Annotated in this window: 14 protein-coding genes and 1 tRNA gene (2 of these 15 cut by a window edge); 6 read left to right on the plus strand and 9 right to left on the minus strand. The window is 68.3% G+C overall.

Translation table 11 applies throughout. The features are described 5' to 3' along the window. The 5 genes from AB0M74_RS11460 to AB0M74_RS11480 form a co-directional block, all read right to left on the minus strand. On the minus strand, positions 1–1,393 hold the 5' portion of the coding sequence (locus tag AB0M74_RS11460) for a penicillin-binding protein 2 (protein ID WP_364904968.1). The gene continues 74 nt to the left of window position 1, outside the view; only the first 1,393 of its 1,467 coding nucleotides appear in the window; its start codon is at positions 1,391–1,393; the stop codon falls past the left edge of the window. Beyond that, the gene (locus tag AB0M74_RS11465) at positions 1,390–2,880 is read right to left on the minus strand and encodes an FtsW/RodA/SpoVE family cell cycle protein (RefSeq protein ID WP_364904970.1); all 1,491 of its coding nucleotides are present in this window, start codon (positions 2,878–2,880) and stop codon (positions 1,390–1,392) included. The genes AB0M74_RS11460 and AB0M74_RS11465 overlap by 4 nt, the downstream gene beginning before the upstream one ends. Then, positions 2,880–4,388, minus strand: a complete 1,509-nt coding sequence (locus AB0M74_RS11470; RefSeq protein WP_364904972.1) for a PP2C family serine/threonine-protein phosphatase — start codon at positions 4,386–4,388, stop codon at positions 2,880–2,882. The genes AB0M74_RS11465 and AB0M74_RS11470 overlap by 1 nt, the downstream gene beginning before the upstream one ends. Then, positions 4,385–4,852, minus strand: a complete 468-nt coding sequence (locus tag AB0M74_RS11475) for an FHA domain-containing protein (RefSeq protein WP_364904974.1) — start codon at positions 4,850–4,852, stop codon at positions 4,385–4,387. The genes AB0M74_RS11470 and AB0M74_RS11475 overlap by 4 nt, the downstream gene beginning before the upstream one ends. A 201-nt stretch (positions 4,853–5,053) precedes the next feature. Continuing rightward, complete coding sequence (locus tag AB0M74_RS11480; RefSeq protein WP_364904976.1) at positions 5,054–6,454, minus strand: FhaA domain-containing protein; 1,401 nt, start codon at positions 6,452–6,454, stop codon at positions 5,054–5,056. A gap of 226 nt (positions 6,455–6,680) precedes the next feature. Between AB0M74_RS11480 and AB0M74_RS11485 the strand changes: the two genes are divergently transcribed. Next, a tRNA-Leu gene (locus AB0M74_RS11485) sits at positions 6,681–6,763 on the plus strand. A 363-nt stretch (positions 6,764–7,126) separates the two neighbouring features. On the opposite strand, the gene AB0M74_RS11490 is transcribed toward AB0M74_RS11485, so the two are convergent. Further along, positions 7,127–8,572, minus strand: a complete 1,446-nt coding sequence (locus AB0M74_RS11490) for a cytosine permease (RefSeq protein WP_364904979.1) — start codon at positions 8,570–8,572, stop codon at positions 7,127–7,129. Positions 8,573–8,678: 106 nt separating this feature from the next. Here AB0M74_RS11490 and AB0M74_RS11495 point away from each other — a divergent pair, with 106 nt between their 5' ends. Beyond that, complete coding sequence (locus AB0M74_RS11495; RefSeq protein WP_364904982.1) at positions 8,679–10,328, plus strand: PucR family transcriptional regulator ligand-binding domain-containing protein; 1,650 nt, start codon at positions 8,679–8,681, stop codon at positions 10,326–10,328. Here AB0M74_RS11495 and AB0M74_RS11500 read toward each other — a convergent pair. From AB0M74_RS11500 to AB0M74_RS11510, 3 genes are read right to left on the minus strand one after another with little or no spacing between them, the layout of a single operon-like run. Further along, positions 10,295–11,164 (minus strand): polysaccharide deacetylase, encoded by an 870-nt coding sequence (locus AB0M74_RS11500; RefSeq protein WP_364904984.1) that lies wholly within the window; start codon positions 11,162–11,164, stop codon positions 10,295–10,297. The two genes, AB0M74_RS11495 and AB0M74_RS11500, sit on opposite strands and share 34 nt — an antisense overlap. Beyond that, entirely contained in the window at positions 11,161–12,288 is a 1,128-nt protein-coding gene (locus AB0M74_RS11505) for an NADH:flavin oxidoreductase (RefSeq protein ID WP_364904987.1), read from the minus strand. Before AB0M74_RS11505 ends, AB0M74_RS11500 begins: the two co-directional genes overlap by 4 nt. Beyond that, positions 12,275–12,919 (minus strand): urea carboxylase-associated family protein, encoded by a 645-nt coding sequence (locus AB0M74_RS11510; RefSeq protein WP_364904990.1) that lies wholly within the window; start codon positions 12,917–12,919, stop codon positions 12,275–12,277. The genes AB0M74_RS11505 and AB0M74_RS11510 overlap by 14 nt, the downstream gene beginning before the upstream one ends. Positions 12,920–13,071: 152 nt before the next feature. Between AB0M74_RS11510 and AB0M74_RS11515 the strand changes: the two genes are divergently transcribed. The 4 genes from AB0M74_RS11515 to AB0M74_RS11530 form a co-directional block, all read left to right on the plus strand. Further along, a complete protein-coding gene (locus AB0M74_RS11515) occupies positions 13,072–14,412 on the plus strand; it encodes an amidase family protein (RefSeq protein WP_364904993.1) in 1,341 nt (446 codons plus the stop codon). A 1,078-nt stretch (positions 14,413–15,490) separates the two neighbouring features. Further along, positions 15,491–32,377, plus strand: coding sequence for a type I polyketide synthase (locus AB0M74_RS11520; protein WP_364904996.1), 16,887 nt, complete (start codon positions 15,491–15,493; stop codon positions 32,375–32,377). A 92-nt stretch (positions 32,378–32,469) separates the two neighbouring features. Next, positions 32,470–49,095 (plus strand): SDR family NAD(P)-dependent oxidoreductase, encoded by a 16,626-nt coding sequence (locus AB0M74_RS11525; RefSeq protein WP_364904999.1) that lies wholly within the window; start codon positions 32,470–32,472, stop codon positions 49,093–49,095. 46 nt (positions 49,096–49,141) lie between these two features. After that, positions 49,142–57,671: the 5' portion of an SDR family NAD(P)-dependent oxidoreductase gene (locus tag AB0M74_RS11530; RefSeq protein ID WP_364905001.1), read on the plus strand. 2,564 nt of this gene lie beyond the right edge of the window; the window shows 8,530 of its 11,094 coding nt (coding positions 1–8,530); it begins with the start codon at positions 49,142–49,144; the stop codon falls past the right edge of the window.

Raw genomic sequence — 57,671 nt, forward strand, 5'->3', positions numbered from 1 at the left:
GCGCCCGGTCTCCGCCGTTCTCCACGATGACCGCGATGGCGATCTTCGGGTTCTGTGCGGGAGCGAACGCGATGTACCAAGCGTGCGGTGGGGTGCTGCGCGGATTGCTGCCGTGCTCGGCCGTGCCGGTCTTGGAAGCGATCTGGTACCGGGACTGCGAAGCTCCGGCGGTGTTCTGCTCCGAGGCCACCATCAGGTTGGTGAGCGTCGACGCTACCTGAGCGCTGACAGCTTGGCCCACTGAGACGGGCTTGGGCTTGGACAGCTCGCTCAGATCCGGGCCCTGCAGTTGTTCGATCAGCTGCGGTTCCATTCGGACGCCGCCGTTGGCGATGGTCGCCGCGATGACCGCGTTGTCCAGCGGCGTGAGCGCGACGTCGCGTTGTCCGATGCTGCTCTGGCCGAGTGCCGCGTTGTCCGAGATCGTCCCGATGGTGCTCTCGGCGACCGGGATCGGGATGCCGCGGTGCGCGCCGATACCGAAGGCGGCTGCCTCGTCCTTGAGGTTCGCGGCCCCGACCTTGAGTCCGAGTTCGACGAACGCGGTGTTGCAGGACATCCGGAAGGCGTCGTACAGCGACGCGGTCGGGCCGCCACCACAGGTGGAGCCGTTGTAGTTCTCCAGCGTGGTGCTGGTGCCGGGCAGGGTGATGTTGGGCGCCGCGGTGAATTGATCCTCCGGGGTCGCCGTTCCGTTCGACAGTGCGGCCGCGGTGACCACCACCTTGAAGGTGGATCCCGGCGGATAGGTCTGCGAGACAGCGCGATTGAGCATCGGCTGATGGGGGTCGGTGCTCAGCATCTCCCATTCCTTGGTGCCACTGGCACCGTCGTGCCCGGACAGCAGGTTGGGATCGTAGCTGGGTGTGGAGACCATCGTGAGAACTTTGCCGGTGCTCGGTTCGATCGCCACTACCGAACCGGTGTAGCCCTTGCTGGTCAGCTGGTCGTAGGCGACCTTCTGCATCGCCGGATTCAACGTGGTGAGCACATTGCCGCCGCGCGGATCGCGACCGGAGATCATATCGATCAGGCGGCGCCCGAACAGTTGGCTGTCGGAACCGTTGAGCACCGAGTCCTCGGCGCGTTCCAGGCCGGTGCTGCCGTACTGCATCGAGTAGAAGCCGGTGACCGGCGCGTACGCCTGCGGGTCTTCGGGGTAGGTGCGCAGGTACTTGTAGCGATCCTCGGTGGCGACCGAATTGGCGAGCACCGTGCCGCGCGCGGAGATCTGCCCGCGCTGGCGGGCGTACTCGTCCAGCAGCACCCGTGAGTTGCGCGGGTCGTTCCGGTAGTCGTCGGCCTTGATGACCTGCACGTAGGTGGCATTGATCAGCAGCGCGACGATCATCAACATCACCGCCACCGCGACCCGCCGTAGGGGCGTGTTCATTCCTGGGGCCTCGCTTCCGATGGGCCCGGTTCGGCGGACTTGCGCAGTAGTTCCGTCGGCGCGTCCGCGATCGGCGCAGGCTCCTTCTTCCGGACCGGTGCGGGGGCGCGCGCGGCGTCGGAAACCTTGATCAGCAACGCGAGCAGCGCGTAGTTGGCCAGCAGCGACGAACCGCCGTAGGACATGAACGGGGTGGTGAGGCCGGTCAGCGGAATGAGCTTGGTGACGCCGCCGACCACGACGAACAGCTGGATCGCGATGGTGAACGATAGACCGGCGGCAAGCAGCTTGCCGAAGCTGTCGCGCACGGCGAGTGCCGTGCGCAGGCCGCGCACGATGAATACCAGGAACAGCACCAGCACCGCGGCGAGCCCGATCAGACCGAGCTCCTCACCGATGGTGGTGATGATGAAGTCGGTCTTGGCGAAGGGCACCTGCGAGGGCCGGCCGCTGCCGAGGCCGGTGCCCGCGAGCCCGCCGGTCGCGAGCCCGAACAGCGACTGCGAGATCTGGTAGCCGGTGTTGCTGTAGTCCGCGAACGGATCCAGCCAGGTCTGCGTGCGCACTCGCACATGGCCGAAGGCCTGGTAGGCGAAGAAGAATCCCACCGCGAGCAGGCCGCCGCCGATGATCAGCCAGCCGACGCGTTCGGTGGCGATGTAGAGCATCACCAGCACGGTGCTGAAGATCAACAACGAAGTGCCGAGGTCCTTTTCGAAGACCAGCACACAGATGCACACGATCCAGACCACCAGGATCGGACCGAGGTCGCGCCCGCGTGGGAACTCCATGCCGAGGAAATGCCGCCCGGCCGCGGTGAACAGATCGCGCTTGGCCACCAGCACCGAGGCGAAAAAGATGATGAGCAGGATTTTCGAGAATTCCCCCGGCTGCACACTGAATCCCGGCAATCTTATCCAGATCTTGGCGCCGTTGGTCTCCGAATATGCTCCGGGCAGCAATGCCGGAATCGCCAGCGCGACAAGGCCCAACAGGCCTAGGGTGTAGCTGTAGCGGGCCAGTGTGCGGTAGTCGCGCAGCACGATCAACAGCGCGATGAACACCACCATCCCGAGGCCGGTCCACATGATCTGCTGGTTGGCGTCGGGGGAGGGGATTGCCGAGGAGTTGTATTCGGCGGTCTGTGCGTCGGCGAGATCGAGGCGATGGATCAACACCAATCCCAGGCCGTTGAGCAGGGCGACGATCGGTAGAAGCAGTGGATCGGCGAACGGCGCGAAGCGGCGCACCGCAAGATGCGCGACCGCGAACAGCGCGAAGAACGCCAGTCCGTATTTGGCGATATCCACAGTGACCGACTGCTCCTGGCTGGCTTCGACCAGAAACAGGGCTGCGGTCGTGATGACCCCCGCCAAGGCCAGTAACAGCAATTCGACGTGGCGTCGGGTGGATGGCGGCGGCGCGGGAGCGAAGCCGCCGGGAGGACTGGGAAAAGCCCCAGCGGTCGGCGGTGCCGGTGCGGACATCAGTCCGTCACCCGGCAGGTCTCCCCCGCGATCTGGGGGTTCGCTGCCGCGGTCGCCGTCGGCGCCGTCGGCTCCGACTTGGTCGGCGTCTTCACGTCGGTACCCCTGGTCTCACCCGGATTCGGTTCGGTCCCCGCGGGCGGCGGCGGGTTCTCGCTCGGGCTGGGCGCCGGGCTGCCGGTCGACGACGGCGGCGGCGGCGCCACGGGTGGCACAACTCCTGGCTGCGGGGCCTGCTCACGGACCGGGCACGGCGGCAGCAGCTCGTCCTGTGCGAGGACCTTCATCTGGTCCTTGGCCTTGTCCAGCGAGGTCGGCGGCAGGCCGCGGTCCACCTGGGTGCGCCCTGTGGACTTGAGATCGGCGGCCTTCAGCACTCGGCAGCCAGGAGGCAGATCCTGGCCGGGCTGCTCCAGGGTGAGTTCACCGGAGGACTTGACGCAGCCGACCAGATCGACCTCGTGGATGGAATACCCGAGCACCGAACCGGGTAGCCCGCGCAGGATCACCACTTGGCCGTTGTCCGCGGCAACGTAATAGTTGCTGCGAATCATCTTGTAGCCGACCAAGAGACCGACGCATACGGCCACCACGAGGGCGATCGCGAGCACGATCCAGCGCAGCTTGTGCGACTTGCCCTGTGCGGGCGGCTCGGGCGCTGCCGGGGCACGCCGTGGCGCCGCACGCGGCGGACGCATGGCGGCGGCCCGGCCTGCCGCGGTATTCGGCGGCGGTGTGTCCTCGTCCTGACCGGAGGCAGCGCCCGCGACGATGGGATGGCTCTGCCCGTAATCCAGATCGATGACATCGGCGACGACGACGGTCACGTTGTCCGGCCCGCCGCTGCGCAAGGCGAGCTCGATGAGCCGGTCGGCACATTCGTCCTGGCTGCCCTCGCGCATGGTGTTGGCGATCGTCTCGTCGCTGACCACGTCGGACAGGCCGTCGGAGCACAGGAGATAGCGATCGCCCGCGCGCGCCTCGCGCATGATCAGCGTCGGCTCGATCTCGTTGCCGGTGAGGGCACGCATGATCAGTGAGCGTTGCGGATGGGTGTGCGCCTGCTCGGGGGTGATCCGGCCCTCGTCGACCAGTGACTGGACGAACGTGTCGTCTCTGGTGATCTGGGTCAGCTCGCCACCGCGCAACAGGTACGCGCGGGAGTCGCCGATATGGACGAGGCCGAGTTTCTTGCCCGCGAACAGGATCGCGGTGAGCGTGGTGCCCATGCCATCGAGTTCGGGCTCTTCCTCGACGTGGTCGGCGATCGCGGCATTGCCCTCGTGGGTAGCCGCGTCGAGCTTGCCGAGGAGGTCGTCGCCGGGCTCGTCGTCGTCGAGATGCGCCAGTGCGGCGATCATCAACTGAGAGGCCACCTCGCCCGCGGCATGGCCACCCATGCCGTCGGCCAGCGCGAGCAGGCGTGCACCCGCGTAGACGGAGTCCTCGTTGTTACCTCGGACAAGACCACGGTCGCTACGCGCTGCGTAGCGGAGAACAAGTGTCACGATCGCAGCTCGATCACTGTTTTGCCGACACGGACGGGAGTTCCGAGTGGAACTCGGACTGCGGTGGTGACTTTCGCGCGGTCGAGGTAGGTGCCGTTCGTCGAACCGAGATCTTCGACGTACCAGTCGTCACCGCGCGGCGACAACCGCGCGTGCCTGGTGGAGGCGTAATCATCTGTGAGTACCAGCGTGGAATCGTCCGCCCGCCCGATCAGCACCGGTTGGGTGCTGAGCGAAATGCGGGTGCCGGCGAGTGAACCTTGAGTCACCACAAGATATTTGGCGCCCTTCTGGCCTCGGCTGAAGGAAGGCAGCACCGCGGAACCGCGTGCGGCCCTGGGCTGGATCCGTATGCCGGATGCCGCGTAGATGTCGCTGCGCAAGGTCCGCAGTACCGCCCACACGAACAGCCATAGCAGCAGTAGGAACCCCGCACGGGTCAATTGCAGGATCAATCCCTGCACGGCGTTCCACCTCCTGTTCGACCGTGTACGTCGGTGCCGTAGGTGCTGGAGCGCCCCCGCCGGCTTGCTGGTCTTGCCGGCCCCGGTTCTGGTGCCGCGCGTGTGTTGGCAGCATCATAGGGCCGTCAGCCGATTCCGATCACGATACGACCGCAGAATCCCTGATGGCCATGTCGTGACCCGCATCGCGAACTTACAGGATCAGACGATACGGATCAGGATCTCGGAATGCCCGGCACGGATGACATCTCCGTCGGCGAGCTGCCAATCCTGCACCGGGGAACCATTGACGAGGGTTCCGTTGGTGGATCCCAGATCCGAAAGCATCGCGGTCGCGCCGTCCCAGCGGACCTCGATGTGCCTGCGCGATACACCGGTGTCGGGCAGCCGGAAGTGGGCGTCCTGACCGCGGCCGATGATGTTGCTGCCCTCACGGAGCTGGTAGGTGCGTCCGCTGCCGTCGTCGAGCTGAAGAGTTGCCGAGTAGCCCGAACCGGCTTGCGCGCCACCGCCGTAGGCGGGTGCGGCGTAGCCCGGTTGTGCGGCGTAGCCGGGCTGTTGCGAGTAGGCCTGGCCGTAGCCGCCCTGCTCGTCGGGCGCGGCGTAGCCCGGTTCGGCGTAACCGGGTTCGGCGTAACCCTGTTCACCGTAGGCCGGCTGCTGGCCATAGCCTTGCGGCTGACCGTAACCCGGTTCGGCGTAACCCTGTTCTCCGTAGCCGGGCTGACCGTAGCCCTGCTGCCCGTAACCGGGCTCGCCGTAGCTTTGCTGGCCGTACCCGGGCTGCCCGTAACCCGGCTCCTGGTAACCCTGCTGGCCGTAGTCGGGTTCGGCGTAGCCACCGCCCTGCTGGCCGTAGCCACCGCGGTCGCTGTAGCCCGGCTGACCGTAGCCCGGCTCCTGGTAACCGGGCTGGCCCTGCTGGCCGTAGCCGCCCTGGTAGTCGTAGCCGTTCTGATAGTCGCCGTACCCCTGCTGGGAGTCCGGTGCCTGGTAGTCGGTGCCGCCCGGGTACGGCGCGCCACCACGGCCGTAGTCCTCGCGGTACGCACCGTTTTGCGGACCGCCCCGGCCGGCGGGTGGTGGTGCGTACCCGCGGTTGCGTGGATCGGACTCCGCGGGCTCACGGCTGGGGTCGTAGCCTGAGTTCTGCGTCATGGGGCCAGCTCCTGGTTGCGGGTTTGCAGGTCGTTGTGGCGTGGGCTCAGGGCTGTGAGCTCGACGGCCGACGTCGGGATCGACTCGGCCGCTCGCCCTGAACTGTCCGGTGTGCAGCGTAGGTGATGCCTCGAACGCCACGTGTACTTCGCCGTAGGTCTGCCAGCCTTGGTCGCGGATGTAGTCCTGCAGGTGTTTGGCGAACGCGCGGGTCGTGAGCTCATGATCCGCGACGAGTTGCTCATGATCGGACGGGTTGATGGTGATCACATAATTGTTGGCCGCCAACTGGTGGCCGCCGCCCAGATCCTGGACGTGATCAGCGGCTTCGCGTTGCAGCGCGGCCTCCACCTCCTGCGGCACGACACTGCCGCCGAATGCCCTGGCGAACGCATCATCGACGGCGCCCTGCAGACGACGCTCGAACCGTGAAACGATGCCCATCTCGGCCTCCCTTCGGTTGAGCGTCCTGTTCTGATTGATAACAACGACACGCAGGCATGGCGTGTCGTGTGTCGACCACGTTCATTGCATGATATCCACGATCGTCCACACCTGTAACTCCTGGAAATTCCAGCGGGTTCCCGTGGTTGCCTGGCCTGCGCACAAAGGCCGCCGGACGCCGATTTCGTGTCCCGCATATTCGCGTGATACTGTCTCCCAGTCGCTCGGGCGAGTGGCGGAATGGCAGACGCGCTGGCTTCAGGTGCCAGTGTCCTTCGGGACGTGGGGGTTCAAGTCCCCCTTCGCCCACAAATGGTAGTGCGAGAAAGCCGCAGATCAGAGAATTTCTGATCTGCGGCTTTTTTGTCGTCGACAGGACCCAGGTCACCGAGCTCTAGCCGGGACCGACGCTGAAGGCCGTGTCGCCCAACATTGGCGTCGGCGTGTTCCCAGCATTGAAGGCAGAGGTGTTCGTCGCGCCCACTGGTGGCGGCGGCACTTCAGCACAGTGGAAGCAGCGCCGCGCGGGGCCGGCGCGGTGGCGAGATAACCAGGGGCCCCTGTTGAGCGTGGTGGAGAGCACGCGGCCGCTCTGTAATTCCCGGTCGGTGATCTATCGCCATGCGGTGGGTACCGCGACGAGGCGTGGCCGCCCTGATCCGAATAGGCAATTCATCGGCGGGTGCGGCGAGCGGCGACCAGGACGGTCAGGACGCCGTAGACACCGCCGGCGACGAGGCTGCCGGCCAACCAGGAGAAGTCGGTGTTGCCCAGCGCTTTCGCCATCGGTCCTTGCATGGCGGGAACCATCCCGTACTGCCAGGACCAGCCGGCGAGCAGTCCGGCGGCGACGCTCACCAGGGCGCACGCATTGAACTTCCCGTAGATCGATGTCGTGCCGTCGCGGTAGAGGTCGGGGATCGAGAGGGCACGACGACGTACCAGGAAGTAGTCGACGAGCAGGATGGACATCCAGGGGCTGATCCACATCAGGATCGACACCATCCAGTTGTCGAAGGCATGCGCGAAACTCGACGAGTCGATGAAAACGGCCAGTACCGCGGAGGCCACCACGCCGGCGAACAGAGTGACCTTCCATCGGGCGACACGGATGCCGATGGTCAGCGCGGCCAGCGAGCACGAGTACAGATTGAGGATGTTGGTGGCGATCGGGCCGTGCATGATCAGCAGCAGTACCGGGACGGCGAGCACGCCGAAGGTGCTGACTACGAGAGTGGACGGGTCGGCGCTACCGCCTGCGCTCGCGAGGCAGGCGCCGAGCGCGGCGAGCCAGACGGTGGGCAGGTACATACCGGCCGCCGATGCCCAGAACACGGTTCTGGCGGGCAGCTTCGGCCGAGCGAATCGGCTGTAGTCCGCGGCGTACGGGATCCAGGTGAGGCCCCAGCCGACGCCGATGGCGGTGACGAGTTGCGTGATCGCGGTGAGCTTCCCACCGGGCGTCGCGGCCGGAGCGGCGGTCCAGTCCAGGTGCGTGCGGGCGAGTGCCACCACGGTCATCGCCACCATCACCGCGATGGTGAGGGGGACGGTGTACTTCTCGAACGTGCGGATCGCGTAGAACCCGTACAGCGCAAGCGCGAGCTGAACCATCATGATGACCGCCGCGACAACGACCTCGAGCTCCATGCCGCCCCGGATACCGATCTGCTCGAGCACGGCGAGTACGAGATCGAGCACGACCCAGGTGTTCACTCCCACCCACGCCATGGTCAGCAGGCCTTGGACGACCGCGGGCAGCACGGCTCCGGTGATGCCGAACGCCGAACGTCCCAGCACCATCTGATTGACGGCGGTGCGGTGGCCGATGACATTGAACAGGCCGAATACCGCGCAGCCGAAGAGATTCCCGACCGTGACGACGATCAGCGTTTCGATCAGGCTGAGCCCGAGTGCGATCCCGAGTGCGCCGAGCACCCAGTTGATGGGAGCGATATTCGCGCCGCACCAGATCCAGAACAGTTCCCAGGAAGAGCAGTCCCGCTCCCGGTCGGGAATGGGGAGTACACCGTGCGCGTCGAAGCGGACGCCGGTGTCGCCGATATCCGGGTCGGCGCTCGCCGTGGTTGTGGTGCCGGGCAGTTGCGGGGATGACATGACTTCCCTCTTTCGGTAGTGATTCATCTCATAACAGCACCGCTCGGCACGAGAGAGGAATGTGTATTCATCTAGCGATGTCCGTCTGCTGTGTACATTTCTATAGGTGTTGACCATTGGGCGACTTGTTGCCGATCCAGCGCTGGGGCTGCGGGTGATGACGCCGCAACTCACTGAGCAACTGGCGGCGGAAATCCGCTGGCTGCACACCACGGAACTGCCCGATCCGTCGCGATACGTCCGGCCCGGCGAGCTGGTGCTGACCAACGGCCTGTGGTTGCCGCACGTTTCGTCGGAGCGGTTCGTCGACGCGGTCGCGCGGGCGGGTGCCATCGGGTTGGTGTTCGGGCTGACGGCGCAGACCCCGGCACTTCCCGAAGAACTCGCCGCGCTGTGTGTTTCGCGCGGGCTGCCACTGGTCGAACTGTGCATCGGGGTGCCGTTCGCCGCGCTCACTCGGGCCGCTGCCCGGATCCAGAACGAGGTGCTGCAGGCGGAACTGACCGCGACCGTGCACCGCGGGGACGCGCTGGCCACCGCGCTGTCGCGGGGCAGCGGCGCGGCGGGGGTCCTCGAAATCCTGCGTGGCGAAACGGAACTGCCGCTGCTGGTCGTTGATCGCAAGGGGCGCTGTCTGGCCAGTATCGGCTGCGAACCGACCGGGGAGCAGGTCCGCCTCGCCGCCGCGGCGCTCAACCGCACGCCACCGCCGATAGAGGTCGATCTGCTGGGGTCGGGGCCGTCCGCGCTCTACCTCGTCGAGGGCGTGATGGGGGAGGTCGACGCCGGGCTGTATTGCCTGGAACCGGCCACGAAACTGGCCGCCGCCGATCGGGAAGCGCTCGCCCAGGCGGCTCGATTCCTGAGTCTGGAGGTCACCAAACAGCAGGCAGTGCACGCCATCGAGGCGCGCTTCGCGGCCGAGCTGCTCGAGATGATCCTCTCCGGGCCGCGGCGCAGCGGTGAGGTGAGTCAGCGGCTGCGCGCCTACGGGGTGCCGTCGGACCAGCCGCTCGGCGTGTTCGCGCTGGCACCGGTATCCCCGTCCGGAAGCCCCGACCTGCCGCCCGACGACATCGCCGACGCGGTCGGCGCGTTCTTCGCCACGCACGGCATACCGGTGTTCACCGCGGCGGGAAGCCGGGACGTGGTGGCCGTCTGCCCGTGGGAGCACACCCCGCAGGAGCTGACGCGTTTCGCCCGCGAACTCTCGGCGGAAGTCGGGAGGCGAGTGCCGGCCGCTGCACGGATCGTCATCGGGCTCGGCGAGATCGCCACCGCCGCAGCCGCCTTGCGGGAACCGCTGGTGCGTGCCAGAGAAGTCTGCCAAGTGCTGCGCGGGCAGGACGGCCGGGACACGGCCTCTTTCGCCGATATCGCGACCTTCCGGATGCTGCTGGGCCTGCTCGACGAACAAGTGCTGCACCGGTTCACCGATCAGGTGCTCGGCATCATCCGCGAGCACGACACTCGTGCACACACCGAACTCGAACACACCCTGCGAACTTTTCTCCGCCATGACGGGCAATGGGGTGTGACGGCCGCAGCACTGCATGTGCACGTCAACACCCTGCGCAACCGCATGGCTCGGATCACCGAGTTGACCGGCCGCAACGTCAATCGGCTGGAGGACACCGTCGACCTGTTCCTGGCCTTGGCCGCCGAGTCTGTCGGACCGGGCACCGATCGCACCCGGCTACGCGGTGACCGGCCGGCGCGAAATCAGTTCGGATACACAGCCGGATCCACGTCGTAGCTCGGTAGCGCGCGACGCGCAGTTCCCACGTCCTCGCGGGCCCGGGCAGCTACATCGCGACAGCGCGCGAAGGTCACATCCCCACACTCCTTGGCATACGAGATGAGGTTGCGCAGCGCCATCATCCGGCCCGGCCGCCCGGTGAGGAACGGGTGCATACACACGTTGAACAAACAGCCGTAATGCCGCATCCCGTCGAGTTCGGCGCGCCACATCTGCTCGACCTTGATCGGTGATTCGATGACCGAGCCGATCCGCGGCTCGGGAAGATACGCGTACTGCTCCCAATCGTCGAGCGACCAATGCACCGGCAGCTCCACCACCGGCGGGTGCGTGCCCTCGACCAGATACGGCCGGTCGTCACCCATCAGCGACGAGTCGTAGGCCAGCCCGTATTCGGCGACCAGACCGATGGTTTCGTGGCTGGCGCTCCACATCGCCGCACGATGTCCGGCGATGTCGATGCCCTGTGCGGCGAAAACATCCAATGCGCGGACGAAATCCGCGCGTTCGGCACCGGGTGGCAACGAAGTGGGCGCGCGGTGACTGTAGGAGTGGTGCGCGACCTCGTGCCCGCGGTCGACGATCGAACGGGCCAGGCCCGGACGCTGCTCGGCGACCCAGCCCGGCACGAAGAACGTTGCGGCAACGGCCATCTCATCGAGCAGATCGAGGATCCGCGGCACGCCGACATCCGGGCCGTAGGACTGGTGTGACATCACCATGGGATGGTCGGCGTAGTGACGCCCTTCCGCGAGGATGGGCGTCTCCGCGTCGACATCGAAGGTGAGTGTCGCCACGGCGGCCGCGCCGCGGGTCCAGTCGCTTTCGCTCATTGGTCGGTTCGCGCGCGCCATGCCGCGGCACTGTCCAGGGTGGCCATGGGATGGAGCATCTCATGGTCGAACGGAGCCAACGGCGCCCCCGTCTCGACCCGGCGCGGCAGGTCCGGATTCGCCAGCGCGCCCTGACCGAGGGACAGGACATCGGCGTGCCCGCCGGTCAAGACATCGGCGGCCTGGGGGAGCGCGTGCATGCCTCCATTGGCGATGACCGGACGGCCGGACACCTCACGGGCCAGCTGCGTGATGGTCGAGCCGCTCGGGAAACGCGCGGTCTCGAGGAAATTCCTACCCTCACTGGCGATATGCAGGTAGGTCGCGTCGGACAGGGCCGCGAAGACGACCCGCGCGTCGGCATCGGCGCCGGGCCAGCGGTAGGTGAAGTCGTTGACCTTGGTCTGCGACAGCCGCACACCGATGGGGAAATCACCGAGCGCCGCACGCACGGCCTGCAGTACGCGCACGGTCAGGCGGATCCGATTCTCCACCGAACCGCCGTATTCGTCGGTGCGCTGGTTGGTGTAGTCGGTGAGGAACTGGTCGAGCAGATAGCCGTTGGCCGCGTGAATCTCGACCCCGTCGAAACCCGCCGACCTGGCGTTCTCGGCGGCGGCGGCGTATCCGGCGATGACATCGTCGATATCGCGCGCGGTCATTTCCCGGGGCGCGTTCCACGCTCCGCCCGCGCCGCCGTAGTCGGCCATCATCTGCCCGCGCGGCACAACGGCCGACGGTCCAATGGTCTCGAAGCCATAGGCGTTGCCCTGCGAGATGGCACCGGCGTGCATCAGTTGCGCGACGATCGGGCTCCCGGCACCGTGTACGGCATCCACTACCGCGCGCCATCCGGCGATGTGCCGGTCGGTGACCAAGCCGGGCTGATTGAAATAGCCTTGGCTGTGGGCGGCATCCGGGTAGATGCCCTCGGTGATGATCAAGCCGAATCCACCCGCCGCGTACTCGCGGTAGTACTCGGTCATCTGCGTGGTCGGCGTGCCGTCGGGTTCGGCGGAGATGCGGGTCATCGGTGCGACGGCGAACCGGTTGCGCAACCTCAGCGAGTCGAGGCCGAACGGCTCGAGCGCGGGATGGGCCAGTTCGAGTTCAGTGGTGCTCATCGGTGTTCTCCTCGATGGTGGTCGGGGGCAAAATGGTCAGGGCCAGCGGGGTGGGTCCGACACCGTTGATGACGTTGTGGTCCTGCGGACAGGACGAGACGACGACGAGGCAGTCCATGTCCGCGCGGAAGGTGATCGAATCCCCGGGCGCGGTGGCGGCCGCGAGCCAGGACAGCTCCCCGTCCGCGGCGACGGGGATGCGCATGAAGACGTTGATCGGCTGCGGAATGAACGGCAGCGGCGGGTGGCCGAGGTCGGCCATCGCCTGCCGCAGATTGTCCGCGCAGCTGGCATGATCCGGATCGCCGTATGCCGCATAGCGTTCCGGATCGCAGGCGGCGATCAACATGTCGTGCCGACCAGGGGATGTGTCGGCCAGGTAGGTGAGGATAGGGCGCCGCCGGTTGGTCACGAAGGATTCGCCCAACGCGGGGAACAGGCGGCTGATGTGGGTGCGGGTGTGCGAGGCGCTGTGGTGCTCGGTGACGTCCTCGATGTTGTAGGCGAATACATCGCCCACTTGGCCGCCCGCGACGTCGGTGATCCGTAAGCGCTCGCCTTTGCGCAAGGTCACCGACCGGGCCTGCCTGGCCGGTATGGTCACCGGCTCCGGGTAGCTCAACGCTGTCATGCCACTCAGTCAACAGAACTGTAGCGGCCGGGGGAATGGATATATACACACTCCTGGGGTCCTTAGGTAGATGTTCGCACATACCCGTATCGATGCCTGCGCGATAGCGTGTGCTCAATGAGTTCCGGACCGAGCATCTGGAGTACCTACCCATGACTACCGCCATCGCAATGGCGCGGGCCCTCGCGAGCGGCGCGACCACGTCGGCGCAGCTGGTTACCGCAGCGGTCGACCGTGCTCGGCAACCTGATTCGGCCGCGGTAATGATTGCCGTCACCGGCGAACGTGCCCGCTACCAGGCCGAGGCGTCCGACCGCCGCGCCTTGCGCGGCGCGCGCCGCAGCAGGCTCGACGGAGTCCCCATCGTGTGGAAGGACGTATTCGACGTCCAAGGCACCGTCACGACCTGTGGCTCGGCCAGCCACCTCCACGATGAACCCGCCGCTGTGGACAGCCACCTCGTGCGGCGCCTGCACGACAGCGGACTTGTCACCATCGGCAAAACCAATCTCAGCGAGTTCGCCTTCTCGGGACTAGGGATCAATCTCTGCTTCGGTACGCCCGTCAACCCCGTCGACCCGGAGCTGATCCCGGGCGGATCGTCGTCGGGTTCCGCGGTCGCGGTCGCGCGCGGAATCGTTCCACTGGCGATCGGGACCGACACCTCCGGATCCGTGCGCGTGCCCGCGGCTCTGTGCGGCATCGTCGGATATCGCGCCAGCCCCGGTAGATATGGCCCCCACGACTTCGCGCCGCTGTCGGCGACACTCGACAGCGTCGGTGTGTTCGCGACCACCGTGGAGGACCTCGCCGCTCTCGACCGTGTGCTCGTCCCCGCCGGGCGCGGCGGTAGCAGGCTGCTACCGCCGCGGTTCGTCGTCCCTGCGGGCGAATGGTCCGAAGACATCGCGCCGGAGATATCCGACGAGTTCGACCACGCGGTCGCCGAACTCCGCGCCGCAGGCGCTGACGTTCAGATCCGTCCGGTGCCTTCGCTGTCGAACGCCCAGAACCTGATGGACGGCAACGGAACGATCGTTGGCGCCGAGGCCTTCCTCCTGCATCGCCACCGGCTCGACTCGACGATGCCGATCGAACTCGCCACCCGGCGCAGACTCGCAAACAACACGCATACAGGTGATTCGATCGGCCCTGTTTACGCCGCGATGGCGGCCTTGCGTGCGGAGTTCGCCGCCGACCTCGGTGCCGCCACGCTCCTGTGCCCCACCGTGCGCCGCATCCCACCGGGCACGGCCGACCTGCAATCCGACCCGGATCGGTACGACAGCGCAAACACCGCCGTTCTGCGCACCACCATGGTGCTCAGCTACCTCGGCAGTTGCGGCATCACCCTGCCCGCGCCTGCCGTGCGGCCCGGGCCTCGCGCCGGTATCCTGCTCTCCCGACCGTCCAACGACGATGTAGCCCTTGTGGACTGCGCGGCCTGGGTGCAGCGGGTCGTGAACTCGGCCGGACCGCTGATCGCCCACTGAGCGAGACGTCGCCGTTCGATCTCGGCGGCCGGGCCGTTCGCCCCGGCGCGCGACGATGGTGCCGCGTGGCCAGTCTGCTGTCGGGATCGCGGTCGTTCCTGCCGCCGGGGCGCACCGCGACATCCCGATCGCGAACATCCGGCGAATTCTCTTTTTCGCGCGCACTGGCCCCGCGTCACCATCGCGTGGTCGGACCGAAATGGCACCGGAGAGCGAGAAACATAGGCGCGCAACACAATCCATCACTCACCATTATCGACATGACATCACCGCGGTCGTCGACGCGCTGATCTTGGAGGTCTCGAATTCGGGTCGATGTCGATGCCGCCTCTACCGGTGTTCACCGGCCGCCTCGCGCGCTGATCCCTGATATGTCAGCGGCTTGCTTCGTACCGGATCGACGAGCCACCGAAGGGTGGCACATAAAAGGGCGGCACACCAGTTGCGAGGAACGGATTCGGCTGGCAGGCTAACTCTCAGCAGGCAACTGGACGCATGTCCCGCTGTCTGCTTGGCGGAGAGAGATTTTGATGAGCACTGATGTCGTCTTCTGGACGGACGAAGTACTGGCTGCACGTGTTGGGCCAGGTAATTTCCGTGATGTTGCCGGTACGCCTTTCACCGCGGTGAAAGGAACGTTCACATGGACTACGTCTCGTTAACCAGCGGTGACGTCCGACGTCTGAAGGTCGCACCTCGACGGAAGACGGCGTCAACCAGGGAAATCGCGTCGGCCGCCGGAGCCTCGCGGACCACAGTGCGCTGCGGGTGGCGCCCGCAGCGCGCCGATGCGTCGCCGTGCGGCACCGAGCTCGGCCGAATGCCGCTGCGAGTGTTGAAGATTTCCGCATCCGATTCGGTCGAACGACAATCGATGGCCGACAGTCTGCCGATCCACCGCATGTCCGCGGTAGCCGAATCGGCCGGACACTCCGCAGAGAACAGGCGATCGCCGGCCGACTCCAGTCGCCGCCTCGTCACCGACACCTGACCGAACGATTTCGGTAACTCACCAGGCCCGCGTCGCTCCTTGCCGCCGGGCTTCTTTGTCAACCCCGAAATACCCTGGATGTGAAACGTGGACAAAGGCACCGGCGATTCGTCCGACCGCATGTTGGAGTACCTGAAGAAGGTCACCGTCGAGCTCCTCACGACTCGCGACGATCTGACCCAGTTGCGGGAACGCATCGACGAGCCGATCGCGATCGTCGGTATGAGCTGCCGCTACCCGGGTGGCGTCGAGTCGCCGGGACAGCTGTGGGACCTGGTCGCGTCCGGTGCGGACGCCGTCGGCGAATTTCCGCTGGATCGGGGTTGGGACGTCGAGGGGTTGTTCGATCCCGATCCCGACCGGTTCGGGAAGGTGTACACGCGGGAGGGCGGCTTCCTGCGCGATGTCGGCGATTTCGACGCGGGGTTCTTCGGGATCGGTCCGCGTGAGGCGGCGGCGATGGATCCGCAGCAGCGGTTGTTGCTGGAGGCGTCGTGGGAAGCGCTGGAGGACGCGGGTATTGATCCGTTGTCGTTGCGGGGTAGCGACACCGGCGTCATCGCGGGGGTGATGTACGAGGACTACGAGCACAAGACGAGGGCTGCGGGGCCGGTCTACGAGGGGTACGCGGGCGTCGGCTCGGCGGGCAGCGTCGTGTCGGGCCGGGTGGCGTACACGTTGGGTCTGGAAGGCCCTGCGGTGACGGTGGATACGGCGTGTTCGTCGTCGCTGGTCGCGATCCATCTGGCCTGCCAGGCATTGCGGCGCGGCGAGACCTCGCTCGTGTTGGCCGGCGGTGTGACTGTGATGTCGACGCCGTATTTGTTCATCGAGTTCTCGCGGCAGCGTGGTCTGTCGCCGGACGGTCGATGCAAGTCCTTCTCCGCGGCGGCCGATGGTGTCGGCTGGGCCGAGGGTGTCGGTGTGCTGGTGTTGGAGCGGTTGTCGGATGCGCGGCGGCTCGGTCACAACGTGCTGGCTGTTGTTCGGGGTTCGGCGGTGAATCAGGATGGTGCGTCGAATGGTTTGACCGCGCCGAATGGTCCGTCGCAGGAGCGGGTGATCGCGGCGGCGCTGGCCGCCGCCGGATTGGCCCCTGCCGATGTGGATGTGGTGGAAGCGCACGGGACGGGTACGTCCCTGGGTGATCCGATCGAGGCACAGGCGCTGATCGCGGCATATGGGCAGGGCCGTGCCGAACCGATCCGGATCGGATCGTTGAAGTCGAATATCGGGCATTCGCAGGCGGCCGCGGGTGCGGCCGGGGTCATCAAGATCGTGCAGGCACTGCGGAACGAGGTGCTGCCGAAGACGTTGCATGTGGATGCGCCATCGCCGCATGTGGATTGGTCGGCGGGGTCGGTGCGTTTGCTGACCGAGGCGGAACCGTGGCCCGCGGGGGAGCGGGTTCGTCGGGCGGGAGTTTCCTCGTTCGGTATCAGTGGCACCAATGCGCATGTGATCGTCGAGGAAGCACCAGCGCTGGTCGGCGGGTCAGCCGAAGGTGCCCCCACCGGCGACCCGGTTGCGTCGACATCGCCTGACGAATCCGAAACCGTCGCGGTAGATGTGGTGCCGTTGGTGGTGTCGGCCAAGTCCGCCGAAGGGCTGCGCGGCCAGGCGAATCGGTTGCGGCAGTGGCTGATCGACCATTCGGACGCGGACCTGTGGAGTGTGGCGTCGTCGCTGATCGATAGCAGGGCGCAGTGGGACTTGCGTGGTGCGGTAGTCGGCCGCGATCGAGAGCAACTTATCGCAGGGTTGGCCGACCTGGCGTCGGGTGCGGTGTCGTCCGGTCCGACTGTCGGGGGTCGGACGGCATTCGCGTTCACGGGTCAGGGTGCCCAGCGGGTCGGGATGGGGGCGGAGCTGTATGCGGCGTTCCCGGTGTTCGCGGCGGCGTTGGACGAGGTCTGCGCCGAGTTCGATCGGCACCTCGGTGGGACCGATCGGGCATCCGTTGACCACTCCTCGACGAGCTCCGCGGTGTCCTTGCGGCAGGTGATGTTTACCGATCCCGACGGTGTGCTGGATCGGACGGAGTTCACTCAGCCCGCGCTGTTCGCGTTCGAGGTGGCGATGTTCCGGCTCGTCGAGTCGTTCGGCATCACCCCGGATGTGTTGATCGGGCATTCGATCGGCGAGTTGGCCGCCGCGTATGTGGCAGGGGTGTGGTCGCTTGCGGACGCGTGCGCGTTGGTGGCGGCGCGTGGCCGTTTGATGGGTGCGTTGCCGGAGGGTGGCGCGATGCTCGCGGTGGCGGTGACCGAGCAGCGTGCAGTGGACATCGTGGCGGAGTACGGGGATCGGTTGTCGATCGCGGCCGTGAACGGTCCCGCGTCGGTGGTGTTGTCGGGTGATGTGGACGCCGTCGAAGTGGCGGAGCGCGGGCTGGCCGAGGCGGGAGTCAAGACATCGCGACTGCGGGTCAGCCACGCGTTCCATTCCGCGCGGATGGAACCTATGCTGGCCGAATTCCGCTTCATTGCTTCGGGTTTGACGTATCGAATGCCGATCGTTCCGATGATGTCGAATGTCTCGGGCGCTGTGGTCGGGGTCGAGGTGACCGATCCGGGGTACTGGGTCGAGCAGGTGCGCGGGTGCGTGCGGTTCGCGCCCGGCGTCGACGCTCTCGTCGCGTCAGGGGTGCGGCGGTTCGTCGAGGTGGGCCCGGACGCGGTACTGACTTCGATGACTCGCCAGTGCCTGGCCGAACACCCGGATGCCGAGGCGGACTCGGTGGTGGTCGCCGCGTCTCGACGCTCGGTCGACGAGGTGACGCAGTGCGTGATGTTGCTGGGGCAGGCGCACACCGCCGGTGTCGACGTGGACTGGCGGCCGATGTTCGCGGGCCGGTCACTACAGCGGGTGTCGTTGCCCACGTACGCGTTCCAGCGTCAGAGGTACTGGTTGGAGCCACTCGTCACTAACGCGTCGGTCGGGTCATCGGATCATCCGATCTTGACCGGCGTGGTGTCGTTGGCAGGCAAGGACGAATGGCTGTTCACCGGACGGGTGTCGTTGCTGACCCACCCGTGGTTGGCCGATCACGCGGTTTTCGGCTCGGTGTTGCTGCCCGGGACCGGTTTTATGGAACTCGCCTCGACGGCGGGCACGCGGCTCGGTGTCGACTTCGTCGAGGAACTGCTGCTGGAAGCGCCGCTGCTGCTCGAGGCAGGCACTGCGGTCGACATTCAGCTCGGTGTCGAGCCCGCCGACGGGGCGGCCCGCCGCCGGTTCGTGATCCACTCGCGTGCCGTTGCCGACGGGAATCCCGATGCGGGCGAATGGGTGTCGCATGCCAATGGGGTGTTGGCTCCGGCCGCGGAGAGCGTTCCCGCGTGGGTCGAGCCGGACTGGTACGGGTCGGCTGCGACCGAACAGTGGCCGCCCGCCGGTGCCGAGCCGGTGCCGACCGACGGCCTCTACGAGCAATTGGCGGACTTGGGGCTCGGCTACGGCCCCGCGTTCCAGGGCGTCACGTCGGTCTGGCGCGACGGCGACGATCTGCTCGCCGACGTGTCGCTCGCGGCCGAAACCGTCGATCAGACACCGGGGTTCGGCATTCATCCCGCGTTGTTGGACGCCGCATTCCACGCGGCGATCGGGGGGCTGGCGCAGGACATGTCGTCAGGTCGGTTGCCGTTGCCGTTCTCCTTCGCCGGGACTCGGGTGTACCGCGCCGGGGTGACGGCCGCCCGAGTTCGGCTTGTGCGGTGGGGAGCCGGGCGGATACGGGTCCTCGCTGTCGACGACACCGGGGCCCCGGTGCTGAGTCTCGATTCGCTCGTTGCCCGCCCCGTGGATGCCAAGGTGCTCAACAGCGGGGCCGGTCGGCGGGCGTCGCTGTCGGATGTCGAATGGGTGCCGGTGTCGTCGGGGTCGACCGGGGTGGTTGCGTCGGTCGCGCTGCTCGGCGGCGCGAGTGTCGCGGGCGTCGAGCGCCGGAGCGCGGCGCTCACCGAGCTGCTCGACGACGCGGGGGCGCCAGAGATCGTCGTCTGGTCGCCTGCCGGTGACGATTCGACCGATGGTGGTGTTTCGAGCGACTCGCAAGCCGTCGCGGGCGGCGAGGTGACAGCGCGGACGCACCAGTGGGTGCGGTCGGCGCTGGAGCTGTTGCAGACGTGGCAGGCCGAGGCGCGGTTGAGTGATTCGCGACTGGTGGTGCTGACGCGTGGAGCGATGAGCGTGTCGGGCGAGTCGCCGGATGTGGCCGCCGCGGCGGTGTGGGGCTTGGTGCGCAGTGCGCAGGTCGAGCATCCGGGCCGGTTCGTGCTCGTCGACCTGGGCGTCGAGGAGAACGCGACGGTCGAGGTGATTGCCGCGGCGGTGAGTTCGGACGAACCGCAGCTGGCCGTGCGCAGTGGCGGCCTGCGGGTCGCGCGACTGCGGCGGCAGGTGGGCTCGGCCGTGGCAGACGCGTCGTCCTTCGGCGCCGGCGCGGTATTGATCACCGGTGGCACCAGCGGTCTCGGCGCCGAGCTGGCCCGCCACCTCGTCGCCGCGCACCGTGCGCGGCGACTGGTGTTGGCGTCGCGGCGCGGTGCGGGCGCCGACGGTGTTGCCGAGCTGGTGAGCGAGCTGACGGCAGCGGGCGCGCAGGTGCGCGTCGCGGCCTGCGACGTGGGCGATCGTGCGGCGGTGGCGGCGCTGCTCGCGGAATTGCCCGACGAGTTCGCGCCGAGCGCGATCATCCATTCGGCGGGCGTGCTCGACGACGGCACCATCGAGACCTTGACCGCCGAGCAGCTGGACCGGGTGCTGGCGTCGAAGGCGGACGCGGCGTGGCATCTGCACGAATTGACCAGCGACCGTGATCTTTCGGCGTTCGTCCTGTTCTCGTCGGTCGCGGGCGTGGTGGGCAACCCCGGGCAGGGCAACTATGCCGCGGCGAACGCATTCCTCGACGCGCTGGCATCGCGGCGCAGGGCGGCGGGCTTGCCCGCGGTGTCGATCGCGTGGGGATCGTGGAACCAGAACATCGGCATGACCAGCGGACTGGGAACCGCGGCGATGGCGAGAATGAGTCGCCTCGGCGTGCGTCCGTTGGAGACGGCGGATGGCTTGGCGCTGTTCGATCGCGCGGTCGTCGCGGCAGCACCGGTGGTGGTCGCGACGGAGTTCGACACCGAGGCGCTGGCGGTGCAGGCGCGCGAGGGGGCCTTGCCCCGGATGTTGCATTCGATCGTCACGGTGCCGGTGCGCCGCGCCGCGGACACGGGCGGGACATTGGCGCGCCGGCTGGCCGCCGCCCCGGCCGAGGAACGCGCGACGATCGTGCTCGACGTTGTTCGTGAGCAGGTCGCAGGCGCGCTCGGTCACATTTCCGGCGACGCCATCGATCCCACCGCGCCGTTCACCGAGCTCGGCTTCGATTCCCTTGCCGGAGTGGAGTTCCGCAATCGGCTCGCCAAGGCCACCGGAGTGCAGCTGCCGTCGACGCTGGTGTTCGACTACCCCACCGCGGCTGCGGTGGCGACGTTCGTGCGGTCGCATGTCGGTGATCAGGAGGAAGCGGACACCGGCCGTGCCGTCGCCCGCGTGCCGCGTCGGGTCCGTACCGATGAACCGATCGCGATCGTGGGGATGAGCTGCCGGTACCCCGGCGGGATCACCTCACCGGAGGGTTTGTGGGAGGTGGTCGCGTCCGGAACGGACGCGATCGGCGAGTTCCCGACCGATCGCGGCTGGGATCTGGATCGGCTGTTCAATCCCGATCCCGATCACTCCGGCACCTCCTACCTGCGACGCGGCGGATTCCTTTCCGATATCGCGGGTTTCGACGCGGGGTTCTTCGGGATCGGTCCGCGTGAGGCGGCGGCGATGGATCCGCAGCAGCGGTTGTTGCTGGAGGCGTCGTGGGAAGCGCTGGAGGACGCGGGTATTGATCCGTTGTCGTTGCGGGGTAGCGACACCGGAGTGGTCACCGGCGTCTCGTATCAGGACTACGAGGAGATCGCCAAGGCGGCCGGTTCGGTCGCCGAGGGGTATGTCGGCACCGGCTCGACGAGCAGTGTGCTCTCGGGGCGAGTGGCCTACACCTTGGGGTTGGAGGGTCCTGCGGTCACCGTGGACACGGCGTGTTCGTCGTCACTGGTCGCGATCCATCTGGCCTGCCAGGCCCTGCGTCAAGGGGAGACCTCTCTGGTCTTGGCAAGTGGTGCTCAGGTGATGTCGACGCCGTTCATGTTCATCGAGTTCTCGCGGCAGCGTGGGCTGTCGCGTGATGGTCGGTGCAAGGCGTTCTCGGCCGCGGCCGATGGTGTCGGCTGGGCCGAGGGTGTCGGTGTGCTGGTGTTGGAGCGGTTGTCGGACGCGCGGCGGCTCGGTCACAACGTGCTGGCTGTTGTTCGGGGTTCGGCGGTGAATCAGGATGGTGCGTCGAATGGTTTGACCGCGCCGAATGGTCCGTCGCAGGAGCGGGTGATCGCGGCGGCGCTGGCCGCCGCCGGGCTCGATCCCACCGATGTGGATGTGGTGGAGGCGCACGGGACCGGGACACCGTTGGGTGATCCGATCGAGGCGCAGGCCTTGATCTCCGCGTACGGGCAGGGCCGCGCGGAGCCATTGTGGGTCGGCTCGTTGAAGTCGAATATCGGGCATTCGCAGGCGGCCGCGGGTGCCGGTGGGGTCATCAAGATCGTGCAGGCGTTGCGGCACCAGATGTTGCCGAAGACGTTGCATGTGGATGCATTGTCGCCGCATGTGGACTGGTCGGCGGGATCGGTGCGCTTGCTGACCGAACAACGGCCGTGGCCTGCGTCAGTGGAGCGGGTGCGTCGGGCGGGTGTGTCGTCGTTCGGTATCAGTGGCACGAACGCTCACATCATCCTCGAGGAAGCGCCCGCGGGCCAGCAGCGCGCGACCGAGCCGGTCGCGGCCGCCACGCCGCCGGTGGCTGCGGGAATGGTGCCGGTGGCTGCGGGCACAGTGCCGGTGGCCGCGGGCATGGTGCCACTGTTGGTATCGGCGAAATCCGAGGCGGGACTTCGGGGGCAGGCCGCTCGACTGCGTGCGTGGCTGTCAGTGCACCCGGAAGCGGACCTGGTCGATGTGGCCCGTTCGTTGCTGACGACGCGGGCCCGATTCGATCGGCGCGGGGCCGTTGTCGCGGGCGACCGGGACGCCATGCTGGCGGGCCTCGCGGACCTGGCCGCGGGCACGGCGGCGCCAGGCGTGACCGATGGCACGCCGGTCGGCGGCAAGATCGCGTTCCTGTTCACCGGACAGGGCGCGCAGCGGATCGGTATGGGCGCCGGGCTGTACGCGGCGTTCCCGGTCTTCGCCTCGGCGTTCGACGAGCTGTGCGCCGAGTTCGACCGGCTGCTGGAGCCCTCGTCGCCCGGCGTCACGCTCAAAGACATCGTCTTCGGTACTGCGGGCGAAGAGCTGCTGCACCGGACGGAGTACACCCAGCCCGCGCTCTTCGCTTATGAGGCAGCGCTGTTACGGCTCGTGGAGTCGTTCGGGATCACCCCCGACGTGCTCATCGGGCATTCCATCGGCGAGCTGGTCGCCGCGTACGCGGCCGGGATGTGGTCGGTGGCCGACGCCTGCGCGCTTGTTGTCGCGCGGGGACGCTTGATGGGCGCACTGCCCGACGGCGGCGCGATGCTGGCCGCCGCGATCCCGGAAGCGCGGGCGCTCGGAGCCATCGCCGGGTTCCGTGGCCGGCTATCGATCGCAGCGGTGAACGGGCCGTCCTCGATCGTGATATCCGGTGCCGAGGATGCCATCAGGGAACTGGAACCACAGCTGGCCGCCGACGGGATCAAGACATCGCGGTTGCGGGTCAGCCATGCTTTCCATTCGGCATTGATGGAACCGATGTTGCCGGAGTTCGAGGCCGTGGCCGCGGGAGTGACCTACGGTCGGTCGTTGTTGCCGGTGATATCGAACGTGTTCGGCGTGGTGGGCGGCGAGGCTTTCGCCGATCCCGGGTACTGGGTCGGTCACGTGCGCGACACCGTCCGCTACGCCCACGGCGTCGATGCCCTGGTGGATATGGGTGTCCGGCGGTTCCTGGAATTGGGACCTGACGCCGTGCTGACGGCGATGACCAGGCAGTGCCTGCCCGAGGATGTCGATTCGCGGTCGGTGGTCGCGGCCGCCGGACGGCGCGGCGCCGACGAGGTGACGCAGTTCCTCACGTTCCTCGCGGACGCCCACAACGCCGGCATCGAGGTGGACTGGGAGCCGTTGCTCGCCGACCGGGCCGCAGTACGGGTTCCGTTGCCGACGTACGCGTTCCAGCGTCGGCGGTACTGGCTGGAGGTGGTGCGTCCGGTAGCCGCGGGCAATATCGACCATCCGATCCTGCTGGATGCGGTGCCGGTGGCGGGCAAGGACGAGTGGTTGTTCACCGGCCAGCTTTCCGACGCCCGTCATCCGTGGATCGCCGAGCATGTGGTGTTCGGTACCGCGGTGGTGCCCGCGACCACCTACCTGGAGCTGGCGTCGGCGATCGGTGCGCGGCTCGAGCTGCGGACCGTCGAAGAGATGCGGTTGGACATTCCACTGGCACTCGGGGAGCACGCCGTCGATCTGCAGGTCGCTGTCGGCGAGATCGAACCGGATGCGCGACGACGCTTCACCATCTACTCCCGGGCCCAGCACCTCGACGATGCCGATGCGTGGGTTCCGCACGCTAGCGGGGTATTGGCCGCCGCCGACGCGACGGCGGACGCCGAGACCGGATGGGACCAGACATGGCCGCCCGTGGGTGCGGTACGGCTCGACGAGCAGGTGCTGTATCAGCGGGTCGCGGAGCTCGGCATGGAATACGGCCCGGCGTTCCGTGGGGTGCGCACGATGTGGCGGCGCGGCGACGAGATGTTCGCCGAGGTCTCGTTGGACGCGACAACGGCCGGTCAGGCACCGGGTTACGGGATTCATCCCGTGTTGTTCGACGCCTGTCTGCACCCTGCTCTCGACTTCGTCATGGACGACATCCCTGAGGGCCGGATCCCATTGCCGGTGTCGATCGGCGGTCTGCGCCTGGCGCGGACGGGGTCGGGGCCGGTCCGGCTCCGTGCGGTGATGCTCGGCGGTAACCGCATGCGGATGGACGTGGTGGACGCGGCGGGCGGGCCGGTTTTGAGCGCGGAGTCCGTGGTGATGCATCCGGTGGAGCGGCGCACGGTGGAACGGGTTCGGTCGAGCTCGGCATCGGTGCCGCTGTACGGCGTGGAGTGGGTGCCGGTCGCGGCGGGGTCAACCGAGCCTGCCGGGACGTTGGCGATGTTCGGCGGGAATGTGGCCGGGATCGATCATCGATTCGCTCAGCCGCACGACCTGGCCGATACCGACGCGGTCGCTGACGCGCTCGTCTGGGTGGTCGGCGACCACGAATCCGACGGCGTGAATGTGGCCGAAGCGGGTCGCGGGACGGTCGCGGAAACGCTCGACCTGTTGCGGTCGTGGCTGGCGGACTCTCGGGTGGCTCGGTCGCGGCTGGTCGTGGTCACCCGTAACGCGCTCGGGCTACCGGGCGAGTCGCCTGATCCGGTGTCCGCGGCTGTCGCGGGGCTGGTGCGCAGCGTGCAGGCCGAGCATCCGGGTCGGATCGTGCTACTCGACCGCGACGACGAGATCGACGCAGACACGGTGTCGGCGGCGCTGGCCGCGGATGAGCCGCAGGTCGCGGTGCGTGGCGGCCGGTTGTCGGCGCCGCGGTTGCGCAAGGAACCGGTGTCGCCGAGTGTGGGCCCGGTGTCGTTCGGGGCCGGGACGGTGCTGGTGACCGGAGGAACCAGCGGACTCGGTGCGCTCGTCGCGCGCCATCTGGCCGCCGAGCACGGGGTGCGCAGGCTGCTGTTGGTATCGCGACGTGGTCGCGACGCCGATGGCGTGCCCGAGCTGGTCGCGGAACTGGTGGCGCTGGGCGCCGAAGTGGACGTCGCCGCGTGCGATATCGCGGATCGCAGCGCCGTCGAGGCGATGCTCGCCGAGATTCCCGCGCAGTCGCCATTGTCTGCTGTCGTCCACGCCGCGGGTGTGGTGGATGACGGCACCGTCGAGACGTTGACTGCCGAACAGTTGGATCGGGTGATGCGTCCGAAGGTGGACGGGGCGTGGTTGTTGCACGAATCGACGCGGGATTCGAATCTTGCGGCGTTCGTGGTGTTTTCGTCGGTCGCGGGGCTGGCCGGTTCGCCGGGACAGGGCAATTACGCGGCGGCGAACGCTTTCGCCGATGCGGTCGTTCGACTGCGGCGGGCGGCCGAGCTGCCCGGGGTCTCGGTGGCATGGGGTCCGTGGAACGCGAACACCGGCATGACCGGCGAGCTCGGTGCGGCCGGTTTGGAGCGGTTGCGGCGGTTGGGTTTCCGCGCACTCGCCGACACGACCGGGCTGGCCTTGTTCGACGCGGCGGTCACCGCCGACGCGGCGCTGGTGGTCGGCGCGGAATTCGATGCGGCGGGACTTGCGGAGCAGGCCGCGGCGGGAGCACTGCCGAAGGTGCTGAGTTCGCTGGTTTCGGCGCAAACCAGGTCGCCCGGAAACGTCGGGTCGCTGGTGGGGCGGCTGGCGTCGGTGTCGGCCGCCGAACGCGACGAAGTGGCGCTCGAGGTGGTGCGGGAGCAGGCGGCTGCGGTACTCGGGCATGCCTCGGCCGAGGCGATCGAGTCGGAGGCTGCCTTCACCGAGTTGGGCTTCGACTCGCTGGCCGGTGTGGAATTCCGGAATCGGCTCGCCAAGGCCACCGGCCTGTCGCTGCCATCGACCCTCGTCTTCGACCACCCCACCGCTCGGGCGGTGGCGGCGTTCCTGGTGTCCCGGATCGGCGATACCCCTGTCGCGCAACGACGCCCGAGCAGAACCCTGCGCCGGACGCGGACGGACGAGCCGATCGCCATCGTCGGAATGAGCTGCCGTTATCCCGGCGGCGTCGCGTCCCCCGAACAGCTCTGGGATCTGGTGGCCGCCGGTAGGGACGCGATCACGCCCTTCCCCTCGGACCGGGGCTGGGACCTCGAGCGGCTGATCAACCCGGACCCCGACGAACCAGGCACCACCTATGTCCGGGAAGGCGGATTCCTCACCGCGGCAGGTGCTTTCGACGCCGGGTTCTTCGGTATCAGTCCACGCGAGGCGACGGCAATGGATCCGCAGCAGCGGCTGATGCTCGAAGCCGCCTGGGAGGCATTGGAAGACGCGGGCATCGATCCGACGTCGCTGCGCGGCAGCGATACCGGGGTGTTCGTCGGCGCCACCCCGTCCGGTTACGCCGAGCGGGTGGTCGGCGAACACGAAGGTTTCCGGATGACCGGGAACTCCGACAGCGTCACCTCGGGCCGGGTCGCCTACGTGTTCGGTTTGCAGGGACCTGCCATCACGGTGGACACGGCGTGCTCGTCGTCGCTGGTTGCGCTGCACCTGGCGTGCCAGGCACTGCGCAACGGGGAGACCTCGCTGGTGCTCGCGGGCGGTGTCACGATCTCGGGAAGCCCGGAACTGTACGTGGACTTCGCCCGGCAGCGGGGTCTGGCGCCCGATGGGCGCTGCAAATCCTTCTCCGACGGTGCCGACGGTGTCGGCTGGTCGGAGGGCGTCGGCGTGCTCGCCATCGAGCGGTTGTCGGATGCGCAGCGGTTGGGGCACACCGTGCTTGCCGTGATTCGTGGTTCGGCGGTGAATCAAGACGGTGCTTCCAACGGTTTGACCGCGCCGAACGGGCCGTCGCAGGAACGGGTGATCGAGGCGGCGTTGGCGGTCGCCGGGCTGGATCCCACCGACATCGATGCGGTCGAGGCGCACGGGACCGGCACACCGTTGGGTGATCCGATCGAGGCGCAGGCCTTGATCGCCACCTATGGGCAAGGGCGTACCGAACCGGTCCGGATCGGATCGTTGAAGTCGAATATCGGGCACGCGGTCGCGGCTTCCGGCGTCGGTGGCGTTATCAAGATGGTCCAGGCGTTGCGGCACCAGATGTTGCCGAAGACGCTGCATGTGAATACACCGTCGCCACATGTGGATTGGTCGGCGGGGTCGGTACGTTTGCTGACGGAGGCGGAGCCGTGGCCCGCGGGGGAGCGGGTGCGTCGGGCGGGTGTGTCCTCGTTCGGTATCAGTGGCACGAATGCGCATGTGATCGTGGAGGAAGCGCCCGTGCCCATGCGGGAGGAGCGGTCCTCGACCGAGATCCCGACGCCCTCGCACGAGGGCGTGGTCGCGTGGCTGGTGTCGGCGAAATCCCAGGCTGGTCTGCGGGCTCAGGCGGACCGATTGCGGGCGTGGTTGGTCGATCATCCGGATGCCGATGCGCCGAGCATCGCGCGGTCGTTGCTCGAAACGCGTGCACAACTGGAATGGCGCGGCGCGGTCGTCGGCCGTGACCGGGAGCAGTTGCTTGCCGATCTGGCGGAGCTGGCGGCGGGTGCGTCGTCCTCCGGCGTGGTGGAAGGAACGGTCGGGTCAGGGAAGACGGCGTTCGTATTCACCGGCCAGGGCGCGCAGCGGATCGGGATGGGGACTGAGCTGTATGCGGCGTTCCCCGTCTTCGCGGCCGCCTTGGACGAGGTGTGCGTCGAATTCGATCGGCACCTCGGCCAGGCCGTCCAGTCATCCGACCAAAACCCGTCGACGAGCCACGCGCTGTCCTTGCGGCAGGTGATGTTTACCGATCCCGACGGTGTGCTGGATCGGACGGAGTTCACTCAGCCCGCGCTGTTCGCGTTCGAGGTGGCGATGTTCCGGCTCGTCGAGTCGTTCGGCATCACCCCGGATGTGTTGATCGGGCATTCGATCGGCGAATTGGTTGCCGCGTATGTGGCAGGGGTGTGGTCGCTTGCGGACGCGTGCGCGTTGGTGGCGGCGCGTGGCCGTTTGATGGGTGCGTTGCCGGAGGGCGGCGCGATGCTCGCGGTCGCGCTGCCGGAAGCCGAGGCGGCGCAGCTGCTCACCGGCTTCGGAGACCGGGCGTCGGTCGCGGCCGTGAACGGTCCGGATGCCGTGGTGATCTCCGGTGACGCGGACGCCGTCGACGAGGTGGAGCGGACATTGTCGGCGCAGGGCCGCAAGACGACGCGCTTGCGGGTCAGTCACGCGTTCCATTCCGCGCGAATGGAACCCATGCTCGCGCAGTTCCGTGCCGTCGCGCAGGAAGTGACCTACCGGGATCCGTTGCTGCCGATCGTGTCGAACGTGACCGGTGCGGTGGGCGAGGCATTCACCGATCCCGAGTACTGGGTCGGGCAGGTGCGTGCCGCGGTCCGCTTCGCGCCGGGGATCGGGTCGCTCGCCGACACCGGCGTGCGCCGATTCCTCGAAATCGGACCCGACGCGGTACTCACGGCGATGACTCGCCGATGTGTGAGCGATGACGGCGATGTCCCGGCCGGATGGCTGGTCGCCGCTGCGAGTCGTCGCGTCGGCGATGAGGTCAGTCGCTTCGTGACATTCCTCGCGCAGGCGCATATCGCCGGCATCGGGGTGGACTGGCAGTCGTTGTTCGCGGGGCGCTCGGTGAGTCGAGTCCCGCTGCCGACTTACGCATTCCAGCACCAGCGGTACTGGCTGGCGGCCGCGGTCGACACCGGCGATGTCCGGACTTCCGGTCTGGACGACGTCGAGCATCCACTGTTGAGTGCGGCGGTCTGGCTGCCCGACTCCGATGGCGTGGTGTTGACGGGTCGATTGTCGTTGTCGAGCCACCCGTGGTTGGCCGATCACATGATCGGCGGGACGGTATTGCTGCCGGGCACGGCGTTCGCGGAACTGGCCTTGCATATCGGGGCGATGACCGACAGTCGCCGACTTGCCGAACTGGTGGTGACCGCGCCCCTTGCGGTGCCCGCCGAGGGCGCCGTCGAGCTGCGGGTGGTTGCGGACGGACCCGATGACACCGGCGCACGCCTCGTTTCGGTGTATTCGCGTCCGCAACGCGACGGCGCGCCGGACCGGGCGCAGTGGATTCGCCACGCGACGGGAACTCTTGTCGCACCGGCATCACCGACCGCGAGCACCGCGACGGCGATGGCGGCGAGCTGGCCGCCCGCGGGCGCGGTCGGGGTGGATATCGGCGGCATGTACGCGGAGCTGGCCGAGCGCGGTTACGGGCACGGGCCGTTGTTCCAAGGGTTGACCGCGCTGTGGAAGCGTGGCGGCGAGGTCTTCGCAGAGGTGAATCTGCCGGAGCAGCAACATTCGTCGGCCGGTCGATTCGGGGTGCATCCTGCGCTGTTGGACGCGGCACTGCACGCGATTCGCTTCACCGGGTTGACCGGAGTGCCTGCCGACGGCGAGATTTTCGTGCCCTATTCGTGGGAAAACGTGGATCTGCACGCCGTCGGAGCCACGACGGCACGGGTCAGATTGGCTGCCGCCGAGTCGGGTCCGACGGGACCGGACAACCATCGGATCACGGTGACGCTCGCCGACTCGCACGGGGAGCCTGTCTTCGAGGTCGCGGCGTTGACCATGCGTCCGATCCCGATCGACACTCTGCGCGCCGCAGGTGCTTCCGAGCTGAGCCACGCCGCCTACCAGCTCCGCTGGGTTCCGGTGCCGACACCGAAACCGAGCGATCTCGTCGCCGGCGCGCGCTGGGCGAGCACCGACGACGGCGAGACGGTGACGGTCGACGGCAGGCCGGTGGCCGTGATTCGACTCGCGGACTCGCCGATCGATGCGGACGTGCCGGGTGCGCTGCACGCTCGGCTCGTCGACATCGCAGCGCAGGTGACCGAACGCCTGACCCAGCAGGAACGGATCGTCGTCGTCACCAGAAACGCGGTTGCCCTCGAAGCCGGTGCGTCGGTGGATCTCGTCGGCGCCGCGGTGTGGGGTCTGCTGCGCAGCGGTCAGCACGAGAACCCCGGCCGCATCGCGATCGTCGATGTGGACGGCGGGGACGACTACCGCGGTGGCGTCGCGGCGGCTGTGGCCATCGCGGACGAAGCTCAGCTGGTGCTGCGCGATGGTGTCGCCTACACACCGCGGTTGAGTCGCGGTGGCGTGGACGCGGGCAAGCTCGTCGCGTCACGACCGGACGCCACCGTGTTGATCACCGGAGGAACCGGCGGATTGGGCGCGCTGGCGGCCAGGCATCTGGTCGTCGAGCACGGGGTGCGGCGGCTGCTGCTGGCCAGTCGGCGGGGCATGGCCGCGCCGGGCGCCGCGGAGCTCGCGGCGGAATTGGCCGCGCTCGGCGCGCATGTCGACGTGGTCGCCTGCGATGTGACCGAACGCGCGGCACTCGACGAGCTGCTCTCGACCATCCCACAGGAGCATCCGCTGACCGGTGTCGTGCACACCGCAGGTGTGCTGGCCGACGGTCTGCTTGCCGATATGACCGCGCAGCGGCTCGCCGCGGTCTTGCGGCCCAAGGCCGACGCGGCGTGGCATCTGCACGAGGCCACCAAGGACCTCGACCTGTCGATGTTCGTGCTCTACTCCTCGTTCGCGGGGACGATCGGCGGCCCCGGCCAGGCCAACTACGCGGCGGCGAACGCGTTCCTCGACGCGGTCGCCGAACACCGGCACCACCACGGCCTGCCCGCGACCTCCATCGCGTGGGGTCCGTGGCGTGCGACCAGCGGTATGACCAGCACCCTCACCGCGGCCGATATCGCGCGGCTGCGTCGAGAAGGGGCGATCCCCCTCGACGACGACTACGGGATGTCGCTGTTCGACGCCGCCCTGGCCTCCGGTCTGCCGACGAGCATCGGCGTACGTCTCGATATGGCGGCACTCACCGCGCAGGCCGCGGCAGGTGCACTGCCCAGGATGCTCAGCTCCTTGGTCACCGCGGCGCCGCGCCGCGCGACCAGTGTGCGGTCGTTGGCGCAGCAGCTGGCCGCGGCACCGGAGATCGACCGGGCGGACGTTGTGCTCGCGACGGTTGTCGAACATGTCGCCGCGAGTCTCGGACATAAATCCGGGGACATGATCGATCCGGGTGCGCCGTTCACGGAGCTGGGTTTCGACTCGCTGGCGGGCGTCGAGTTCCGCAACCGGCTGGCCAAGGCGACGGGCTTGGTCTTGCCGTCCACCCTGGTCTTCGACCATCCCACCGCTGCGGGACTGGCCGACTATCTGTGTTCGCGGATCCCCGAGATCTTGCCGACCACGGTAGACGCGGTGGACGCACCCACCGTGGCGCCCGGGAAAACCGGGACAGCGCCACGGACCCGCGGCGGGCTCACCGAGCTGGTCCTTGCCGCCCATCGACGCGGGAGTGTCGAGGCCGCGGTACCGATGCTGTTGGAAAGCGCCAAGCTCGTCGACACGTTCCCCAGCGGCACCGAGTTGCTGGTTCAGCCCGCGCCGATCCCGCTGAGCAGGGGCACCTCCCGGCTCTCGCTGATCTGCGTTCCTTCGTTCGTGGTCGGCACCGGACCGCAGCAGTTCGGCGGACTGGCGCGCGAACTCGGCGCGGACCGCACGATCGCCGCCCTGCGTCTGCCGGGTACCCAACTGGGCGAACCGCTGCCCGAATCGTGGGACGTGCTGCTGGATTACCTGGCGGCGGCCGTTGCGGGCGCCGACAACCTCCGCCCGGTTGTTCTCCTCGGTTATTCGGCGGGCGGCGCGATCGCGCATGCGCTGGCGCATCGACTGGAGCAGACCGGGCGTGGGCCTGCAGCGGTGATCCTGCTCGACACGTATTCACCCGACGACGCCGAGCAGAATCGCCAGGTTCTGGTGACCGCGATCGGCTCTGTGCTCGACCTCGGCGACGAGGTCACCGAGATCGGTGATCACGGCCTGGTCGCGATGGCGAAGTATGCGCAGCTGTTCGACAAACGGCAACCCGTGTCGATCACCGCGCCGACGTTCGACCTGCGGGCGGCGACGCAGTTGCCCGGCCTCGATCTCGCCGAGCCGGTGCCCACATGGATGCACACCGGAAAGACGGCCGAAATCGACGCAGACCACTTCTCGATCATCGGCACGGAATCCGCCGCCGCCGCGGACGAGATACGGCGCTGGCTGGCTGAGGAGCTGGGCGAGGCCCAACCGTAGCGAATCCGACCCGAGCCGACGGGTAACAGCGGTTCGCAATACCCACTGACGTGGCTGTTCGAAGTACCAAGCGTGAAGATGAGGAATTCCCAATGGTCGAACGAGCGAATGACATCGCTATCGTCGGAATGTCGTGCCGGCTGCCGGGCGCTGCCGACCTGGAGAAGTTCTGGCGATTGCTGCGCGAGGGCCGCGACGCCATCGGATCCGCTCCCGCCGACCGCCCCGGAATCGATGAGACCGCCGGATTCCTCGACTCGGCGTCGGAGTACGACGCCGACTTCTTCGGTGTGCCGCCGAACGAAGCGCGGGCGATCGATCCACAGCAGCTGCTCGGCCTCGAGCTGAGCTGGGAGGCGTTGGAAGACGCCGGCTACCGCGACCCGGCCGGCGCGCGAGCCGGGGTGTTCCTCGGTTCCACCGGAACCGATTTCGCCGAAATGGCGGCCGCGCAGGGCAAGCCCGGTGTCGGTAGGCACTCGCTGTGGGCCGTCGGCCGTGGTGTGCTCGCCAACCGCATCTCCAATCAGTACGGGTTCACCGGTCCGAGCCTCGTCGTCGACAGCGGGCAGTCGTCGTCGCTGGTTGCGGTGCACCTGGCCTGCGAATCGGTGCGCAATGGCGAATGCGACGTCGCCCTGGCCGGCGGACTGAACCTCATCCTCTCGCCGTTGAGCGGTGCACGCATCGACGAATTCGGTGCGCGCTCGGCGTCGGGCAAGTGCCGCACCTTCGACGAAAGCGCCGACGGCATCGTGCGCGGTGAAGGCGGCGGCATCGTCGTGCTCAAGCCGCTCTGGCGAGCCGTCGCCGACGGCGACCGCATCCACGCTGTGATCCGCGGCAGTTCGGTCAACAATGGCAACGAGCGCCAGGTGTTGAGCGCGCCGAGCGCGGCGTCGCAGGCCTCGGTCATCCGGGCGGCGCTCGTCGCGGCCGGAGTGGAAGGCTCGTCGGTGCACTATGTCGAACTGCACGGCACCGGCACCCCGGCAGGCGATCCGGTGGAGGCGGCCGCCCTCGGCGACACCTACGGTGTGGCGCGGCCCGCGGACGGACCCCTCGCTGTGGGCTCGGTCAAGACGAACATCGGGCACCTCGAGGCCGCCGCGGGAATCGCGGGCCTGATCAAGACTGTGCTGTGCCTGCGGCATCGAGAACTCGTGCCGAGTTTGAACTTCCATGCTCCGAACCCCCGGATTTCGCTCGACGCGGCGCGACTGCGGGTCGTGACCGATGTGCAGGAATGGCCGTCGGCGCAGGTCCGCAGGGCGGCGGTATCGGCATTCGGCATGGGCGGCACCAATGCGCATGTGGTGCTGGAGCAGGCCCCTGCGGTCGCGACGGTCGATGCCGCGCCCGATCGCGGCTCAGAAGTCCTGTCGTGGGTGCTGTCGGCCAGGAGCCCGGAGGCGTTGCGAGGACAGGCCGCTCGGCTGCGGGACTGGTTGGACGAGCATCCCGAGGCGGATGCCGCCGACGTGGCGCACTCGTTGTTGCGATCGCGCACGCAGCTGGAGTGGCGCACCGCGGTGGTCGGGCTTGATCTCGCCGGGATGAAGGCCGGGCTTGCGGCGTTGGCCCAGCCAGGAGCCGAGTCCGCGGAGCTTGTGGAGTCCGCGGTGGTGTCGGGTCGCGCGGCGGCGCGCCGGGTGGCGATGGTGTTTCCGGGTCAGGGCAGCCAGTGGTCCGGGATGGCCGCGGGTTTGTTTGCTGCGGGCGGTGTTTTCGCGGAGTCGATCGCCGAGTGCGAGACGGCGTTGTCGCCGTTCATCGACTGGTCGCTGACCGATGTCGTGCGGGGGGAGCCAGGAGCCGCGTCGCTGGACCGGGTGGACGTCGTGCAGCCGGTGCTGTTCGCCGTCATGGTCTCGCTGGCCAGGCTGTGGCGTGCCAACGGCGTCGAACCGAGTGTGGTCATCGGGCATTCGCAGGGTGAGGTCGCGGCGGCCGTCGTCATCGGCGCGTTGTCCTTGTCGGACGGGGCGCGCGTGATCGCGCTGCGCTCCAAGGCTGGGGCCGAGGTGCTCATCGACAAAGGTGCGATGGCCGCGGTCGGTCTGTCCACCGCGGCGGTCCTGGAGCGGTTGGCGCCGTTCGGGGACGAGTTGTCATTGGCGGCGATCAACGGGCCCGCACAGACGGTGGTGTCGGGCGGATCGGCGGCGTTGGACGAGTTCGTCGCGCAATGCGCGGCCGATGGCGTGTGGGCGAAGCGTGTCCCGGCGACTTGGCCGGGACATTCGAAAATGGCCGAGGAGATCCGGGATCGGATCTTGACGGAACTGGCGCCGGTGCGACCGAGGGCGAGTGCGATCCCCTTCTTCTCCACCGTGGTCGCCGACTATGTCGATACATCGACGCTGGATGCCGAGTACTGGTACCGGTCGTTGCGGGAGCCGGTGCGCTTCGCCGAATCGATCGAAGCGCTGATGCGTTCGGGGGTGAACGGATTCGTCGAGGCGAGTCCGCATCCGGTGGTGTCGATGGCCGTCGAGTTGACCGCCGACTCGATCGGCTTCGCCGACCGCGTGGCCGTTGTCGGCACCCTGAAGCGCGGTCACGGCGGCCAGGAACATTTCGCGGCTGCACTCGCACGCGCCCATAGCGTCGGCATCGATGTACCGCCTGCGGCGCTGGCCAGGGCGGCGACCCGAATCGACCTGCCCACCTATGCGTTCCAGCGGCTGCGCTGGTGGACGCCCGGTGACTCGGTCAGCGCGGGCGCGGGCGATGTGAGCAGTGCCGGTTTGATTCATCCGGATCATCCGATGCTCGGCGCCGCGGTGTCGGTCGCGGGCCGGGATGAATGGCTGTTCACCGGCCGCCTGAGCCGCGCCGCCCATCCCTGGCTCGGCGACCACGTAATCCTCGGATCGCCCGTCGTGCCGACGGCCGTATTCATCGAAGCCGCGTTGGGCGTCGGCGCCCGAGTGGCGGCAGGCGCGGTGACGGAACTGCGGATCGAGTCACCGCTGCCGACGGTCGGCGATGCGCTGAACATCCAGGTGAGCGTGGCGGCACCCGACGACCTCGGTCGGCGGACGTTCGCGATCCATGCCCGGCCCGCCGGCGCGGAACTCCCCGACGGCCGAGGGTCGGGCGACGGGTGGGCGTCCGACGACGAGGTCGAGTCCCAGGAATGGGCCAGGTACGCGACCGGTGTGCTCGCCCCCGACACCGGTGACGCACCGTTTTCGGTGGACGGCGACTGGCCGCCCGGCGCAGCCGAGCCGGTGGCGGCCGCTGAACTATACGACCGCCTCGACGCGCGTGGCTTCGGTTACGGCGTGGCGTTCCAAGGCGTCACAGCAGCTTGGCGGCGTGGGCACGAGGTCTTCGCCGAGGTGTCGCTCGACGCGACCGTGAGTGATCAGGCCGGGCGTTTCGGTGTGCATCCCGCTCTGCTGGACGCGATGCTGCACGCGGCCGTCGACGAACTGGCCGCCGGAGCTTCGGAATCCGACAGCAACGCCGTTCCGATGCCGCTGTCGCTCACCGATATTCGGCTGTACCGCCCCGGATCGGCAGCGGCGCGGGTGCGTCTCGACCGGGTGGATACCGACACCCTGCGCGTCACGGCGTTCGCCGAGGACGGCGCACCGATTCTCGCGATCAAATCGTTGCTGCTGCAGCCGGTGGAGATGGCCGCGACGTCGGCGCCGGATCCGCTCGCCGCCGCCGTGGTTCCCGCGCGCAGGCGCAACACTGTGGTCACGGGTCCGCTCGCGCCCCGCTTGCTCGCCACCCCCGAGTCCGAACGTGATGCCCTGGTGCTCGCGGTGGTCGCCGAACAGGCCGCGGCCGTCCTCGGCCACGATTCCGCCGCGGCCATTGATCCCGACCAGCCGTTCACCGACTTCGGATTCGATTCGCTCAGCGGTCAGCAGCTCCGCAATCGGCTGGTGCAGGCCACCGGCACGGAGTTGCCGACGACGCTGGTATTCGACCACCCGACGCCACGAGCGGTGACCCGGCTGGTGCGTTCTTTGCTCGAAGGTGTCGACCTCGGCAAGCGTCGCGTCACCCGGCGCACCCGCTCCGACGAACCGATCGCGATTGTGGGAATCGGCTGCCGCTTCCCCGGCGGTGTCGCCTCGCCGCAGCAGATGTGGGACCTGCTCGCCGAGGGCCGCGATGCGATCACCGGATTCCCGACCGACCGTGGCTGGGACCTCGAGCGGCTGTTCGATCCGGATCCGAGCAAGCCGGGCACCGTATACACCCGAGAAGGCGGATTCCTCACCGACCCGGGCGCTTTCGACGCGGGCTTCTTCGGTATCGGCCCGCGTGAGGCGGCCGGCATGGATCCGCAGCAGCGGCTGATGTTGGAAGTCTCCTGGGAAGCCCTGGAGGACGCGGGGATCGACCCCGCCGCGTTGCGCGGCACCGACACCGGGGTGTACGTAGGCGCGATCTCATCGGGTTACGCGCGCGCGGTGACCGGTGAGCACGAAGGCTTCCGGTTGACGGGGACCGCACCGAGCGTGATCTCTGGTCGGGTTTCGTATCTTTTCGGACTGGAAGGGCCCGCGGTCACTGTCGATACCGCGTGCTCGTCGTCGCTGGTCGCACTGCACCTCGGCTGCCAAGCTCTACGCAGAGGCGAGGCATCCCTCGTCCTCGCCGGTGGTGTGAGCATCTCGGCGAGCCCGCGGCTGTACATCGACTTTGCGCGGCAACGGGGTTTGGCGCCCGATGGACGGAGCAAGGCATTCGCCGCTGCCGCCGACGGCGTGACCTGGTCCGAGGGTGTTGGCGTGCTGGTGGTCGAGCGGCTGTCGGACGCGCAGCGCCTCGGCCACAACGTCTTGGCGGTCGTGCGTGGTAGCGCGATCAATCAGGACGGTGCGAGCAATGGTTTGACCGCGCCGAATGGTCCCTCGCAGGAGCGGGTGATCGCGGCGGCGTTGGCTGATGCCGGGCTGGAGCCGTCGGATGTGGACGCGGTGGAGGCGCACGGTACCGGAACGACGTTGGGTGATCCGATCGAGGCGCAGGCGCTGATCAACGCCTATGGCCGCGATCGCGTGGAGCCGCTGCGGATCGGGTCGATCAAGTCGAATATCGGGCACGCGGTCGCCGCGGCGGGTGTCGGGGGCGTGATCAAGATGGTGCAGGCCCTGCGGGAGCAGACTCTGCCCAAGACGCTCCATGTGGATGCGCCGACGCCGCATGTGGACTGGTCGGCGGGGTCGGTGCGGCTGTTGACCGAGGCCGAGCCATGGCCCGCCCGCGGCCGGGTCCGTCGTGCCGGGGTCTCGTCGTTCGGTATGAGCGGCACCAATGCGCACCTGATCTTGGAAGAGGCGCCACCCTCGACCCCGGCCGAACCTGCTGTTGTCGAACGAGATTCGGGTGTCGGTGGTTCCGACGTCCTGTCGTGGACATTGTCGGCGGCAAGTTCGGAGGCATTGCGAGAACAGGCTGTTCGGCTCGCGGAATGGTTGCAGTCGCACGACGACGTGCATGCGGCAGACGTGGCGCACTCGTTGCTGCGTCACCGCTCGCGGTTCGAGTGGCGCGGCGCGGTTGTGGGGCGGGAACTGGCCGACCTGAAAGCCGGGCTGGCGAGTTTGGCCGAGTCGGCAGCGCAGCCCGGCAAGGGCCCCGACAGCGTGGTCTCGGGCCACGCCGCTGCGCGCCGGGTGGCGTTCGTGTTCCCGGGGCAGGGCAGCCAGTGGCCCGAGATGGCCGGTGAGCTGCTGGCCGCGGGTGGGGTATTCGCCGACGCGATCGCGGAGTGCGAGGCGGCCTTGGCGCCGTTCGTGAATTGGTCGTTGACCGCGGTGCTGCGCGGTGAGGCGGACGCGGCATTGTTGGACCGGGTGGACGTGGTGCAGCCCGTGCTGTTCGCGGTGATGGTTTCGCTGGCGCGCGTGTGGCGCGCGAACGGCGTGGAACCCGCGGCGGTCGTGGGGCACTCGCAGGGTGAGATCGCGGCGGCCGTCGTTGCGGGCGGACTTTCGCTGTCGGATGGCGCGCGGGTGGTAGCTCTTCGTTCCCAGGTCGTCGCCGAGGAGCTGGCGGGCGCCGGCGGCATGGTGTCGGTGGGTGCTGCCGCCGAGGCAGTCGCGCAGCGCTTGACGGGTTTCGGGGACCGGCTTTCCGTGGCAGCGGTGAACGGCCCTGCCCAGACGGTGGTGTCGGGGGAGTCGTCGGCTCTGGACGAGTTCTTGGCGGCGTGCGCGACCGACGGTGTCTGGGCGAAACGGATTCCGGTGGACTATGCGTCGCACTCGAGGGCCGTGGAGTCGATCCGGGATCGGGTGCTCACGGAGCTGGATGCGGTGGCGCCGGTGTCGGGCTCGGTGCCGTTCTTCTCGACCGTGCTCGCGGACTATGTCGATACCGAAACGTTGGATGCGGGGTACTGGTATCGCGGACTGCGTGAGCAGGTGCGCTTCGCCGAGTCGGTCGAAGCGCTGCTGCGTGCGGGGGTGAACGCCTTCATCGAGGTGAGTCCGCACCCGGTGTTGACGATCGGCGTCGAGCTGACGGCGGGGGCGATCGGCTCGGCCGATCGCGTGGCCGTGCTCGGGACGCTCAAGCGCAATCAGGGGGGTCCGGAGCAGGTCGCTGCCGCGCTGGCGCAGGCGCACTGCGTCGGCATCGAGGTGAGCGCCCAGGCATTGGCCCCGGACGCCACTCGGGTCGACCTGCCGACATATGCGTTCCAGCGCAAGCAGTACTGGTTGCAGCCCAGTGGCGCGCCGGATGTTTGGCAGGCGGGGCTGGACGAGGCAGGCCATCCATTGCTCGGCGCGCTGGTGCGGCTGCCGGATTCCCAGGACGTGGTGTTCACGGGTCGGCTGTCGCGAGCCGATCATGCGTGGCTGGCCGACCATGCGGTCGCGGGGGTGAGCTTGCTGCCCGGTGCCGCCCTCGTGGAACTGGCCCTGCACGTGGGAACGATGCTGGACTGCCCGCAACTCGACGAGCTGGTGATCGAGGCGCCGCTGGCGGTGCCGCCTGCCGGTGCCGTCGAGCTGCGGGTGGTGGCGGGCGGACCGGATGGGACCGGTGCGCGGACGGTGTCGGTGTACTCCCGCGCCCGCGGCGCCGACCAATCCGATCGGGCCGAGATCGACGACGCCCCCGGATCGGACGAGTGGGTGCGTCACGCGTTCGCGTCGGTCACGGGCCGGACGGAGGCGCCGTCGGCCGACTCGAGCATGGTGATCTGGCCGCCGGTCGGCGCGGTGGCGATCGAGATCGACGGCGCGTATGCGGATTTGGCGGAGCAGGGTTACGGGTACGGGCCGATGTTCCGTGGACTGACCGCGCTGTGGCGACGTGATGGTGAGGTGTTCGCCGAGGTCGCGTTGCCGGAGCAGGCGCGGTCGGAGGCCGGGAAGTTCGGTGTGCATCCGGCGTTGCTGGATGCCGCGCTGCACCCGATCCTGCTCGGTGGATTGATTGCGTCCCCGCGCGCAGGTGAGTTGGCTGTCCCGTTCTCGTGGGAGAACGTTTCGCTGTATGCGACGGGGTCGACCTCGCTACGGGTCCGGGCGGCGGTATCCGGCTCGGGGGCCGCGGGCGAGCGGATTGCGCTGACGGTCGCCGACGGGGCGGGTATGGCGGTGGCCGAGGTGGGAGCGCTGACACTGCGGTCGCTCTCGACCGACGGACTCGGTGCGGCCCGGCGTCGCAGCGACGATGTCGGCTACCAGGTGGATTGGGTCGCGCTGGCCTCAGATGCGCAGCCGCGCACCGAAGCTGAAGCCTGGAGTCCCGCCGACGACGCCGAAACCGCCACTATCGGTGGCCGAGTCGTGACGGTATTGCGACTCGATGCGACAGCAGGCGATCGTGATCTCCCGGCGGCCGTGCGGGATGCGGTGACCGCGCTGATGGTGCGCATGCAGCGGCTGCTGGCGCGGGACGAGCAGATCGTCGTGGTGACCAGGCAGGCAGTGGCGGTGCATCCCGGGGAGTCGGTCGAGCTGTCCGGTGCGGCGGCGTGGGGTCTGCTGCGCACGGCACAGAGCGAGCACCCGGACCGGATTCTCGTGGTCGATGTCGATGACTCGGCCGACTATCGGCACGCTGTCGTCCTGGCGGTGACGACGGAGGGCGAACCCCAGTTGGCGGTTCGGCGCGGCATTGCGCACGCACCTCGGCTGAGTCGAGGCGTCGGCGACAACGTGGGTGCGAGCGATCTGGTGCGGACTCCGGCGTGGGCGTTGACCCACCTCGGCAAGGGCACCTTGACCGGAGACAACCTCGCGCTGATCGAGAAACCCGCCGTGTTACGGACGCTCGAGCCCGGCCAGGTTCGAGTGGCGCTGCGCGCGGCCGGCGTGAATTTCCGTGATGTGCTGCTCGCGTTGGGCATGGATTCGGGGGGCAACGACGCGATCTGTGTCGAGGGCGCGGGTGTTGTGCTCGAGGTCGCGCCCGATGTCACCGAATTCGCGCCCGGTGACCGGGTTTTCGGGTTCATCGATGGTGTCGGATCGGTCGCGGTGACCGATCGACGCCTGCTCGCGCCGATGCCGCGTGGCTGGTCGTTCGCCCAGGCGGCCGCGGTGCCGGTGGTGTACGCGACGGCGTATTACGGCCTCGTCGATTTGGCCGAGGCGCAACCCGGCGAGACCCTGCTGCTGCACGCGGCGACCGGTGGCGTCGGGATGGCGGCGGTGCAGGTCGCAAGGCACCTGGGGTTGCGTCTGCTTACCACCGCCAGCCGACCGAAGTGGGATGTGTTGCGCGCCATGGGGTTCGACGACGCCCAGATCGGTGACTCACGCACTCTGGACTTCGAGCAGAAATTCCTTGCCGTGACCGAGGGTCGCGGTGTGGACATCGTGCTGGATTCGCTGGCAGGTGAATTCGTGGACGCGTCGCTGCGCTTGCTGCCCCGCGGTGGCCGGTTCGTCGAGATGGGCCATCTCGATGAGCGCGATCCGGCCCAGGTGGCCGCTGACCATCCCGGCGTGGATTACCGCACATTCATGCTTTTGGAGGTGGAGCCGGACCGGCTGCAGGAGATCATGCGGATTCTGGTCGGCCTGTTCGACGACGGAACATTGACGTCGTCGCCGATCACCGCGTGGGATCTGCGGCAGGCGCCGGCAGCGTTCCGTCATGTCAGCCAGGCCCGTCACATCGGCAAGAACGTGCTCACCGTGCCGACACCGTTGCGGCCCGGCGGTACGGTGCTGATCACCGGCGGCACCGGTGGCCTGGGTGCGCTCCTCGCGCGGCATCTGATCACCGAATATGGCGTGCGCAGACTGGTATTGGTGAGCAGGCGTGGGCCGGACGCGCCGGGTGCGGCCGAATTGCGGGACGAGCTGGTCGCGCTCGACGCGCACGTGGATGTGGTGGCGTGTGATACCGCCGACCGGGCCGCGCTGGATGCGGTGTTGGCGGCGATCCCGTCGGAGCATCCGTTGACCGGCGTCTTCCACGCGGCGGGTGTGCTGGCCGACGGGCTGTTGACAGACATGACGCCGGAGCGAATCGCGGAGGTGCTGCGCCCGAAAGCAAATGCCGCGTGGAACTTGCACGAGGCGACGCGAGCGCTGGATCTGTCGGCGTTCGTGCTGTATTCCTCGATCGCGGGTGTGATCGGTAATCCGGGGCAGGCGAATTACGCGGCGGCGAATGTCTTCCTGGATGCGTTGGCGCAGCACCGGCATGTGATCGGTTTGCCCGCGACGTCGGTGGCGTGGGGGCTGTGGAAAGAGAGCACCGGCATGACCGGTGGTCTCGGTGAGGCCGATATCGCCAGGTTGCGCCGGGAAGGTTTGCCGCCGCTGGGCGACGAGGACGGTATGGCGCTGTTCGATGCGGCCCTTGCGGGCGGTCGGGCGGGGTTCGTGGCTGTTCGGGTCGATCGATCCGCCCTCGCCGAGGCTGGTTCCGACGGCCCGCGCGCGCTCATGCGCGGTTTGGCGCGGCCCGCGCGCCGTCGCGTCAGCATCGGGGCGAACGAGTCCTCGGTGCTGGCGGCCCAGGTGGCGGGCCGCCCGGCGGCCGAGCAGGAACGCATCATCCTCGAGGTGATCCGTACCCAGGCAGCAGCGGTCCTCGGCCACGACAACGCCGAGTCGATCGCCCCGGACAAGCCGTTCAGCGATATCGGATTCGACTCGCTCGGCGTCATGGAATTCCGCAACCGGCTGGTCAAGGCCACCGGTGTTCAGTTGCCCTCGACTCTGGTATTCGACTATCCGACCGCGGAGGCGATGGCGAAGCTGGTGCAATCCCGAGTCGCGCCGACGACCGCGGACGGACCCGCTCGGCAGGCCCCGCGCCGGGTTCGGGCGGACGAACCGATCGCCATCGTCGGGATGAGCTGTCGGTTCCCCGGAGGTGTCGGTTCGCCGGAGGATCTCTGGGGGCTGCTTGCCGCCGGAAATGATGCCACCGGCGAGTTTCCGACGGATCGTGGCTGGGATCTGGAGCGACTGTTCGATCCGGACCCGGACAAGCCTGGCACCATTTACACCCGCCGTGGCGGATTCCTCGATACCGCAGGCGATTTCGACGCCGGATTCTTCGGCATCGGTCCCCGCGAGGCGTCCGCGATGGACCCGCAGCAACGGCTGCTTCTCGAAGCGTCCTGGGAGGCGCTGGAGGAGGCGGGCATCGACCCGATCTCGTTGCGCGGCAGCGACACCGGAGTTTTCGCCGGAGCGTGCTTCTCGGGTTACCACGATCGGGTGACCGGCGATCTGGAGGGCTACCGGCTCACCGGCACCACCCACAGCGTGATCTCCGGCCGGGTGGCTTATACCTTCGGCCTCGAGGGCCCCGCCGTCACCGTGGACACGGCATGTTCGTCGTCGCTGGTCGCTTTGCACCAGGCCTGCCGTGCGCTACGCCAGGGAGAGACCTCGCTGGCGTTGGCGAGCGGCGTGACGGTCGCGGCCGCGCCCTACGTCTTCATCGATTTCGCGCGGCAGCGTGGGCTGTCTCCGGACGGGCGTTGCAAGTCGTTCGCCGCCGGGGCCGACGGCGTCGCCTTCTCCGAGGGCGTCGGCGTCCTGGTGCTCGAGCGGCTGTCGGACGCGCAGCGCCTCGGCCACAACGTCTTGGCCCTTGTGCGTGGGTCGGCGGTGAATCAGGACGGTGCGAGCAATGGTTTGACCGCGCCGAATGGTCCCTCGCAGGAGCGGGTGATCGCGGCGGCGTTGGCTGATGCCGGGCTGGAGCCATCGGATGTGGACGCGGTGGAGGCGCACGGTACCGGAACGACGTTGGGTGATCCGATCGAGGCGCAGGCGCTGATCAACGCCTATGGCCGCGATCGCGCGCAGCCGCTGCGGATCGGGTCGATCAAGTCGAATATCGGGCACGCGGTCGCCGCGGCGGGTGTCGGGGGCGTGATCAAGATGGTGCAGGCACTGCGACACGAAATGCTGCCGAAGACGCTGCATGTGGATGAGCCGAGCCCGCACGTGGAATGGTCGGAGGGCAACGTCGCGCTGCTGACGGAGGCCGAGCCATGGCCGGTCGGCGAGCGTATCCGCCGCGCCGGGGTGTCATCCTTCGGCGTGAGCGGCACCAACGTGCACGCCATCCTGGAAGAAGCACCAGCCCGTCGGGTGCAGGCATCGTTGCCCGCGCCCACCGACCGGTCGCGCCCGGACACCGTCGTTCCGTGGTTGGTGTCGGCGGATTCCGAGTCGGGTCTGCGGGCGCAGGCGGATCGCCTGAGGCAGTGGATGATCGGCAATGCCGACGCGGATGTGTGGGATGTCGCGTACTCGCTGATGACGTCCCGGGCGCAGTTGGATCGGCGCGCCGCCGTCGTCGGTCGCGATCGCGACGAGCTGCTGGCCGGTCTGGCCGAGCTGGCGGCGGGTGCACCGGGCACGATCGAGGCGAGCGTCGGGTCGGGGCGGACGGCCTTCCTGTTCACCGGGCAGGGCGCGCAACGGGCCGGGATGGGCGCGGGGTTGTACGCGGCCTTCGATGTGTTCGCCGCGGCGTTCGACGAGGTGTGTGCCCAGATCGACCCGCTGCTCGGGACGGCGCTGCGGGACCTGGTGTTCGACAAGGACGGTGCGGCGCTGCTGGATCGGACCGAGTTCACCCAGCCCGCCCTGTTCGCGTTCGAGGTGGCGCTGTTCCGGCTGATGGAATCGTTCGGCGTCGTGCCGGATGTGCTGATCGGGCACTCGATCGGGGAGCTCGCGGCCGCCTATGTGGCGGGCGTGTGGTCGCTGCCGGACGCGTGCGCCCTGGTGGTTGCCCGCGGACGATTGATGGGTGCGCTGCCCGAGGGCGGGGCGATGTTGGCGGTCGCGGTGTCGGAGGCTCAGGCGAGCGCGGTGCTCGCCGGGTTCGCGGGGCGGGTGTCGATGGCCGCGGTGAACGGCCCGTCGTCGGTGGTCTTGTCCGGGGAGGTGTCCGCGATCGACGAGCTCGCGGGCGCGTTCGTCGCGCAAGGAGCCAAGACCTCCCGGCTGCGGGTGAGTCACGCGTTCCATTCCGCGTTGATGGAGCCGATGCTCGACGAGTTCCGTTGCATCGCAAAAGAATTGACCTACCATCAACCAACCGTCTCGATCGTGTCGAATATCTCGGGTGCCCTGTTCGGTGCAGAGGTGACCGATCCGGAGTATTGGGTCGAGCAGGTGCGTGGCTGCGTCCGGTTCGCGCCGGGTATCGACACCCTGGTCGAGACCGGGGTGCGGCGCTTCCTGGAGATCGGACCGGATGCCGTGCTGGCCGCGATGGTTCGGCAGTGTCTTGCCGACACTCCTGCCGTCGAGGCCAAGTCGACGGTGCTCGCTACCGCCCGGCGCTCGGTCGACGAGCCCATCCAGTTCGTCTCCGCGCTGGCCGCTGCCGACGCCGCGGGGATCGGTATGGACTGGACGTCGTTGTTCGCCGAGCACTCCATGGCGCGAGTGCCGTTGCCCACATACGCATTCCGGCACCGGCGGTATTGGCTGGAGCCGGTTGTCGCGCCGGACACCTGGCAGTCGGGCCTGGACGAAGCGGGACATCCGCTGTTGAGCGCGATGGTGCGGCTGCCGGATTCCGATGACGTGGTGTTCACGGGCAGGCTGTCGTACGGAGGCCATCGGTGGCTGGCCGACCATACCGTCGCCGGGGTGACCTTGCTGCCCGGTGCGGCCTTCGTGGAGCTGGCCCTGCATGTGGGAACGATGGTCCAGTGCCCACGACTCGCCGAGCTGGTGATCGAGGCGCCGCTACCGGTGCCGGCCACCGGTGGCGTCGAACTGCGGGTGGTGGCGACCGGACCGGACGAGACCGGTGCGCGGACAGTGTCGGTGTACTCGCGTTCGGGTGGTGACGATCCCGGCGATGGCGCGCAGCGTTCGCACATCGACACAGCCCGCAGCGATGACCAGGCGCCACAGTGGGTTCGGCACGTAGTCGCGACTGTCACCACCCAAGCGGACGTCCCATCGCCGATCGACACGAGTATGGCGAGCTGGCCGCCCGCAGGTGCGTCTGCGATGGACATCGAGCACGTCTACGCGGATCTGGCAGAGCTGGGTTATGAGTACGGGCCGGCGTTCCAGGGACTGACTGCCCTCTGGCGGCGTGGCGACGAGGTATTCGCGGAGGTTGCACTGCCGGAATCCGTCCGATCGACAGGCGGGGAATTCGGGGTGCATCCGGCGTTGCTGGACGCCGCCTTGCACGTCCTGCTGTTCGGCGGGTTGCTGCCCGCCCCGCAGGCCGGTGCGGTCGCCGTCCCGTTTTCGTGGGAGAACGTCGCGTTGCACGCGACCGGGGCGACCGCGCTCCGGGTCCGGGCGACCGCGACCGGCTCCGCGACGGGCGACCAGATCGCGGTGACGCTCGCCGACGCGTCGGGCATGGTGGTGGCCGAGGTCGGCGCGTTGACGCTACGGCCCATCCCGACCGCCGCGCTCGGTTCGGCACACCGCAGGACCGATGGCGTCGGCTATGGCGTGGACTGGGTCGCGTTCCTCGCGGGCGAGTTCACCGAAACCGGCGACTGGGGTACCGCCGAGGACGGGGAAACCGTCTCGATAGCGGGACGGACCGCGACGGTGGTGCGGCTCGACGATGCGCCGCGGGACCACGACGGCCCGGTGCAGACGCGGGCTGTGGTCACGGCGCTGACCGCGCGCATCCAGCGGTTGCTGACGCAAGACCGGTCCATCGTGGTCGTGACCAGCCAGGCGGTGGCAGTGCATCCCGGCGAGGCCGTCTATCTGACCGCCGCGGCGGTATGGGGCTTGCTGCGCACCGCGCAGAGCGAGCACCCGGACCGGATTCTCGTGGTCGACCTCGACGTGTCGGCAGACTATCGGCGCTGGGTGGAACTGGCCGTTTCGACGGCCGGTGAACCGCAGCTGGCGGTACGTCGAGGTACGACGCACGTGCCACGGTTGCACCGCGCGGGTTCGGATTTGCCCGGGGTCTCCGTGTTGCGGGGTAGCTCGGAATGGGCCCTCACTCCGCTCGACCAGGGCACGTTGACCGAGGACAATTTCGGTCTGCGCGATCATCCGGCCGCGGCGGCGCCACTGGGGTCGGGCCAGGTCCGGGTGAGCATGCGGGCGGTCGGCCTCAACTTCCGTGACGTGCTCGTCACGCTCGGCACCTACCCCGACCCGAACGCTCGGATCGGCGGCGAGGGCGCGGGTGTTGTGCTCGAGGTCGCGCCCGATGTCACCGAATTCGCGCCCGGTGACCGGGTTTTCGGGTTCATCGATGGTGTCGGATCGGTCGCGGTGACCGATCGACGCCTGCTCGCGCCGATGCCGCGTGGCTGGTCGTTCGCCCAGGCGGCCGCGGTGCCGGTGGTGTACGCGACGGCGTATTACGGCCTCGTCGATTTGGCCGAGGCGCAACCCGGCGAGACCCTGCTGCTGCACGCGGCGACCGGTGGCGTCGGGATGGCGGCGGTGCAGTTGGCGCGTCATCTGGGGTTGCGTCTATTGGTGACTGCCAGCAGGCCCAAGTGGGATGTGTTGCGCGGTATGGGGTTCGACGACGCCCAGATCGGTGACTCACGCGCTCTGGACTTCGAGCAGCAGTTCCTTGCCGTGACCGAGGGTCGCGGTGTGGACATCGTGCTGGATTCGCTGGCAGGTGAATTCGTGGACGCGTCGCTGCGCTTGCTGCCCCGCGGAGGCCGATTCATCGAGATGGGCATGATCGACCGGCGTGATCCGGCCGAAGTGGCCGCCGAATATTCGGGAGTGCGCTACCAGAGCTTCATGCTGCTGGAAGCTGATCCGGACCGGCTGCAGGAGATCATGCGGATTCTGGTCGGCCTGTTCGACGACGGAACATTGACGTCGTCGCCGATCACCGCGTGGGATCTGCGGCAGGCGCCGGAAGCGTTCCGTCATGTCAGCCAGGCCCGTCACATCGGCAAGAACGTGCTCACCGTGCCGACGCCGTTGCGGCCCGAGGGCACCGTGCTGATCACCGGCGGCACCGGTGGCCTGGGTGCGCTCCTCGCGCGGCATCTGATCACCGAATATGGCGTGCGCAGACTGGTATTGGTGAGCAGGCGTGGGCCGGACGCGCCGGGTGCGGCCGAATTGCGGGACGAGCTGGTCGCGCTCGACGCGCACGTGGATGTGGTGGCGTGTGATACCGCCGACCGGGCCGCGCTGGATGCGGTGTTGGCGGCGATCCCGTCGGAGCATCCGTTGACCGGCGTATTCCACACCGCGGGTGTGCTGGCCGACGGGCTGCTCGCAGGTATGACCCCGGAGCAGATTACCGAGGTGCTGCGCCCGAAAGTGGATGCGGCGTGGAATCTGCACGAGGCGACGCGTGCGCTGGATCTGTCGGCGTTCGTGCTGTATTCCTCGATCGCGGGTGTGATCGGTAATCCGGGGCAGGCGAATTACGCGGCGGCGAATGTCTTCCTGGATGCGTTGGCGCAGCACCGGCACGTGATCGGTTTGCCCGCGACATCGGTGGCGTGGGGGCCGTGGCGGGCGAGCACCGGCATGACCAGTGCCCTGGGCGAGGCCGATATCGCCAGGTTGCGCCGCGAGGGTTTCATTCCGCTCGGCGACGAGGACGGTATGGCGCTGTTCGATGCGGCCCTTGCGGGCGGCCGTGCGGAGTTCGTTGCGGCCCGGATCGATAGGTCCGCGCTCTCGGAGCTCAGCGCCGATGACTTGCGCGCGGTCATGCGCGGTTTGTCACGGCCGTCACGGCGCCGGATCAGTAGTGCGCCGAGCGAAACGCCCGACCTGGCAGCGCAACTGGTCGGTCGCTCGATTGCCAAGCAGGATCGCATCGTCCTCGAGGTGATCCGTACCCAGGCTGCGGCGATCCTCGGCCACGAGGGTGCGGACTCGATCGCCCCGGACAAGCCGTTCAGCGATATCGGGTTCGACTCGCTGGGCGTCATGGAGTTCCGGAACCGGCTGAAATCGGCTGTCGGCGTGCAGCTGTCCGCAAACGCGATGTTCGACTATCCGACACCGGCGGAGCTCGCCGGCTTCCTCCGCCGAGAGATCGTGCCGGAGGTCGGTTCCTTGGATCGGATCGCGGCCGAGGTCGAGTCGTTGGCGCGCAGTTGCGCCGCGGCCGATCTGTCGCCCGCCGACCGTTCCGACATCGCACTCAAGTTGCAGGCGATGTGGCGCGAGCTCGAAGGCCGTCAGCTCGAAGGCCGTCAGCTCGAAGGCAAGGACGCGAGCGAGCCCGCCTCGAGTGGCACCGCAGAGAGCCTCGCCGCCGCGGACGACAGCGAACTCTTCGACTTCATCGACAACCTCAGCTGATTCGTCGACAACCTCAGCTGCACTGAAACGACCAGGAGCCCCACCGATGGCCGACAATGACGAGCTTCGCCGGTATCTCAAGAAGACCGCGCTAGAGCTGTTCGAGACCAAGCAACAACTGCGCGAAATCACCGATCGGTCGCGTGAGCCCATCGCCATTGTCGGAATGGCTTGCCGTTACCCGGGTGGCGTGCGGTCACCCGAGGATCTGTGGCGCGTTGTCGAAGGCGGCGTGGACGCCGTCGGCGACTACCCGTCGGACCGGGGGTGGGACCTGGAGCGGCTGTTCGACCCGGACCCGGATGTGCCCGGCACGATCTACACCCGGCAGGGCGGATTCCTCGACTCGATAGCGGATTTCGATCCCGCCTTCTTCGGGATCAGCCCGCGCGAGGCCGCGGCGATGGATCCACAGCAACGCCTGATGCTCGAGGCGTCCTGGGAGGCGTTGGAAGACGCCGGTATCGACCCGGCATCGTTGCGCGGCAGCGACACCGGGGTGTTCGCCGGTGTCGTTCATCAGAACTATGGCCCACGCGTCGGCTCCGCCGGGATCACCGCCGAGACGGAAGGCCATGTCTACCTCGGTGTTTCCAACAGCGTGCTGTCCGGCCGGATCGCCTACACCCTGGGGTTCAAGGGCCCGGCCATCTCGGTCGACACCGCGTGCTCCTCGTCCTTGGTGGCACTGCACCTCGCGTGCCAGGCGCTGCGTCAGGGTGACGCCGGACTCGCACTGGCAGGCGGCGTCACTGTGATGTCGGACCCGTCCGTGCTGATCGCTTTCGCCCGGCAGCGCGCGCTGTCCTCCGATGCCCGCTGCAAAGCGTTCGCGGCGGCAGCCGATGGGACCGGCTTCTCCGAAGGTCTGGGGATGCTGGTGCTGGAGCGGCTGTCGGACGCACAGCGTCTCGGGCATACCGTCTTGGCGGTGGTGCGTGGCAGCGCGGTCAATCAGGACGGCGCGAGCAATGGTTTGACCGCGCCGAACGGCACGTCCCAGGAACGCGTCATCACGCAGGCGCTGGTCAATGCCGGTCTCGACCCCGCCGATGTCGACGCGGTGGAAGCCCACGGTACCGGCACCATGCTCGGTGACCCCATCGAGGCGAGCGCGCTGATCGGCGTCTACGGTGCGCGGCGCAGTGCGGCGCCACTGCGCCTGGGGTCCTTGAAGTCCAATGTCGGCCATACCTCGGCCGCGGCGGGGGTCGGCGGCGTGATCAAAATGGTCCAGGCCATGCGCCACGGTGTGCTCCCGAAGACATTGCATGTGGATGAGCCGACCCCGCACGTGGATTGGTCGGCGGGCACGGTGCTACTGCTGCAGGAGCAGCAGCCGTGGCCTGTTGGCGAGCGAATCCGGCGGGCGGGCGTGTCGGCCTTCGGGGCCAGCGGCACCAACGCTCACCTCATCCTCGAGGAGGCGCCCGCGGCCGCTGCGCAGGAGACATCCGGAGAAACAGCCGAGCAAGGGGATGACGCGGCGGCGACCGCCCAGCCCGACCCGTCGGATGGTGTCGCGCTGCTGGTGTCGGCGCGTTCCGAGCCGGGGCTGGCCGCGCAGGCGGATCGGCTGCGGCAGTGGATGCTCGGCGCGCCCGATGTCGACGTGTGGGATACCGCGTTCTCCCTCGCGACCTCCCGGGCTCATCTGGATGTGCGCGGCGCGGTCGTCGGGCGCGACCGAACAGAGCTGCTCGCGGGCTTGGCCGCGCTTGCCGGTGGTGGTGGCGCCGTACCCGGCGTCGAGGTGTTGCGCGGATCTTTCGGTTCCGGAGGGACGGCATTTCTGTTCACCGGTCAGGGTGCGCAGCAGCCCGGGATGGGCAAAAGGCTGTATTCGGCGTATCCGGTGTTCGCGGCGGCGCTCGACGAGGTGTGCGCCGCATTCGATCCGCTGCTCGGGCAGGCCCACCCCTCGCCTGACGACCACACCGCGATGAGCTCCACGCTGTCCTTGCGGGATGTGATGTTCGCCGAGGACGGCGCCGCGCTCTTGGATCGGACGGAGTTCACCCAGCCCGCGTTGTTCGCGTTCGAGGTGGCGTTGTACCGGCTGGTCGAGTCGTTCGGTCCGACCCCGGACGTGCTGCTCGGTCATTCCATCGGTGAGCTGGTCGCGGCGTATGTCGCGGGGGTCTGGTCGCTGTCGGACGCGTGCGCGCTGGTGGCCGCGCGCGGGCGGTTGATGGGGGCGTTGCCGCAGGGCGGGGCGATGCTCGCGGCCGCCGTCTCCGAAGACGAGGCGACCGCGCTGGTGGCCGGATATCACAACAGACTGTCGGTGGCCGCGGTGAATGGTCCGTCGTCGGTGGTGCTTTCCGGCGACGCGGACGCCGTCGACGAGATCGAGCGACTGCTCGGCGACCCCAGCGCCAGGCTGGAGACGGCGGCGGAGGGTAATCATGAGCGAGCAAAGGCCGTACTTCGACAGAGTCGCAAGACGAGCCGGTTGCGGGTCAGTCACGCCTTCCATTCGGCGCGGATGGATCCGATGCTGGCCGAATTCCGCGCGGTGGCCGACAGTTTGACCTATCGAATGCCGACTGTCCCGATTGTCTCGAATGTGACCGGCGCGGTGGTCGATCGTGAGCTGACCGATCCGTCGTACTGGGTAAGTCAGGTCCGGGGAGCCGTTCGCTTCGCTCCGGGTGTCCAGGCACTGATCGCGACCGGTGCCCGCCAGTTCCTCGAGATCGGACCGGATGCGGTGCTGGCGGCGATGACCCGCCAATGCCTGGCCGAGGCCCCCGATATCGAGGCGCGGTCGGTGGTGGCCGCTGCCGGTCGGCGCGGTACGGACGAGGCCGCGCAGTTCACCACCTTCCTGGCCGCCGCGACCGCCGCCGGACTGGAGGTGGACTGGCGCTCGGTGTACGCGGGCCGGTCGACGCGCCGAGTTCCGTTGCCGACTTACGCATTCCAGCGTCAACGGTATTGGCTCGCGCCCACCGACGGTGTCGGTGATGTCGGCCGCGCCGGTCTTGTGGCCATCGACCACCCCATGCTCGGTGCGGCGGTCGCGATGGCAGGTACCGACGAGTGGCTCTTCACCGGCCGGCTCTCGACGGCAGCGCAAACATGGATCGCCGATCACACGGTGTTCGGCGCGGTTCTACTGCCCGGCACCGGTTTCGTGGAGTTGGCGTTGGCGGTCGGCGCTCGATTGGGTGTCGAGGTTATCGACGAACTGGTCCTTGAGGCGCCGCTGCGCTTGGACGACCGAACCGAGATCGACATCCAGATCAGTGTCGACGCGCCCGACGACAACGGGCTGCGACGGTTTGTGATTGCTTCGCGACCTGCCGACGAACAGTCCGCGGGCGCGAGCGGAATCACGCACGCGCACGGCGTTTTCGCGCCGGGCAGTGCGACTGCCGCCGCCGAGTCCGGAAGCTACAGCGAACCGGCGTCGGACGACACGACGCCCGCGGTCACGCTGTATGACCAATTGGCTGCCCTCGGACTCGATTACGGACCCGCGTTCCACGGCGTGCGCCGGACCTGGCGCGACGGCGACGATGTGCTCGCCGATGTGCAGTTGCCCGCCGAGGTCGGTGCGGACGCGGCGCGGTTCGGCGTGCACCCGGCGCTGCTGGACGCCGCGCTGCACGCCGCGGTGGACGAACTCTCCGCGGATCTGCGGCCAGGTACCGCTCCGCTGCCGTTCGCATTCCACGGTGTGCGGTTGTATCGCCACGGCGCGACGGCGGCACAGGTGCGAATCCGGCGGACCGGAACCGACAGTGTGCGGCTCGAACTCTGCGATGACGCGGGAATTCTCGTGGCGACAGTCGAATCGCTGCAGGCACGTCCGGTCGACAGCCAGGTGGTGAACAACGGTCTTTCCGTCGGTCGCCACGCGCTCTACGACGTGCGGTGGATCGCGGTCGGATCGCCGGTCACGGTCGACCCGGGCGCCAGGCGGCTGGTCGCGGTCGGCGCGCGGACCGCGTCCGGATTCGACGAGGACTACCCGGATGTGGCGGCACTGGTCGGGGCGTACAGCGCGGACACCGAAGAGGTGGGGCCATACCCGGCCATCGACGCGGTGGTGTGGTTCGCCGATGACGTCGATTCCGACGCCGGCGCGGAGTCGTCAGATGCTGATGTTGCCTCTTCGGATGCCGGCATGGTGTCGGCGGAGGCCATCCATCGACGTATGCATACGGCGTTGGCGACGATTCGATCGTGGTTGCGTCTGCCCGCCGCGGCCGAGGCCCGACTGGTCGTCGTGACGCATAACGGCATCGGTCTGCCCGGCGAGAATCCGGACCTGACGGCGGCGGCGACCTGGGGCCTGCTGCGCAGCGCGCAATCGGAGCATCCCGGTCGAATCATTCTGGTGGACAGTGCTATCGACGGCGAAGTGACCCCCGAGCTGATCGCGGCCGCTCTCGATGCCGACGCGGCGCAGCTGGCGGTACGCGAGGGTGCGCTGCTCGAGCCGCGGCTGACCCGTCGCGACGGTGCCATCGGGTCGACCATGGCGCTCGGCTCCGGCGCGGTGTTGATCACCGGCGGCACCAGCGGCTTGGGTGCTGCGCTGGCCCGGCATGTCGCCGTCATGCACGGGGTGCGTGACCTGGTGTTGGTCTCACGGCGCGGCCCGGCGGCCGACGGGGTCGCCGAACTCGTTGCCGAGTTGACCGAGCTCGGGGCCCGGCCGAAGGTGCTGGCCTGCGATGTCGGCGACCGCGCGGCCGTACAAACGCTGCTCGACAGCATCTCCGACGGTCCCGCATTGACCGCTGTCATCCACGCGGCGGGCGTCCTCGACGACGGCACCATCGACACGCTCACCCCCGAGCAGGTCGACCGCGTCTTCGCACCGAAAGTCGATGCGGCACTGCACCTCCACGAGCTCACCCTCGACCGCGACCTTTCCGCGTTCGTGGTGTTCTCCTCGATCGCGGCGGTTCTCGGTTCGGCGGGGCAGGGCAACTACGCTGCGGCGAACTCCGTTCTCGACGCGTTGGCACTCCGGCGTGTCAACGCGGGCCTACCCGCTGTTTCGGTGGCGTGGGGTCCGTGGAACGCGAGCAGTGGCATGACGGCCGAACTGGACGCGGCTGCTCTGGTCCGGTTGTCGCGTATGGGTTTCCGACCGTTGGCGCAAGCCGACGGACTGGCGCTGTTCGACCTGGCCTGCGGTGGCGGCGCACCCTTCGTCGCGGCGGTCGACTTCGACGTCGCCGCGTTGTCGGTGCAGGCTCGCGCGGGTCTGCTGCCCGGTGTGCTGCAATCGCTGGTGTCGTTGCCACGGCGCGCCGAGGCCGGTGGTGGGGACCTGGCCGGGCGCTTGGCGGCGGCGTCGCCCGACAAGCACGATGCGATCGTGCTCGACTTCGTGCGCGGTCAGGTCGCCGAGGTGCTCGGGTACGCCGCAGGCGAGCTGATCGACGCGGAGAAGCCTTTCGCCGAACTGGGTTTCGATTCGCTCGGCGTGGTGGAGTTCCGCAATCGCCTCGCCAAGGCCACAGGCCTGCGGCTGTCGTCGACCCTCGCCTTCGACCACCCGACATCGGCGGCGATTGCCAGGCACGTGCGCTCGCGGATCGAAGGCACCACAACCAGCGTGCGCCGCACGCAACAGCGGACGCGGACCGACGAGCCGATCGCGATCGTCGGCATGGCCTGCCGGTATCCCGGCGGTGTCGAATCGCCGGAGGGGCTGTGGGATCTGGTGTCCTCGGGTACGGACGCCATCAGTGAGTTTCCGTCGGATCGCGGCTGGGCGCTGGAGCGCCTGATCCATCCCGACCCCGACCACCCCGGCACGTCCTACGCCAAGGAGGGCGGGTTCCTGACGAACGTGGCCGACTTCGACGCCGGGTTCTTCGGCATCGGTCCACGTGAGGCGATCGCGATGGACCCGCAGCAGCGGCTGCTGCTCGAGGTGTCGTGGGAGGCGTTGGAGGACGCCGGGATCGATCCGACGTCGTTGCGCGGCAGCGACACCGGTGTCTACACGGGCGTGATGTACCAGGACTACGAGGCCTTGTCGCGTAAAGCCGGGCCCGAAGTCGAAGGCTACGTCGGGACCGGCGTGGCGGGCAGCGTGGTGTCCGGACGTGTGTCGTATGCGCTCGGCTTGGAAGGTCCCGCGATGACAGTGGATACGGCGTGCTCGTCGTCGCTGGTCGCATTGCATGTGGCGTGCCGAGCGCTGCGCCAAGGGGAGAGCTCACTGGCGCTGGTCGGCGGAGCGACGGTCATGGCGACGCCCCTGGTGTTCGTGGAGTTCTCCCGGCAGCGCGGTTTGGCGCCGGATGGACGGTGCAAGTCGTTCTCGGCGGCGGCCGACGGCGTGGCCTGGTCGGAGGGCGCGGCCGTGCTCGTAGTGGAACGGTTGTCGGATGCGCTGCGTTTGGGCCACAACGTCCTCGCGGTCGTGCGCGGCAGTGCGATCAATCAGGACGGTGCGAGCAACGGTTTGACGGCGCCGAATGGTCCCTCGCAGGAGCGGGTGATCGCGGCGGCGTTGGACAACGCGGGCCTGCGCCCTGCGGATGTGGACGCGGTGGAGACCCATGGGACAGGCACGCCGTTGGGCGACCCGATCGAGGCGCAGGCCTTGATCGCCGCCTATGGACAGGATCGACCGGAGTTGCCGCTGCGGATCGGCTCGCTCAAATCCAATATCGGTCACACGCAGGCGGCTTCCGGCGTCGGCGGCGTGATCAAGATGGTGCAAGCATTGCGACACGAGACCTTGCCGAAGTCGTTGCATGTGGACGAGTTGTCGCCGCATGTGGATTGGTCGGCGGGGGCGGTGCGAGTGCTGACCGAGGCGCAGCAGTGGCCCGCCGGCGATCGGGTGCGGCGCGCGGGCGTGTCGTCGTTCGGGATCAGCGGCACGAACGCGCACGTCATTCTCGAGGAAGCGCCGAAAACACCGTCCGATCAGCGGCCCCGAACAGCAGCGTCGGACCTCGACGGCGGCGTAACCGCGTCGGCGGGGTCGGACCTCGACGTCGCCGCGGTGCCGTTGCTGGTGTCGGCGAAGTCAGAGGAGGGGTTGCGGGGTCAGGCACAGCGTTTGCTGACCTGGTTGACCGACCACCCCGAGGCGGATTCGTGGGCGGTGGCGCGGTCGTTGCTCGACTCGCGCGCGTTGCTGGATCGGCGCGGAGTTGTGGTCGGTCGTGATCGAGCGGAGCTGCTGGCCGGTCTGGCCGCTTTGGCATCGGGTTCGCCGCGACCGGGTGTGGTCGACGGCGTTGCGGGGTCGGGCGACACGGCGTTCCTGTTCACCGGCGGCGGTGCGCAGCGCGTCGGCATGGGCGCCGGGTTGTACGAGGCGTTTCCGGTGTTCGCGTTGGCATTGGACGAGGTGTGTGCCGAGTTCGATCGGCACCTCGGCGGCGCCGACGCGGCGTCCGGCCACGCTTCGACCAGCTCCACGGTGTCTTTGCGTGAGGTGATGTTCACCGATCCCGAGGGTCTGCTGGACCAAATGGCGTGGATGCAGCCCGCGCTGTTCGCGTTCGAGGTGGCGATGTTCCGCCTGCTGGAATCCTTCGGTGTGACACCGGATGTGGTTGCGGGGCATTCGTTGGGCGAATTGGTTGCGGCGTACGTCGCGGGGGTGTGGTCGCTTCCCGACGCGTGCGCGCTCGTCGCGGCGCGTGGTCGATTGATGGGGGCGGCACCGTCGGGCGGTGCGATGCACGCGGCGGCTATCTCGGAGGCCGAGGCCGAGGAGATGTTGGCCGGCTATACCGACCGGGTGTCGCTCGCGGCGGTGAATGGTCCGGAATCGGTGGTGTTCTCGGGATTCGTGGATGCCGTCGACGAGATCCAGCGGCGGCTTTCCGACGCCGGTCGTCGGAACTCGCGGTTGCGGATCTCGCACGCGTCCCACTCGGTGGTGATGGAGCCGATACTGGCCGAATTCCGTGCTGTGGCAGCGGGGTTGACGTATCGGGAGCCGCTGTTGTCGATCGTGTCGAACGTCTCGGGTGCGCGGGCCGGTGCCGAGGTGCTGGATCCGGAGTACTGGGTGACGCACGTGCGCAGTTGTGTGCGGTTCGCTCCCGGTGTCGACAGTTTGGTCGAGTCCGGTGTGCGGAGGTTCGTCGAGGTCGGCCCGGATGCGGTGCTGACCGCGATGGCGCGTGAGTGTTTGGCGGAGCGCCCGGAGGTGGAGGCGAAGTCGGTGGTGCTGGCGTCCTCGCGCCGCAAGGTCGACGAGATGGTCGGGTTCGTCGCGTGTCTCGCGCATGCCCATGCGGTGGGGATGCCCGCGGATGTGCGGCGCTTGTTCGCCGGGCGTACTGCGGACCGAATTGCGTTGCCGACGTATGCGTTCCAGCATCAGCGGTATTGGTTGCAGCCGAGCGACGACGTCGTCGCGGGTTCGTTCGGGCATCCGCTGTTGACGAACGCGGTGCCGCTCGCCGGAAAGGACGAGTGGCTGTTCTCCGGACGAGTCTCCTTGCGGACGCAGCCCTGGATCGCCGACCACGCGGTGTTCGGTTCGGCATTGCTGCCAGGGACGGCCTTTGTGGAATTGGCGCTCGCCGCGGGTGCCCGACTGAACGTCGATGCCGTCGAGGAATTGCTGCTGG

The organism is Nocardia sp. NPDC051463 (genome assembly GCF_040681975.1).
GTDB lineage: Bacteria > Actinomycetota > Actinomycetes > Mycobacteriales > Mycobacteriaceae > Nocardia.

Bases quoted from the DNA above. Each gene is read 5' to 3' on its own strand.
- AB0M74_RS11510 (WP_364904990.1), bottom strand. From the start codon at position 12,919: ATGACAGCGTTGAGCTACCCGGAGCCGGTGACCATACCGGCCAGGCAG.
- AB0M74_RS11515 (WP_364904993.1), top strand. From the start codon at position 13,072: ATGACTACCGCCATCGCAATGGCGCGGGCCCTCGCGAGCGGCGCGACC.
- AB0M74_RS11525 (WP_364904999.1), top strand. From the start codon at position 32,470: ATGGTCGAACGAGCGAATGACATCGCTATCGTCGGAATGTCGTGCCGG.
- AB0M74_RS11480 (WP_364904976.1), bottom strand. From the start codon at position 6,454: ATGGGCATCGTTTCACGGTTCGAGCGTCGTCTGCAGGGCGCCGTCGAT.
- AB0M74_RS11490 (WP_364904979.1), bottom strand. From the start codon at position 8,572: ATGTCATCCCCGCAACTGCCCGGCACCACAACCACGGCGAGCGCCGAC.
- AB0M74_RS11500 (WP_364904984.1), bottom strand. From the start codon at position 11,164: ATGAGCGAAAGCGACTGGACCCGCGGCGCGGCCGCCGTGGCGACACTC.
- AB0M74_RS11505 (WP_364904987.1), bottom strand. From the start codon at position 12,288: ATGAGCACCACTGAACTCGAACTGGCCCATCCCGCGCTCGAGCCGTTC.
- AB0M74_RS11465 (WP_364904970.1), bottom strand. From the start codon at position 2,880: ATGTCCGCACCGGCACCGCCGACCGCTGGGGCTTTTCCCAGTCCTCCC.